Genomic DNA, 55,240 nt, shown 5'->3' on the forward strand with positions numbered 1-55,240 from the left:
TCCGCATGAGCAGCACCCGCATCGAACGCGACAGCATGGGAGAACTCGAGGTACCTGCCTCGGCGCTCTATGGCGCTCAGACCCAGCGCGCGGTGCAGAACTTTCCGATCAGCGGCCAGCCGCTGCCGCCCGCCTTCATCCAGGCGGTGGCGCGGGTGAAATGGGTCGCCGCCGAGGTCAATCTGGAGCTCGGGCTGCTCGATGCGCCGCGGGCCGAGGCGATCATCGGCGCTGCTCGAAGGATCGTCGAAGGCGAATACTTTGATCAGTTCCCGATCGACGTGTTCCAGACCGGCTCCGGCACCTCCACCAACATGAACGTCAACGAGGTGATCGCCCATCTCGCCTCGAGCGACGCGCTCAAGGTCGGCCCCAACGACCACGTCAACATGGGGCAGAGCAGCAACGACACCATTCCGAGCGCGATCCACATCTCCGCATCGCTCGAGATCGACCGTCGCTTGCTGCCCTCGCTGCGCCACCTTCATCAGGTGATCGAGCGCAAGGCGGCCTCGCTCGACGACGTGGTGAAAAGCGGGCGTACCCATCTGATGGACGCAATGCCGGTGAGGTTGAGCCAGGAGCTCGGCGGCTGGGCGGACCAGATAGCGCAGTCGATCGCGCGGATCGAGGATGGCCAGCGGCGCTTGCTGCGCCTCGCGCAGGGCGGCACCGCGGTGGGCACGGGAGTCAATGCCCATCCCGAGTTCGCCACCCGCTTCGCCGCCCGGCTCGCCGAGCAGACCGGGCTCGCCTTCGTGCCCAGCGACAGCTTCTTTGCCGCGCTCGCCTCGCAGGATGCCGCGGTCGAGATGTCCGGCCACCTCAAGGCGCTCGCCTGTGCGGTGATGAAGATCTCCAACGACCTGCGCTGGATGAACTCAGGGCCGCTGGCCGGGCTCGGCGAGATCGAGCTCAAGGCGCTGCAGCCGGGCAGCTCGATCATGCCGGGCAAGGTCAACCCGGTGATTCCCGAGGCCGCCGCGCAGGTATCGGCCCAGGTGATCGGCAACGATGCGGCGATCACCATTGGCGGCCAGTCGGGCAACTTCCAGCTCAACGTGATGCTGCCGCTGGTCGCTAGCAACCTGCTCGGCTCGATCGGACTGCTCGCCAACGTTACCCGGCTGCTCGCCGACGACGCGATCAGTGATTTCAATGTTCGCCGTGACCAGATCGAGGCGCCGCTGGCGAAGAACCCGGTGCTGGTCACCGCGCTGAACCCGGTGATCGGCTACGACAAGGCCGCCCAGGTAGCCAAGAAGGCCTACAAGGAGGGGCGGCCGATCATCGACGTCGCCGAGGAGGAGACCGACATTCCCCGCGCGGAGCTCGAGCGCTATCTGGATCCCGCCCAGCTGACCTCGGGTGGCATCCAGGAGTGAGCGCCCGTTGCTGAATGCGATCGGCCCGCCAAATGGCGGGCCGATCGCATTCTGGCCTGGCGTTTCTCTCAAGTCGGGTTCGTCAGGTAAGGCGGATTCGTCAGGCGGGTTCGGGCGTTTGGGTCTGCTTGGCCAGGTAGTCGGCGACACGCTGGCACGCCGGCGCATCGAGGCGCAGCTTCAGCTTGGTGCGCCGCCAAAGCACGTCCTGTGCCTCGCGGGCCCACTCGTGCTCGACCAGGTAGTCGAGTTCCCGGGCGGTGAGGCCGGCGCCGAAGTGTTCGCCCATCGATGTCTCATCGGTCGTCAGGAAACGCTCGCAGAGCGAGCCATAGCTCGAAGCGAGGCGTTCGGCGTTTTGCTCATCGAGCCACGAGTAGCGGCGGCGCAGGTCGGCCGCGTACTCGAGCCGGCCCGAGATATCACCGCCCGGCAGCGGTTGGCTGGCGGTCCAGGCGGGGCCCATCTCGGGGAAGAACCGCCCGAGCTTGGTCAGTGCCGCCTCGGCGAGCTTGCGGAAAGTGGTGATCTTGCCGCCGAACACCGAAAGCATCGGCGCACCCTGTTTGCCGTCTCCACCGAGATCGAGATCGAGCGTGTAGTCGCGGGTCATCGCCGAGGGATCGCTCGACTCGTCGTCGCATAGCGGACGAACGCCCGAGTAGCTGGCGACGATCTGTTCGCGGCTGACACTGGCTTTGAAGTGGTCATCGAGCACGGCGAGCAGGTAGTCGATCTCGGCTTCGCTGATCGAAAGCTGCGAGGGATCGCCTTGATAGGCGACATCAGTGGTGCCGACCAGGCTGAAATCGCGCTGGTAGGGGAGTACGAAGACGATGCGTTTGTCGGTGTTCTGCAGGATGTAGGCGCGTTCGTCGGTATTGATCCTGGGCACGATGATATGGCTGCCCTTGATCATGTTGATCCCGAGTCGCGGTGTGCGCGAGGAGTGGCCGCGAATGAACGATTCGACCCAGGGGCCGGCGGCGTTGACCAGCGCTCGCGCCTGGCGCTCGAAGCGGGCGCCGCTGGCGACGTCTTCGAGCACGATGTGCCAGACGCCGTCACGCTCGCTCGCCTCTATGCAGCGAGTGCGGACCAGTATCTGCGCGCCTTTCTCCTGCGCCTGGAGCGCGTTGAGTATCACGAGCCTCGCATCGTCGACCCAGCAGTCCGAGTACTCGAAGCCACGCTTGATACCCGCAGCAAGCGGGCTGTCCGCGCCGAACTCGCGGGCGAAATTCAGCGAGCGGGCGCTGGGCAGGCTGGTGCGTGGGCTGAGGTGATCATAGAGGAACAGCCCCGCGCGCAGCATCCAGGCCGGGCGCAGGTGGGGCTGGTGCGGCAGGATGAAGCGCAGCGGCCAGACGATATGCGGCGCTTTGTTGAGCAGCACCTCGCGCTCGTGAAGCGCCTCGCGGACGAGACGAAACTCCTTGTGCTCCAGGTAGCGCAGTCCGCCGTGGATCAGTTTGCTCGAGGCCGAGGAGGTGGCGCTGGCGAGATCGGCTTGCTCGCAGAGCGCTACCTTGAGGCCGCGGCCCGCGGCATCGTTGGCGATACCGGCGCCGTTGATGCCGCCACCGATGACGAACAGGTCGAGGAGCTGGGAGCTGGACATGGGCCTCTCCGGACGAGGTGGACGACGCGGTTGTTCGCGAAAGAATAGATATGTTCGGAAACGAACATAGACCAACTCGTCACGCGCTTCAACTCTCGCCGAGCGTTTTGCTACTCCTCCTGCGCCTCGACTACGTGCAGCGCCACGCCGTGCTCGCGCATCAAAGCGAGCAGCGGTGCGGGGGGCGTCACGTCGGTGAACAGGGCATCCAGCTGCGAGAGATTGCCCTGGCGGACCAGCGCCCGGCGGTTGAACTTGGAGCCGTCGGCGACCAGGAAGCGCTTGCGCGAATTGTGAATGATCGCTTGGGCGACACGGACTTCGCGGTAGTCGAACTCGAGCAGCGCGCCGTCGTCGTCGATGCCGCTGATGCCGATGATGCCGAAGTCGACCTTGAACTGATCGATGAAGTCGATCGTCGCCTCGCCGATGATGCCGCCATCGTGGCTGCGCACCGTCCCGCCGGCGATGATCACGTTGAAATCCTCCTTGGGCTGGAGGATCGCGGCGACGTTGAGATTGTTGGTGATGACTTCGAGGCCGCGGTGTTCAAGCAGCGCCTGGGCGACCATCTCGGTGCTGGTGCCGATGTTGATGAACAGCGAGCAATGATTGGGGATCTCGGCGGCCACCCGCTCGGCGATACGCCGTTTGGCCTCGGCGTTGTGCGCCTGGCGCGAGTGGTAGGGGGCGTTGGTGGTACTCGATTCACAGCGCCCGGCGCCGCCGTGCACGCGGCGTACGCGGCCTAAGTCCGCGAGCTGGTTGAGATCGCGCCTGATGGTCTGGGGTGTCACGCTGAAGTGCTGCGCCAGCTGCTCGATCGAGGCATAGCCTTGCTCCTCGATGATGTCGAGAATGCGCAGGTGGCGCAATTGCTGCGATGAGCCGGAGTCTTGCATGCCGACGTCCTGTCCAGGGGGTTCTCGCCACTGTCCGCGATGCGGGAGATGGAGGTGTGGTCTCCAAGCATACATGATCGGCGTCCGGGCGCCGCGCAGTGCGACGCTCGGACGCGCGGCGATCGGATGTCATGTTGCGAACCGTTGTGGCTTCGTCGGGTATGCGATTTCTCTACGTATCCCGCGGCTTGTAGACGAAAGTATAGGAAATGGAAGCCTTTTTTAACTGGGCTTGGTGCGCTGGTTGAGTTAGCTTCGTTTTCGAAATCGAACATATGGGTTCGTGAACGATCGCTAGGTCGACCTGAATCCGATCACCCCTTCCATTGGGGCCTTGGGGCGGCGTCGTTCGCTCAATTCCACCGTAATGGACGATTCCGTTCCATCAAGGAGAGATCTCATGACCGATCATATCCTCGCCATCGACCAAGGGACCACCAGCACTCGCGCGGTGCTGTTCGACCGCCGGGCGAAAGTGGTGGCGATGGCCCAGGAGGAGCTGCCCCAGCACTTTCCGCATAACGGCTGGGTAGAGCACCATCCCCAGGACATCTGGCAGTCGACCGTGCGCACCATTACGCAGGCGCTCAGGAATGCGGGCAAGACGATCCATTCGCTGGCCGGCATCGGCATCACCAACCAGCGCGAAACCACGATGGTATGGGACGCTCGCACAGGTGAACCGATCCACCGGGCAATCGTGTGGCAGGATCGCCGCACCAGCGCGGCATGCAAGGCACTGTACGAGGCAGGGCATGAAGAGCTGATCAGGAGCCGCACCGGGCTTTTGATCGATCCCTACTTTTCCGCCACCAAGCTGCAGTGGCTTCTCGACCACGTCGAGGGCGCGCGGGAGCGTGCCAAGCGCGGCGAGCTGCTGTTCGGCACCATCGACAGCTACCTGATCTGGAAGCTCACCGGCGGCAAGCGCCACGTCACCGATGCGACCAACGCCTCGCGCACCTGCCTGTTCGACATTCACCGCCAGTGCTGGGATGACGACCTGCTCGAACTGTTCGACGTGCCGCGGGTGATGCTTCCCGAAGTGCTCGACTCGAGCGGCGAATTCGGCTGGCTCGACCCGCAGCTGTTCGGCGCCTCGGTGAAGATCGCTGGCGTCGCTGGCGACCAGCAGGCGGCCCTGGTCGGCCAGGCCTGCTTCTCGCCGGGGATGGTCAAGAGTACCTACGGTACCGGCTGCTTCATGATCATGAACACCGGAGAGCGCGCCGAGCGCTCCGCCAACCGCCTGCTGACCACGGTCGGCTATCGGCTGAACGGCGTACCGACCTATGCGATGGAGGGCAGTATCTTCGTCGCCGGCGCCGCGGTGCAGTGGATGCGCGACGGGCTCAAGCTGTTCAGCGATGCCTCCGAGACCGAGCGGCTGGCGCGGGCGAGCGATGCCGAGCATGGGGTCTACCTGGTGCCGGCCTTCACCGGCCTGGGCGCGCCCTACTGGGACCCGCTTGCCCGCGGCGCGATCTTCGGCCTGACCCGCAGTACCGGGATCAGCGAGATCGTCGCGGCCGGCCTGCAGTCGGTGTGCTACCAGACCCGCGATCTGCAGGCCTGCATGGACGATGACGCCGCGTCCCGGGCCCAGGCGCTGAGGGTCGACGGCGGCATGGTCTGCAACGATTGGGTGATGCAGTTTCTCGCCGACATCCTCGATCTGCGCGTCGACCGCCCCGAGGTGCTCGAGACCACCGCATTGGGTGCCGCCTACCTGGCCGCGCTGGAGCTCGGCTGGTTCTCCTCGCTGGATGAGATCTCCGCGCTCTGGCGGCGCGAGCGCTGCTTCACCCCGAACATGGACGCAGCGCATCGCGAGCAGCTCTATGCCGGCTGGCGCGACGCCGTGCGCAGGGTGATGTCATGAGCGGGCACGTCGGGCGGAGGCCCGCGACATGACGCCGTACATCGGGGAGTTCGCCGGCTGCGTCGCACTGATCCTGTTCGGCGACGGTGTGGTCGCCAACGTGCTGCTGCGAGGCAGCAAAGGCCACGGCAGCGGGTGGATCGTGATCGCCACCGGCTGGGGGCTGGCGGTGATGGTGGCTGTGCTGGTGGCCAACGCGGCGGGCTCGCCCGAGGCGGATATCAATCCGGCGGTGACGGTCGCGAAATGGGTGCTCGGCATTCACCAGGACGCGATCGTGGTGCTCGGCTACATCGCGGCGCAGATCGCAGGCTGCTTCGTGGGCGCGGTGCTGGTGTGGCTGACCTACCTGCCGCACTGGCAGGCGACGCCGGAGGCGGCGTTGAAGCGTGGAGTATTCTGCACCGATCCTGCGATCGAGCATCGGGTCGGCAATCTGCTCAGCGAGACGATCGGTACGGTGGCGCTGGTGATCGGCATTGGCGGCATCGTCGCCGCTGGGCAGATGCCCGCCGGGCTGGGGCCGTTTCTGGTCGGCGGCCTGGTGTGGGCGATCGGGCTTTCGCTCGGCGGGCCGACCGGGTACGCGATCAATCCGGCCCGCGACTTCGGTCCACGTCTCGCCCATGCGCTGCTGCCGATCGCGGGCAAGGGTGATTCGGCATGGTCCTATGCCTGGGTGCCGGTGTTCGGCCCGCTGGTGGGTGCGGTGCTCGGTGCGCTGATCTGGATCGGCCTGCTGAACGGCTGAGGATGGCGCAAAAAGGGTGCACAAGCCGTTGCATTCGAAAGAGAAATGAGTAGAATGGCGCAGCGTTCGGAGGGGGTGCGGTCAGCGCATGCATTCTCCCCCGCATCGGAATGAGTGTGGGAAGTGCCGAGACAGGACCATAGCTCAGTTGGTTAGAGCGCCACGTTGACATCGTGGAGGTCAGCGGTTCGAATCCGCTTGGTCCTACCATTTGCCTTTCACACCTGCGCCTGCCCAGGGCGACCCTTTTGATGCGAACGTCCTTAGGACCATAGCTCAGTTGGTTAGAGCGCCACGTTGACATCGTGGAGGTCAGCGGTTCGAATCCGCTTGGTCCTACCAGCTCTCAGTGAAGACCCTCGCTTTCCATCATGGATCGCGAGGGTCTTCGCGTTTTGATCTCTTCATTTTGCCGTAAAGCGTCGCTTTCGCCTGGGGCAACCGATCGGGGGTGACCGCGCGCCTCTTCTCTTCGCTCAGTCGATCAGCTGGCGCTCGTACTCCTCACGAAACTGCTGCATCGAGCTGCGCACCACGGTCACCGCACCGTCGACCAGCCCGCACCGACCGCTGCCGGGGAGCAGGGCGCAAAGGCTCTCCAGCGCGCGCAGGTCGGCCTGCACTCCGACGCCGGTATCGATCCGGCGCAGCAGGCGGGAGAGCTGGTAGGTGCCGGTCTTGCAGGGCGTGCATTGGCCGCAGGAGCCCGCGGCGAAGAAATCGACGTACTCGGCGACCTTGCGCACGATGCTGGTCCCGGCGGAGATCACGATCATCGCGCCGGTGCCGAGCCTCGAGCCGCGCTGCGCGACCGAGTCGAAGTCCAGCGCCACATCCAGATCGTCGGCGGTCAGCAGCGTATTGGAGGGACCGCCGGTGAACACCGCCTTGAATGCCAGCGGCCCCAGCATGCCACCGCCGTGGGTGAAGACCAGCTCGCGCAGCGAAGTGCCCATCGGCAGTTCGAACAGGCCCGGCTCGAGCACGTCGCCCGATAGTGAGTAGAGCTTGGTACCGCAGGCCTCGCCGATTCCGAGGGCACGATACCAGTCGGCGCCGTGGCGCAGGATATGGGTGACGTTGGCCAGGGTCTCGACATTGTTGATCAGCGTTGGCCGGCCGTGCACGCCGGACTCCGCGGGGTAGGGTGGTTTGCGGCGCGGAAAAGGGAAGCCGCCCTCGATCGTGGCGATGACCGCGGTCTCCTCCCCGCCGATGTAGCGTCCCGAACTCTCGACTACGTCCAGCGCCAATCGCAGGCCTAGCCGTCGTTCGATCGGTGCGAGCAATCCGCTTGCGCGCCACTGCTCGATGGCCGCTCGCGTCGACTTCAATGCCTCATGCTGGTGCGGGTTGACGTAGAGAAGGACATGGTTGGCATCGACCGCGACCGCGGCGATCAGCGCACCCTCGATGACCTGATGGGGAGAGGCGCTGAGCAGGTGACGATCCTTGAAGGTGCCGGGTTCATCCTCGTTGCCATTGCACAGCACGTATTTGTCACCTGCGCTCTGGCCGGCGACGGACGACCACTTGCGATGGGTCGGAAAGCCCGCGCCTCCCATGCCGCGAAGCCCCGCGCGGGCGAGCGCGGGAATGATCCGTTCGGGCGCTGCCAGGGCGTGCCGCAAGCCTTCCGCTCCGCCGTTTTGCAGCCACGCGTCGAGATCGGCGCCGACCGCGGCGGTAGGGGCAAGCAGTACCGGTCGATGAGTCATTCGACCCCCCTTGCGCGCGGCGCATACATCGTTCGCTTACCACCACGCAGTGCCAGTTCATGGCCGAAATCGAAGTTGGCGTAGCTGGGGAACAGGTCGGGGCCGAAGCGATCGAGCGGCATTCCCGCCGCCACCAGTTGGCGCCGCCAGCCATGGAGGTGGAACAGCCCGACCTTGGGGGCGGGATGCCTGCTCGCGCTTCGCGCGGCGTGCAGGCCCGCGCGGCGACCGAAGGTGATGATTTCCTGCAGTGCGTTTCCCATCATCCGATTGCGGCCGTGGATGCCGCCGCTGAGTTCGCCGGTGCAGTAGAGCCCCGGCACAGAGGTCGTGCCGTTCTCGTCGATCACCACGCCGCCGTTCTGGTAGTGCAAAGTGGGGCGTACCATCATCGGCTCGCGGCTGGGATCGATGCCACATTGCCTGGCGAGGTGGCCGAGGCTGACCAGCCGCTGCGCGAGAGTGCCGGGCTGGCGCCGTTCTAGCTCGGGAATATCGAGAAACACCCCGACCATGCCTTCGCGCTCGATGCCGCGCCCCTCGGCACACTCGCGAAGAATCGCCGCCGAGACCACGTCGCGCGCAGCGAGCTCGTCGACGAAGCGCTCTCCGAGACCGTTGAGCAAATGGGCGCCGGCGGAGCGCGCGGCTTCGGAGATCAACCCGCCGAGGCGAAAAGACGGCCAGGCGACGCCAGTGGGGTGGTACTGGAACGAATCGAGTTCGCGCAGCGCAGCACCGATACGATAGGCCAGCACCAGTCCATCGGCGGTGGCGCCGTAATGATTGGAGGTGGGAAAGTCGTTGAGATGCAGTCGCCCGACGCCGCCGGTGGCGAGAATCACGCGACTGGCACGAACCAGCACGAAGCTGTGGAGAGCGAGGTCGTAGAGCACGGCGCCGACGCAGTGGCCCGCCTCATCGGAGAGCAGTTCGACCAGCGGGCAGCGATTCCACAGCCTGATCCGCTCATCGAGCTCGACGGCTTCCCGCAGCACCCGCATCATCTCGAGTCCGGTGTAGTCCTTGAACGAGAGGATTCGCGCTCGTGTCGCTCCGCCGGGCTTCTTGCGCAGCAGCTTGCCGCCGATCGCGCCGCCCTCGGCAAGATCGAAGCGCATGCCGCGGTCGATCAGCCAGCGGATGCTGTCCGGCGCCGAGGATGCCAGGCATGCCACCAGGCGGCGATCGGCGCAGCCGTGGCCTGCGCGCAGGGTATCCTCGAAATGGCGCTGGATCGAATCGTCCTCGCCGACCGCCGCTTGGATACCGCCCTCGGCCATCACTGTATTGCTGTCGCCGATACGCAGCTTGGTGGCGAGAATCACCCGCCCTCCGGCCTCGGCGGCAGTGAGCGCGGCGGCGCAGCCGGCACCGCCGCCGCCGATGATCAGCACCTCGGTGTCGACCACCGGGGCGCCGGCGAGGTCGGCATCCTCGATCCGGGCATTGCTCTGCAACCTGGCCGCCAGGGCGGTGGGGCATTCGCTGCCGCGGTTGGCGCCTACCGCCAGGCTGACGAGAGAGCCCTCGCGATAGTCCGGGTGATGGGCCTTCAATAGCGCCTCGACGTCATCGATCGGATTTGGTGCTGCATGGTCGCTGGCGAGCAGCCGCTCGAGCGCGAGACGATGGTCGATGCCGGTCATCCGCGGCTCCTCCCTGTGCCTAGGGTTGGGTCGACGCCACGTCCTGGTCGATGACCATCTCGCCTCGTTCGATCTGGTGCAGACGCAGGACCAAATCGGCCGGCCGGAAGCCGATCGCGGTGCTGAGGCGGCGAACGTAGAGGCCGAGGTGGTTGGGCGAGATCAGTTCGGGGCAGGCGATGGTGCAGAGATCGCACATGATGCACTCGTCGAAGCAATCGGCGGCGGAAAGATCACCGGCCGCGGCGAGCATGACGCCTTTGTGCACTTCCAGATGCTTGGGGCAGGCGCTATCGCATCCGCCGCAGTGGCGGCAGTGCTGGGCCTCGGGGAAGGTGGCATTGATTCGTTCGAGGATCCGCCAGCTGTCGCCGTTCCAGTCATCCATGGCGTAGACATGGTGACGGTGCATCGGCAGATGGTCGAGGAAGGCGACCTGCAGTCCCTCGCATGCACGAGTCTCGCAGGCCAGTGCGGAGAGCACCTCGGACTCGCCCTGGCGGCGGACGAGCACCCGGCATGAGCCGCAGACGCCTTGCCCCATGCAGCCGACCCCGTCGATCAATGTCTCTCCGGCATCGATCATCGCCTCGAGGATCGAGCGGGTGGGCTCGGTGTCGATCACGCAGCCGTTGACGGTGATGCGAACCTGGGATGTCTGCATGGCGGCGGCTCCTGTCGGTTGCCTGCCCGCTCGCTTTCAAGCGGCATGGCCCGGCGGCCTGGTCACGACGTCCATGTTAGACGTTTTTGTCCTGGTAGATAGTGTGGTTATTTGTCTCGCTTAAGCGCCGGGCCCGATCGGCTCAGTCGAAGTCGCTGGCCGCCTTGAATATCTCGCACAGCCGCTCGATCCCGGCCTGATCCTCGGCGCTGAAGCGCGCCTCGATGGGGCTGTCGATATCCAGTACGCCCCAGAGCCTGTCGTCGACCACGATCGGTACCACCAGCTCCGAGCGAGAGGCGGCGTCGCAGGCGATATGGCCTGGAAAGGCATGCACGTCGTCCACCCGCTGGGTCAGACGCGAGCGGGCCGCGGCGCCGCATACGCCGTGCTCGAAGGCGATCGGATTGCACGCGGGCTTGCCCTGGAACGGACCGAGGGTGAGCCAGCCGGGCGAGCTCTGCAGGTAGAAGCCGACCCAATTGAGCTGATCGAGCGAATGCTGGATGAAAGCGGCGGTCTGGGCCGAATTGGTCAGCCAGTCGCGGCTGTCGAGCAGTGCCTCGAGCTGGCGGCCAAGCAGGGAATAGTCCATCGCGGGCTCCTGGGGAAGAGGAAGGCGCCGGCCACCGCCGGCGCCTGGAGAGGGTTACTGCCAGCCAGGAATGGCACCGCCCTGGAACAGCGCCTCAGCGCGGCTGGCCACTTCTTCGGTCTGGAACGCTTCGACCAGGTGGCGAATCTTGGGCAGCTCCTGGTCGCCGTTGCGCACCACGATCAGATTGACGTAGGGCGAGTCGGTGCCTTCACGCAGCAGTGCATCCTCGGGAGTGAGCCCTGCGGGCTGGGCGAAGGTGTTGTTGATGAACGCCAGGTCGACGTCATCGAGCGAACGCGGCAGCTGGGCGGCATCGACTTCGCGGAACTGCAGGCCGTGGGGATTGTCGCTGATGTCGTCGAGCGTCGATTCAGGATTCTGGTCATCGACCAGCGAGATCAGCCCGGCGTGATCGAGCATCAGCAGCGCGCGGGCCTGGTTCGACGGGTCGTTGGGCAGCGCGATGGTGGCGCCTTCGGGCAGCGCCTCGATCGAATCATGGCGTCTGGAGTAGGCGCCGATCGGATAGAGGAAGGTGTTGCCGGCCGACACCAGGTCGTAACCACGATCCTGGTTCATCGCCTGGAGGTAGGGCGCGTGCTGGTAGGCGTTGGCGTCGATGCTGCCGTCGGCCAGCGCGGCGTTGGGCGAGACGTAGTCGGTGAACTCGACGATCTGGACGTCGAGGTCGAAGCGCTCCTTGGCGATGCGCTGGGCGACTTCCATCAGCTCGCTTTCGGGGCCTGCGATCACCCCGACGCGCACGCTGTCGTCATCGCTTGCACCGCCGCCGCAGCCGGCGAGCAGCGAGGAGAGCGCAAGCGCCCCGGCACCGAGGGCGAGGTGTGGAGAAAGACCTTTGAGTCGGTCGAACATGGTGGACATCCTTCTTGGTTCCAGTCGGGGCGCGTGGCCCGTGTCGTCATCGGCGCCCCGAGGCTCGAGGCCCGGGCGCAAGTGGGATGCGACCGGCCTGGGGCCGGTGCCGATTATGGTTATGGGGTTGCGTCGCGGCTCATTTGTGCTGCGCCTTGCGAACCAGGTAGTCGCCGATCATCTGGATCAGCTGCACCAGCACCACCATGATGGTGACGGTGCTGATCATCACCGCGCTGTCGTAGCGGTTGTAGCCGTAGTTGATGCCTATCGCGCCAAGGCCGCCCGCACCCACCGCGCCGGCCATCGCCGAATAGCCGATCAGGGTGATCAGCGTGATGGTCGCTGCGGTGATCAGCCCGCCGCGCGCCTCCGGCAGCAGCACCTTGAGTATGATCTGCGGCGCGGTGGCGCCCATCGATTGGGCGGCTTCGATCAGCCCGGGCGACACTTCGTTGAGCGATCCTTCGACCAGCCGGGCGACGAACGGGATCGCCGCCACGGTGAGCGGCACGATGGCCGCGTTGATCCCGATCGAGCTGCCGACCAGCAGGCGAGTGAAGGGCACTATCGCGACCATCAGGATGATGAATGGGATCGAGCGGCCGATGTTGACGATGATGCCGAGCAGCCCGTGCAGAAGCGGGCGGGCTAGGAACCGGTCGGGGCGTGTGACGTAGAGTGCCACCCCGAGCAGCAGTCCGAGCAAGATCGAGATGACGCCGCTCACCGCGACCATCACCAGGGTGTCGAGGGTCGCCTGCCAGAGGCGCTCGAGCATCGCTTCACTCATTCCCAGGAACATGTCCGATCACCTCCACGTCCAGATCGATGGATTGCATGTACGCGATCACCTCCGCGGTGGTCTCGGGATCGCCGATCAGCTCGGCGATCATAAGCCCCAGGGTGTGCGACTGGATCGCTTCGACCCGGGCCTGGAGAATGCTGATGTCGATATCGAAACGACGCGAAAGGTGCGAGATCAGTGGACGGTCGACGGATTCGGTGCCGAAGGTGAGACGCACCACCGGATGGGCTCGGCCGTCGCCGCGTTCGCCCATGCGCTCGAGCAGCTCGGGCGGTATCTCGAGCTCAAGGTAGTCGTTGATGAAGGCGCGCGCCGCCTGGCTTGCCGGTGCGGTGAAGAAGCGTCCCACCTCGGCGGTCTCGACCAGCTTGCCGCCTTCGATCAGCGATACTTGGTCGCATATCGTCTTGACCACCTCCATCTCGTGGGTGATCAGCAGGATGGTCAGCCCCAGCTTTTGGTTGATCTCCCTGAGCAGGGCAAGGATGGAGGTAGTGGTGTGGGGGTCGAGCGCCGAGGTCGCTTCGTCGCAGAGCAGCACCTTGGGGCGGCTGGCCAGCGCGCGGGCGATCGCCACGCGCTGTTTCTGGCCGCCGGAGAGCTGCGCTGGGTGACGCTCGGCCATGCTCGCAAGGCCGGTCAGCTCGAGCAGTGGCAGCACCCGTTCACGGATTTCCGCCTTGCTCATCTTCATCAGTTCGAGCGGCAGTGCCACGTTGGCGTAGACGGTGCGCGAATCGAGCAGATTGAAGTGCTGGAAGATCATGCCGATCTGGTGGCGGGCCGCGCGCAGACCCGCGGTATCGAGCCGGGTCAGCTCGACGCCGTCGACTTCCACCCGGCCCGAGGTCGGGCGTTCGAGCAGGTTGACGCAGCGGATCAGGGTGCTCTTGCCGGCCCCTGAGAGGCCGATGACGCCGCTGATGGTGCCGGCGGCGACGTGCAGATCGATGCCATCGAGGGCGGTGACCGCTCGTTCGCCGCTGCCATAGGTCTTGACGATGTTTTCTAGGGTAATCATTGGCCTGTCGGGTCGAGGCGACGGCTTCGCGACGCAAAAGCGCCAGGCGTCGAAGAATGGGGGCGGTGAGAATCGAAACTGCGGGCGGGGAGCGGGGCGGGACGACCATCCGCTGGAAGACCAAGGCGGCGTCGAAGCGATCGGACACGACACCCCGTTTAGCAGTATTTGCTCTGGCGCCCGCAAGCAGGGATCAAATCAGCGCCTGTCGAATGGGGCGGAATTCTAGGCACCGGGGCGATCGACGTCAATCGCGCGGCCCGCTCGGCAGTCGAGCGGTGGCCGTGACAGAATGGCTGCCTTCGCGCTAGTCGGCCCATGCGCTATCCAGCCATCAACAGGAGTCGGTCATGTTCACCGGAATCATCCAGGGAGTCGCCGAGGTCGTCGCGATCGAGCGCCGCGCGGGCCTCCACCATCTCACCGTCGCACTGCCGCAGGGGCTCGAGCGCGGGCTCGAAACCGGGGCTTCCGTGGCCCACAACGGCTGCTGCCTGACCGTCACCGAGATCGACGGTACGCGGGCGGGCTTCGACTTGATGGCAGAAACGCTGAGGGTGACCAATCTTTCAGGCCTCGAGGTCGGTGACCGGGTCAACATCGAGCGCGCTGCGCGCTTCGGCGACGAGATCGGCGGCCACGCGATGTCCGGGCACATCATCTGCCAGGCGACGCTCGAGGAGATCATCGAGGCACCGAACAATCGCAGGCTGTGGTTCCGGCTGCCGGGCGAATTCCTGCGCTTCGTGTTCGACAAGGGCTACATCGGCGTCGATGGCGCCAGCCTGACCGTCGCGGCAGTGGAGGGAGAGCGCTTCTGCGTCGACCTGATCCCAGAGACGCTGGCACGCACTACGCTCGGCGAGCGCTCGACCGGCGCGCGGGTCAACATCGAGATCGATCCGCAGACCCAGGCCATCGTCACTACCGTGGAGCGCGTGCTTGCCGCGCGCGCGGGCGAAACCGTCGCATCGTCACCGGCGGTTAAGCCCGGGCGGGATTTGGATTAGACTAGGCCACCTCTGAGTGTTCATCCGTCCTGCGCCTGGCCCTTTCGATGCGGCGATCTCGCCCGCTCGTGGGGCGGGCCTGGGCAGTCATCCCAAGCATGGATCGAGTCGCGCGAGGCCTCGCGCGTGAAGGAGAGACCCCGTTGGAGAACTCGATGAGCGTCTATGGCGACTACATCAAGTCGGTGATTCGCACGGTGCGCAACTGGCCGGAGCCTGGCGTCAATTTCCGCGATATCACTCCGCTGCTGCAGAACAGCGCCGCCTTTCGCAAGCTGATCGACAGCTTCGTGCACCGCTATCAGGAGCTCGAGATCGACGCCATCGCGGCGATCGACGCGCGCGGCTTCATCATCGGCGCGCCGCTCGCCTATGAGCTCGGCTGCAGCTTCGTACCGGTGCGCAAGAAGGGCAAGCTGCCGTTCAAGACGATCAGCGAGACCTATAAACTGGAGTACGGCGAGTCGACCGTCGAACTGCACTCCGACGCTTTCCGTCCGAAGGACCGCATTCTGATCGTCGATGACCTGATCGCCACCGGCGGTACCATGCTCGCCGCCGCCAAGCTGATCGAGCGCAGCGGTGGGCTGGTGGTCGAGACCGCGGGAATCATCGATCTGCCCGAGCTCGGTGGGTCCAAGCGCATCCGCGAGGCGGGCCACAGCGTGTTCGCCGTGTGCAGTTTCACCGAATCGGAGTGAGTCGAGATGAGCAACAGCGACCGCTACCAGCACTACTTCACCGTCTCCTGGGATCGCCTGCACCGCGACGTGCGCGAGCTTTGCGACAGCCTGCTCAATCGCCGCTTCGAGGGCATCGTCGCGGTGGCCCGCGGTGGGCTGATCCCGGCGGGGCTGATCGCGCGCGAGCTCGATATTCGCCTGGTCGACACCGTCTGCGTGAAGAGCTACGACAAGATGGAGCAGGGCGAGGGCATCGACGTGCTCAAGGGCATCGACCATGACGGCGATGGCTGGTTGCTGGTCGATGACCTGGTCGATACCGGCAAGACCGCGCGGGCGGTGCGCGAGATGCTGCCCAAGGCGCATTTCCTCACCATCTACGCCAAGCCCGAGGGGCGCGAGCTGGTCGATCAGTATCATTCCGAGGTGGCTCAGGACACCTGGATCCAGTTTCCCTGGGATACCGGCTTCGCCTATGTCGAGCCGCTGGCCGACCGCCGTCGTCGCGGCCAGGACTGAATCTTCCAGTGCAATGCCCAACCGCGCGGCGCGCTTGGGCTTTCCCACCGAAGTCAAGGATATCGCCGATGCCCGCTGTGCTCCCCGACGATTGGAACGCGACTCTCGGCGCTGAGTTCGAGGCGCCCTACATGCGCTCGCTCAGGCGTTTCCTGCAGGAGCGCAAGGAGCGGCGCCGAATCATCTACCCCCATTCGAAGGATTGGTTCCGCGCCTTCGAGCTGACCCCTCTGTCCCAGGTCAAGGTGGTGATCCTCGGCCAGGACCCTTACCACGGTCCCGGTCAGGCGCACGGGCTATGCTTCTCGGTGCGCCCGCAGGTGGCGATCCCGCCCTCGCTGGTCAACATCTACCGCGAGCTCGCCGCCGACGAGGTCGATTTCACCCCGGTCAACCACGGCTTTCTCGAGAGCTGGGCGCGCCAAGGCGTGATGCTGCTCAACAGCGTGTTGACGGTGGAGCAGGGTGCCGCCGGGTCGCATCGCGATCAGGGCTGGGAGCAGTTCACCGACCGTGCGATCGAGCTGATCAATCGTGAATGCCCCCATGTGGTGTTCCTGCTCTGGGGCAGCTATGCGCAGAAGAAGGCGGCGTTCGTCGACCGTGAACGCCATCTGGTGCTGCATTCGCCGCATCCCTCACCGCTCTCCGCGCATCGCGGCTTCTTCGGCAACCATCACTTCTCGCGCGCCAACGCCTTCCTCCGCGATCATGGCATCACTCCCGTGGACTGGCGGCTGCCCGAGCGAGTCGAGTGAGTCGCATCGCCACATCTACAATGAACTAAGGTTATCGATATGAGCGTTCACGCCATCAATCACCCGCTGGTCCAGCACAAGCTCGGCCTGATGCGCGCCAAAGGCGTCAGCACCAAGCAGTTCCGCGAGCTCGCCAGCGAAGTCGCCGAGCTGCTCACTTATGAGGCGACTCAGCACCTCGAGCTCGAGCCCCGGACGATCGAGGGTTGGACCGGCGAGCGGATCGAGGTCGAGAAGATCAAGGGCAAGAAAGTCACCATCGTGCCGATCCTGCGCGCCGGGATCGGGATGATGGATGGGGTCACCAACCTCATTCCCAGCGCGCGGATCAGTGTGGTCGGGCTCTATCGCGACGAGCAGACCCTGGAGCCGGTGCCCTATTTCGAGAAGTTCGTCTCCGATCTCGATGAGCGCCTCGCGCTGGTGATCGACCCGATGCTGGCTACCGGCGGCTCGATGATCGCCACCATCGAAATGCTCAAGGCGCGCCAGTGCCGCGAGATCAAGGTGATCGTGCTGGTCGCGGCGCCGGAAGGGATCGAACGGGTGCTGAAAGCCCACCCGGAGATCGAGATCTACACCGCCTCGGTGGACCAGGGGCTCGACGAGCATGGCTACATCGTGCCGGGACTGGGTGATGCCGGCGACAAGATCTTCGGTACCCGCTGAGTCTGCGTCCCGGGTCGAGGCAGTGGTCCTCGCCGGTGGCGAGGGCCGGCGCATGGGGGGAGTCGATAAGGGGCTGGTCGAGTTCGCCGGACGCGCGTTGGTCGAGCATGTGATCGAGCGGCTTGCGCCCCAGGTCACCAGCGTGTCGATCAGCGCCAATCGTTCCCTCTCGGCCTATCGGGCGCAGGCCGCCGGTGCGGTGTTCGAGGATCGAGGCGAGTGCGCGGGTGCCGGTCCCCTGGCTGGCATCGACGCCGCGCTGGCGCGGATGCGGCCCGGGACCGAGTGGCTTTTGGTCGCGCCCTGCGATGCGCCGCTGCTGCCGCTGGATCTCTGCTCGCGGCTGCTTGCCGTCGCGCAGGAGAGCACCGAGGTGGTCTACGCTTGCGATCGCAAGCATTGCCATCCCACCGTCGCACTGCTGCGGCATGAATTAGCACCTCGTCTTCGCACCGCGCTGCGTGAAGGCGTGCGTCGTCCGCTCGATTTCTATGCCGGCTGTGAGACCCGGATCGCGCAGTTTCCCGATCCGATCGCGTTCGCCAACCTCAATACCCCGGCTCAGCTCGCCGAGCTTGAATCCATGCTGCGCGGCTGACCAATGGAGTACGTTAGATGAACGATCGCATCGCGCCCGTGCAGAGCGCCATCCCGCTGATCGGTATCGTCGGCTGGAGCGGCTCGGGCAAGACCACGCTGCTCGAGCGGCTGCTGCCGTTGCTGCGCGAGGCGGGCGAGCGTTGCGCGGTGATCAAGCATGCCCACCATCAGTTCGACATCGACCAGCCCGGGAAGGACAGCCACCGGTTGCGCAGCGCGGGAGCGGTACCGATGCTGGTCGCATCGGGGCGCCGCTACGCAATGATGGTCGAGACGCCGGGGCGTGAAGAACCCGATCTGGTCGAGCTGGTCGAGCGGGTCTCGGATCTGGCGCCGACGCTGGTCCTGGTCGAAGGCTTCAAGCACGCCCCTCTGGCCAAGCTCGAGGTCCATCGACCGGCGCTCGGCAAACCGTTGATCGCGACCAGCGACCCTTGGGTCATCGCGGTGGCCACGCCTGCGCCGCTTGGGCTGCCGGCAGGAGTGGAGAACCTCCAGCTGGACCAACCCAGGGCGCTGGTCGACTGGCTGCTCGGCTGGCGCCGTGGCTGGCCGTCGCACAATGCGCCGCGGCAGACCGTCGAGCACCAGCGATGAGCGTCCAGCGACTTTCGCTCGCCGAGGCCCGGGCAAGGATCACCGCGGCGCTGGGCGAGTTTTCCAGCCGGCGTCGGCTGGCCACCGTGGCGCTCGATCAGGCCCGTGGCCGACTGCTCGATCAGCCGGTGATCGCCGGGCTTGATCTGCCCGGCATGGATAGTTCGGCGATGGACGGTTTTGCCCTGGCGATCTCCTCGCTCGCTGGCAGCCCACGGCTGCGGCTGGTGGGGGAGAGCTTGGCGGGACACCCGTTCCGCGGCCGGGTCGCGGCTGGTGAGGCGGTACGTATCGCAACCGGCGCGCTGTTGCCGGATGGCTGCGACACCGTGGTGGTACTCGAGCGGTGCACGCTCGAAGGACAATGGCTCGAGATAGAGCGTGATCCAGCGGTGCGGCGGGGCGAGCACATCCGCCGGCGAGGCGAAGCGGTGGCCCGCGGTGACCAGGTGCTGGATGCCGGCACTCGACTCGATTTTCGCCACCTCGGACTGCTCGCAGCCCTTGGTCACGACGAAGTGCAGGTGCGCGATCGGATACGCGTCGCGCTGTTCTCGAGCGGCGACGAGCTGCGAGCGCCCGGGCGGGCGCTCGACCCGGCGAGCGGTTTCGATGCCAATCGGCCGCTGCTCGCCGCACTGCTGCGTCGCCGCGGTGTCGAGCTGGTCGACGGCGGCATCCTCGCCGACGATCCTGGCGCGCTCGCGCGTGCCTTCGATAGCGTCGCCGAGCGGGTCGATTTGATCGTCACCACCGGCGGCGTTTCACTGGGACCCAAGGATCACCTGCGCGATGCGCTGGCGGCATCCGCCGGCCTGGACTTCTGGCGTGTGGCGATGAAACCGGGCCAGGCGATGGCGTTCGGCCGCTGGCGAGGCGTGGCACTGCTCGCTCTGCCGGGCAATCCTCTGGCCGCGCTGGTCGGTGCGCTGCAGCTGGTGCTGCCGGCGCTGTCGCTGCTGGAGGGGGGCGAGGCCACGCCGCGCCGCGTGCATGCCTGCCTCGACTCTGCGGTCGAGGGGCGCCGAGGACGCTGCGACCTGCTGCTCGGGGTCTGCTACGTCGATGCGACGGCGCGGTGCCGGGTGCGTCCGTTGGCAAGACAGAATTCGCATATGCTCGGCACGCTCGCTGGGGCCAACTGCTTGATCGAGCTCGATGAGGAGCGCGAGCGGGCAGAACCAGGGGAGGTGGTGAGCATTCAACCTTTCGGAGAGACACCATGAGCCGCACGTTCACCCACTTGAATGCCCGGGGCGAGGCCCACATGGTCGATGTCGGCGACAAGCCTGTCAGCCACCGCGAAGCGCGGGCCAGCGCCAGGGTGAGGATGGCGGCCGAGACGCTGGTGCGTCTGGTCGAAGGGGGACTACCCAAAGGCGATGTCCTGGCCACTGCGCGTATCGCCGGCATCCAGGCGGCCAAGCGCACCGCTGAGCTGATCCCGCTGTGCCATGCGCTGCCGCTCTCCTCGGTGCGGATCGATTTCGACATCGACCCTGCGCTGCCGGGCGTACTGGTCGAGGCGCGCTGCCGTGTCGAGGGGCGCACCGGTGTCGAGATGGAGGCGCTGACCGCGGCCTCGGTCGCCTGCCTGACGCTCTACGACATGTGCAAGGCCGTGGACAAGGCGATGGTGGTCGAGGCGCTCCAGCTCGAGCGAAAGACCGGCGGGAAGTCGGGGGACTGGCAGCGTGTGCCGGCGCCCGACGCGCCCTCGGGGGCGGAGGGGGAAAATGCCGGGGCGGACCCGGGCGACACGGGAGGCGATTACGTCGCGCCGCAGGGCGCTTGCGTGCAGGTGCGTTTTTTCGCCGAACTGCGTGAACGTTTGCAGTGCGATAGCTTGAGTGTTCCGATGACAGACATGGACACCCCTACTATCATCGCGCTCAAGCAGGCGCTGATCGCGCGAGACTCGCGCTTTGCCGCGCTCGATGAACCGCGGGTGCTCTGCGCGCTCAATCGACGGATGAGCAAGTTCGACGCCTCGCTCTCGCCCGGCGACGAAGTCGCCTTCTTTCCTCCGGTGACCGGAGGATGAAACGCATCGCGATTCAGACCGAGGGTTTCGATCTCGGCGCGGTCGAGTCGTGGCTCACCGCTGGGCGTTCTGAATTGGGCGCGATGGTCTCATTCGTCGGTCGAGTGCGTGATTTCAGCGATCGACCGGGAGTCAGGGCGCTGACGCTCGAGCACTATCCGGGAATGACCGAAGCGGTGCTCGATGCCCTGGCCGATGAGGCGTCGACCCGCTGGCGGCTCGGCGGCGTGGCGATCATCCACCGCGTCGGGCGGCTCTCACCTGGCGATGAAATCGTCCTGGTCGCTGTCGCCTGCGCGCATCGCAAGGCGGCCTTCGAGGCGTGCGAATTCATCATCGATCGGCTCAAGACCCAGGCACCTTTCTGGAAGAAAGAGCATAGTGACGAAGGTGATCGCTGGGTCGGCGAGCGAATGAGCGACCGCTGGGCCAGCGAGCGATGGGAGGGACCATGAGCCAGTCTAGCGACAACAGGGGATTGATCGACGATTTCGGGCGGAGGGTGCGCTACCTGCGTATTTCCGTCACCGATCGTTGTGACTTTCGCTGTGTCTATTGCATGAGCGAGAAGATGACTTTCCTGCCTCGACAGCAGGTGCTGACGATCGAGGAAATGGCGAACGTCGCCAGCGCTTTCGTCTCGCTCGGGGTGGAAAAACTGCGGATCACCGGCGGCGAGCCATTGGTGCGCCAGGGCATCGGCACCTTGATCCCGATGCTTGGCGAGCTAAAGTCTCGCGGGCTCAAGGAGCTCGCCATGACCACCAATGGTTCGCAGTTGGTGCGTCACGCACGGGCCTTGCGCGAGGGTGGGGTCGACCGGCTCAACGTGAGTCTCGACTCCCTCGATGCACAGCGTTTTCGCCGTCTGACCCGCACCGGTGAATTGAGCAAGGTGATCGCCGGTATCGACGCTGCCCAGGCGGCGGGATTCGACAGGATCAAGCTCAACGCGGTGATCATGCGTGGGCGCAACGAAGACGAAGTGCTGCGGCTGGTCGAGTTCGCGCGGGAGCGTGAGCTGGACATTAGTTTCATCGAAGAAATGCCGCTGGGGAACGTCTCCGACCATGGTAGAGATGAAACCTATTGCTCCAGCGACGAAGTGCAGAGAATCATCGAGCAGCGCCATGTATTGACGCCTTCGACCGAGTCGACGCTGGGACCATCGCGCTATTTCAGAATGAGCGATGCGAAGAGTCGCATCGGCTTCATTTCTCCGCACAGCCACAATTTCTGCGCCAGCTGCAATCGCGTCCGCGTGACTGCCGAAGGGCGACTGCTGCTGTGCCTGGGTAATGAGCACTCGCTCGATCTACGTGCGATCCTGCGCCGCTATCCGGGCGATATGGCGCGCCTTGAGCGTGAGATCATCGCGTCGATGAGGCTCAAACCCTACCAGCATCATTTCACCACCGACGGCGATGTACAGATCGTACGCTTCATGAACATGACCGGGGGTTAGGAGAGCGCCGGATTGTTTGATCTTAAATCGGCATCCCATGATCGAATCGGGCAGTGAATGTGAGAAAGAAAAATAGCCCATTGCGATGAGATGGATATGCAGTTAAAACCATCTCATCTTATAATGCTGGCGAACATTCCATCTTCGAGGAGAAGACATGTCCAGTGACGATCTTGCCCGTATTGCTCGCAACAAGAACGTAGCTCGTGCCGCTGCGCGGCAGTTGAGCATGGAGCAGCTGGTCAAACTGTCTGAGATCATCAATGACGTGATCACTCAGAAGCGTGACGAGGAAACGCAGCGTCAGCAGGAAGAGAAGCTCAAGGAAGAGAAGCTCGCCGAGATTCGCGATGCCATGAGCAGTGCTGGTCTCTCCGTCGACGATTTAGTCGCCGAGCGCCCGAAACGTCGGGGTCGTCCGCCGAAAAATGCCGCGAAGTGATCATCTGCGCATCCAGTCGTGATGCGCTTTTTTCCTCGGAGCTGAACCCCCGCTAGCCGCGGGGGTTCACTTCGTTCAGGGGGCCACTTCGACGATGTCGAGATGGATTCTCGCCACGCGCTGGCCGTGATCGAACAGCCAGTGGCTCAGGGCATCGAGGAGGAATTCACGCAGCTCTCGGGTGCTGCGTGCCTGTTGGTCGACCAGGCGCTCGTCGAGCCAGTCGCTGAGTACGTATTCGTCGATTTCGACGCCCAGCGGCGGGTCGACGATCAGTCGCCCGACGCGCGACCAGCCCGATTCATCGTGGACCACTGGTAGCACGAGGGCGAGCACGGGGCGTGAGTCGCGGCGATTATCGCTGCGGCGCTGCTCGATCAGCCGCGGCGCGAGTTCCAACCGTGTCTCCAGCTCGACCCGCTGTCCATCCCAGCGCAGCCAGTCACCATCGCGAGGGCTGATATCGCCTTCGATGCCCAGTTCGTGAGCGAGTGCCAGGTGGGCGCGCTGATGCTCTTCGGTACCGTGCACCGGCAGCAGGTAGCGAGGCTTGATCCAGCCATAGAACGTGCGTAGTTCGTCCCTGGCCGGGTGGCCGGAGGCGTGCAGTTCTGGATGCTCGCTCTCGTCCATCACCTCGATCTGGCGGCGCCGCAGCGCCGAGACCAGGCTTGCGATCGCGCGTTCGTTGCCGGGAATGATCTTGGACGAGAAGATCACCGTGTCGCCGGCTTCGAGTTCGAGCTCCATGTGCCGCCCCTGCGCCATGCGGGAGAGCGCAGCGCCTGGCTCGCCCTGGCTGCCGGTGGCGATCAGCAGCACTTCCTCGCGTGGAAGGTAGCCCGCGTCCTTGAGCGGCACGGGCAGCGGGAAGGCCTCCAGGTAGCCGCAGCTCTTGGCGATCTGGACCATTCGCTGCATCGCCCGCCCGGCCAGCACTACGCGACGATTGCTTCCGCGCGCGGCGAGCCCGGCGGCGTGGATACGGGCGAGGTTGCTGGCGAAGCAGCTCACCACCACGCGCCCCTGGCATTTGGCGATCGCCGAAGCGAGTGCCTGGGCTACGCTTCCCTCGCTCGCCGAGTGGCCACTGACCGTGGCGTTGGTGGAGTCGCCGACCACCAGGTCGATCGGCGCCAGACCGCGAAACAGTGCCTCGTCGATCCGCTGGCCGAGCAGCGGTTGGCTGTCGAGTTTCCAGTCCCCGGTGTGCAGCAAGCGGTGCTTGCCGACGGTGATCAGCAGCGCGCAGCTTTCGGGAATCGAGTGGGTGACCCCGAGGGTGCGCACACCGAAAGGCTCGATTTCGAAAGCGTCGCCGGGCTGGAAGACCTGGATCGCCCCGGTGTCTAGGCCGTGCTGGGAGAAGCGGTGACGCAGCATCGCGGCGGCCAGCGGTGACGCCCAGATCGGGCAGCCCCAGCGCGGCCACAGCCAGACGATTGCACCGATATGATCTTCATGACCGTGGGTGACGACCAGCGCGGAGGGCGTGATCCCCCGCTGCCGGAGTGCCTCTACATCGGGTACCTGCAGGGGAGAGCCAGGCAGCTCCTGGTGGATCATCATGCCGCAGTCGATGGCGATCCAGCGATCCTCACTCCCATAAAGAGTGAGGTTCATGCCAATCTCGCCGCACCCCCCCATGAACAGGACATCGAGCGGCGAACGGCGGCGAGGACGAATGGATACATGGTGTCGGCTCATGGGACGCCTTTTGCCGTTGGGCATTTCACTATACGCGGCGTGACTGGATCGCGACAATCGCACCCGCTTCGAAGTCGCTGAATATACAGTGATTCATCTTCGCGCCGCTTGGTTCATTGGGGGGCGGCGGGCTCTTCGAAGAGCACCAACTGACGTTCCAACGCCGCATCGGCGAGACGTACGCCGACGCCGAGCAGGCGGATCGGTCGCTGGCCGCGCTGCCAGGCCTGGTCGAACAGCGTGATGAAGTTGTCGAGCTGCGGCGCCAGGCCGCCGCTTTCGAGCGTGGTGCTGGTGAAGTCGTCGAATCGGACCTTGACGAACAGTTTTCCGATCGAAGGAGCGCCATGGCGGGCGAGGCGCTCGGCGAGACGTTCGACCAGCGGAGCCAGCGCCGTGCAGCGGGCCTGCTGGTCGTCGATGTCGCGGTCGAAAGTGGTTTCGACGCTTACCGACTTGCGCTCGCGGTGGGTCTTCACCTCGCGCTCGTCGATACCGCGGGAAAGCTCGTAGAGCCGCCGTCCGAACTTGCCGAAATGGTCGATCAGCTCGGCGATGGGACGCTGCCGCAGCGCCTGGCAGTCTGCGATGCCCATTTGTTCCAAGCGGGCGGCGGTGGCGGGGCCGACGCCCGGCAGCTTGCCGACCGGCATGGCGCTGACGAACGCATCGACCTGGTCGGGAGTGATCACGTATAGGCCATCCGGCTTGCGCCAGTCGCTGGCGATCTTGGCGAGAAACTTGTTCGGTGCCACGCCTACCGAGATGGTGATGCCGGTGACCTCTCGCGTGCGCGCCTTGAGCCACTCGGCCATCCAGGTGCCGCTGCCCTTGAAGCGCTCGATGCCGCTGATGTCGAGGAAGGCCTCGTCGAGGGAGAGCGGCTCGATGCGATCGGTCAGCTGCTGGAAGATCGTCATGATCTCGGCGGAGACCTGCCGATAGCGTTCGAAATCGGGGGGGATGAGTCGCAGCTGGGGGCAAAGTCGCAGCGCCTGCGCGCTCGACATCGCAGAGTGCACGCCGAAGCGTCGCGCAGGGTAGTTGCAGGTCGCCACTACCCCACGCTGCTCGGGGCGGCCGCCGATGGCGATGGGAATGTCGCGCAGACTGGGATCATCGCGCATTTCCACCGCGGCATAGAAGCAGTCGCAATCGGCGTGGAGGATCTTTCGCATGGGGCGATCTTCGCGTCATCCTGGATGAATGTCCAGCCCCTGCGCTGGCCTATCATGGCGCATCAGCGCCTTGGTATCGCTTTGGATGCTCTTTCATCGTCCATTTGAGTTTTACTCCACGAATGTTTGTTTTTATTCAAGGTTAGCGGGGACGATATGGGAGTTGGCTAAAAAGGCGAGACGGTGTGTTCTAAAGAATGAAATAAAATGTAAAGTGGGACTTATCCGGGTGTCTTCCATTACTTGCATGGGGTAAGATTTCGGTCCCAAGGTGGGATCCAGCTTTTGGTCCTGCATGCGTGAACAATGCGTCGGCGGAAAAGTAAGCATCCATTATGAACCTTTGCCACTGACCAGAGGTCTTGAATGGTGGCTCTTGCCTCAACCTGATTGGAGATGCTCCTAGATGTCACTTCTCAGCGATTATTTACTCAAAGAACAGCAGATCAAGAAGCTGCGTGAAGAACTTCAGAAGCTCGAGCAGGATCAACGGCTTAAAGTGGAGTTGGAGTTCAAGGGCAAGCTCGAGTCGCTGATGGGCGAGTTTGACAAGAGCGTTTCGGAAGTGATCGAGATTCTGGCCCCCCAAGGTGAGAGTACATCGCGCGATGTGGCTAAATCCGGCGGCAAAGGCACCGGCACGCGCCGAAAACGCAAGCTGAAGATCTACAAGAACCCTCATACCGGCGATGTAATTGAAACGCGTGGTGGCAACCACAAAGAACTCAAGGAATGGAAAGAACAATACGGCGCCGAGACGGTTGAGAGCTGGCTGGAAGGCACCGAAGCTTGAATGAGCAGCGCATCGAGCCGTGTTCGCGGCGTCGATGACGGTTTGTCGTCTCGCTGCTTGAATGCGTTCGTGCTTGAGATCGAGCGACCGCCCACCGGGTCATCCTGGTGGGCGGTTTTCGTTGTATGCAGCTGGCAATGGCGTGGGTTGGCCGTATCGGCGCGCTATATTGTGCACAAGCCGGGATTGCCACCGAGGAGGCCTAATGAGTCACGCCGATCCTAGCGTATCGGAACTACAGCAGCAGGTGATCGACATCGCGCGCCGAGCGGGCGAGGAGATCATGCGTATCTATGCTCGAGACGATACTACACCGGTGTCGCTCAAGGCTGATCACACGCCGCTGACCGAGGCCGATCGCAGCGCCCATCGCTTGATCCACCAGGCACTGAGCGCGCTCACCCCTGAGGTGCCGGTGCTGTCCGAGGAGTCGAGCGCGGTGGAGCTCGAATCGCGCCGGCAGTGGTCACGTTTCTGGATGGTCGACCCGCTCGATGGCACCAAGGAGTTCATTCGTCGCAATGGCGAATTCACCGTCAATATCGCACTGATCGACGCGCATCGACCGGTGCTCGCGGTCATCGAAGCGCCGGCGCTGGATGTTGGCTATACCGCGCGCAGCGGCGCGCCGGCGCTGCGCTATCCGAGCGGCCCCGGGTGCTCGGGTGCGGCGCAGTGGGAGGTGCTCCAGGCGCGGCGATGGTACGAGCGCACGCCGCTGCGCTTGCTCGAAAGCCGCTCCCATTCGCGAGATCCACAGGGGCGCTGGCGCCGTCTGCTGCCCGAGCACTCCACCCGACGGCTTGGCAGCTCGTTGAAGAGTTGCCAGATCGCCGCGGGAGAGGCGGATCTGTACCTCCGTCTCGGTCCGACCGGGGAGTGGGACACGGCGGCCGCGCAGCTGATCCTCGAATGCGCCGGCGGTGCGCTGGTCGAGCTGGGCGAGCATTCGCTCGGCGAGGCATTGGGTTACAACCGGCGCGACAGCCTGATCAACCCCCACTTCGCTGCTTTCGCGCCCGGTGTTGCGCCGTTGCTCGAGGCGTTGCTCAACCGGGCCGATTGAACCTCTGTGTCGCTGGGACGAATGGATTTGAATACCTCGCATGCTCGACGCCCTTTGCGGCTTCCATCTTGTCTTCATCCACGCCGTGCCAGTCGGTAGCGACGCCCTGGTCGATCGAACGCCGGCGGGAATCGATCGGCCCGGCTTCGCGTCCGCTGCCCGCCCGCGCCGGCGGCTGACAGAGACCGCATACGTAGCCGCAGCGCGGCGCGTTGGCGTGGTCGATGAACAGGACCTCGCAGCGGGTACAGCGTGTGGTCTGCAGCAAGTCGCCGTCGAGAAAGCGCAGCATCGTCCAGGCCCGGGTCAGAGAGAGCAGGGCGTTTTCCCATGCATCCTCCTGCCATTGCAGGTAGAGCCGGTAGCTCTTCAGCAATCGTTCGGCTGGGGCGGCACTGGTGCGCAGTTCGAACTGGCGGTGGATGTTGTAGAACAGCGAGGCGTGCATGTTGGGACGCCATTGGAGAAACCAGTCAGCGGCGAAGGGAAGCGCCCCCTTGGGCAGGTGGGCGCCGGTCTTTTCTCGGTGGATTCTCGCAAGTCGTCCGTAGGAAATGGCGACGCTCTGCATGATCACCGAGGTGCGCGCGCCGAGCTCGATCATTTCTATTGCCAGCTGTTGCTGGTGCATCTGCTCGATCAGTCCTTGACCGGCCATTTTTCCCTCCATCACTTCGAATAGCGCAGCGAAGCGCAGGTGATGGGGTCGAGCAGGCTCAGCATGCGTCGGGCGCTGTGCGCCTCGGCCAGCCGTCGCTGCGACGGGTCGCTCTCCAGCAGGGTGGGATCCCGCAGGGCGAAAACGCACAGTAGCTGGCTTATGTGGGCAAGCTCCACCAGCTGTTGAATGGGTAGCGCAAGCAGACGCGTGGCGATGTCGGTATCGATACCAAGCTGCAGGATCGCCTGGTCGAGGTCATGCTTGATAAGGTCGCGGGCGAGGATCAGATAGGCCAGATTGTGCCGATGAACTTTGGAGAGCAGTGCTAGGTCTTGTTCTTTCTTTTCCATGATGATGCCCTTTCGTGCATTATCGATAGGAGTAATCATTTGCATTGATGGAAATCGGCAAGCCGATGGCGCGCTTTAATTTCTTATTTAAGAAACCATTAAAGTTATCCCGGACACTTTGTCGATGCTGCGATTGCATCATGCTGCGGATGCTGGCTAACATCATGCGTGCCCGAAGGACGGACGAAGAGATGCCCGTGTTGGAACTGATCCCCAAACCTTTCCTATTCGTTCGCCATGGCGAAACTTTTCATAATCGTGCGCGTATCGTGGCCGGTAGGCTCGATGTCGTACTTACCGATAAAGGCAAGCAGCAGGCGATCGCCGCACGAGAAAAGCTCGCCGGCTGGCACGCCTGCGTAGTGGCCTCGAGCCCACAATTTCGCGCACGCCAGACCGCGATGCTGGCGGTGCCGGGCTGCCGGCCGCTGCTGCTCGAGGGGTTGTGTGAACGCGATTGGGGGCCTTTGGAGCTCGGCCCCATCCTGTTGCCGATGCCCTATCTCGATCCACCGGAGGGTGCCGAGGCATGGGAGCATTTCGTCGAGCGAGTGGGGCGCACGATCAATGCCCTGCTCGAACGCTACGAGCGGCCGCTGATCTTCGCTCACTCCGGCGTCTTCCGAGTGATTCGCCATCTCGCCTTCGGTACCCATGAAGGGCCGCGCATCGGCAACGTCGAACCGACCCAGATCCTGCCGCCTGACCAGCACTCCGGCAGCTGGCGGTTCGAGCCGCTCTGAGCGCCGGGGAGCCGCGCGGACGGGCTAGTCGACGAGGCGCAGCTGGGTGCCGGCGGTCTCCAGTCGTGCCCGCCATTCTTCGTTCGGCAGACGGTCGCTGACCAGCACATCGACCATGCTCAGCGGGCCGACCTGGACCGGTGCGCGTCCATCGAACTTGGAGGCATCGGCGAGCAGCACCGTGCACTCGGCATGACGCTTCATCACCCGCTTGATCTCCGCCTCGCCGATGTTCGCCTCCATCAGCCCGCGCTCGGCGTCGAGCGCCATCGCACCGATGAACGCTATATCGGCATGGAAACGCGCCAGGCAGCTTTCGGCGATCGGGCCGACGAAGGCCAACGATTTGCCGAGCAGCTCCCCACCGCAGCACAGCAGGGTCGCATCGCTCTCCACGCCCGCGGTGATTCGCGCCGAGTTGGTGACCACCGTGACGTTGCGCCGGCTGCGCAGCGCCCCCATCAGTTCGAAGGTGGTGGTGCCGGCGTCGATCATGATCGTCATCCCATCCTCGACCAGCGCCGAGGCGCTCTGGGCGATGCGTCGCTTGTGGTCGACGTAGAGCGTCTCGCGCGCCCAGTAGGGCAGGGCGCTGTCACCTTCGCGGCGCAGCACCGCGCCGCCATAGGTGCGCTTCAGCCAGCCTTCGCGTTCGAGCTTCTCGAGATCGCGCCGAATGGTCTCTTCGGTCACCCGGAAGCGCTCGCTGAGCGCGCCGACATGGACCTTGTGTTCGCGCTGCAGGGTGGAAAGGATCTGCTGCTTTCTTTCTTCGGGGAGCATGGCGATGGCGCTTTCGTCGTGTTTGCGAGGATTTAACGCAGGATTCCCACAGCAAACAACATCGACCTTGGCCTAAGAATTACCTTCAAGCCCCATTCGTGCCGGGTGAAGCGGGGCCTGGAAGCAATTCCAGCCCAGTCGGCACGATGATGCCGGTCCTGCCACACTGATGGCGATCTGGCTGGAGAAGCGATGAGCTGGCAGTATCGGTCTTCGCTGTAATGTACGATCGGGCTTTGCTTCTGTGGGGTGGTTGCACGCTGTCTTTTCCCCGAGCCTCTACTACCCTGAGGGAAGCCGGTCACCTTTGGTGACGCCTGAATAGCTGGCCCGGCCTCGTGCGAAGGTGTTTTCGACTCGATATGTCCAAGCGCGCGGATCCGGGCGGTTTCCAGGCAAACCATCCATAAGAGCTATCCAGACGAATCATCCAGACGAACCGTCATCGATCAAGGAGACGACATGAGTATCAAGAAGAAGGGATCTGCGCACTGGTCCGGCTCGATCAAGGAAGGCAAGGGCACGGTCTCCACCGAAAGCGGTGCGCTCAAGCAGAATCCGTACGGTTTCAATACCCGCTTCGAGGGGCAGCCCGGCACCAACCCGGAGGAGCTCTTGGGGGCTGCGCACGCGGCGTGCTTCTCGATGGCGCTGTCGCTGATGCTTGGCAATGAAGGTCTCACCGCCACCAGCATCGACACCACCGCCACCGTATCGCTGGACAAGGATGGTGAAGGATTCTCGATCACCGCGGTGCACCTTGCCACCAGCGTCGAGATACCCGGTGCCGACCAGGCCCAGTTCGACAAGATCGTCAACCAGGCGAAGGAGGGATGCCCGGTGTCCAAGCTGTTCGATGCCGAAATCACTCTCGACGCCAAACTAGTGAGCTGAAGATACTTGCCCGGATGGCGGCTTCGCCATCCGGGCCCGCGCTGATGTTGGCAGCTCGCGCGCGGAGGTGTGTGCGATTAGACTGCGGGGCCTGATCCCGCCGAGATGCCGATGCCTTCTTCCTCCCCGTCCCTCGATCCTGCAGTTTCCCCCCATCAGCAGCCGCTACGGCAGACGCGCGACTGGATCACGCGGATAGTCGTCGGTCTCGATCTCTGTCCCTTCGCTCGCCGCGAACTCGACGCCGGAAGGGTGCGCTATCGCGCGGTCGACGGCGGCGACTTCGCTCTCGCGCTGGCCGCGCTCGACGAGGAGGTCCGCCTGCTCGACGAGGACGAAACGATCAGCACCACGGTGATCGTGCTGGTCGACCGCACGCTCGACTTCGACACTTATCTGGATTGGCTCGAGCTCGCCGAGCGCTGGCTGGCGATGGCCGGCTACGAAGGGATCTACCAGATCGCCAGTTTCCACCCCGACTACCGCTTCGAAGGCAGTCCCGCGAGCGATCCCGCGCATCTGACCAACCGAGCGCCCTGGCCGCTCTTCCACTTGCTTCGAGAGCAGCAGCTCGAGCAGGCGCTGGCCTGTTTTCCGCACCCTGAGCGCATCCCCGAGCGCAACGTAGCCCTGCTTCGCGAGCTGGGCGAGCAGGGCGTGGCGCGGCTACTTACCGACCGCGGCTGCGATTGAATCGAAGGATCGAGCCGAAAGCGGCGGGTCAAACGATGTCGAGTGGTTCCTTGCGCTGTGGCGGGGTGAAGGCGCGGTCGAGTCGCGCAAGTTCGGCCTCGCTCAATTCGATCTCGAGAGACTGGGCATTCTCCGCCAGGTGCGAAGGCTGTACCGCCTTGGGGATCGCCAGTATGTCGCGCAGACCATCCCGGGGGCGAATCGTCCAGGCCAGCAGCAGCTGAGTGGGAGAGATTCCCCGCGCCTCGGCGATGGCCTTCACCTCCGGGTGTTCACGCAGCGCTCGACTGGAGACGCCTCCCTGGGCCACTGGGCAGTAAGCCATCGTCGGCATCCTCAACTCGCGCATGCGCGGCAGCAGAGCGTATTCGATTCCGCGCGAGCCGAGATGATAGAGCACCTGGTTGGTGGCGCAGCGCTCGCCGCCTGGCAGCGCCGCCAGCTCATCGATGTCGTCGACGTCGAAGTTGGATACCCCATAGCGCAGGATCTTGCCCTCTTCCACGAGTCGCTCGAACCCCTCGAGGGTTTCCTCGAGCCGGGTGCCGCCGCGCCAGTGCAGCAGGTAGAGATCGAGCCGGTCGGTACCCAGTCGCGCCAGGCTGCGCTCGCAGGCGCGTACCACCGCGTCGCGCCCAGCGTGTGAAGGCAACGCCTTGGAGACCAGGTAGGCCTCGTCCCTGCGCCCGGCAAGCGCTCGGCCGACGATCTCTTCGGCGTGGCCATCGGCGTACATCTCGGCGGTGTCGATCAGCTTCAAACCCAGATCGAGCCCGCGGCGCAGCGCCTCCGCTTCCTCTTCCGGGGTGTATAGGCCCTCTCCCATGTGCCAGGTGCCTTGGCCGATGGCGGGCAGGCGGACACCGGCGAAGTCGAGCGTGGCTGTCATATGCATGGCTCCTTGGCGGTAAAAAAGGTCTTAGTCTAGTACGTCGGCGCAGCGCCGGGACCTGGCGCTCAACGGCACAGCGCCTCGCCAAGTCGCCGCATCAGCGCATCGCAGGCGGCGAGCTGCTCCACTGCGATGAACTCATCGGGCTGGTGGGCCTGGGCGATGTCGCCCGGGCCGCAGACGATCGCGCTGAACCCCGCCTGCTGGAACTGTCCCGCTTCCGTGGCGAAGGCCACCGCCCCTTGCGGGGTTTCGTCGCGCAGGAGGGGAGCGAGAAAGGCCAGCGCCGGGTTATCGGCTTCGGCGCGCAGTCCGGGCACCGTAGCGACCACGGTCTCGGTGTCGATCGAGACCGTCGGGGCGCGCTCGCGCAGCTCGAACTCGAGCGAGCGGGCGAAACGGTCGAAGCGCTCGAATATGGTCTTGAACCCCTGCTCGGGCAGGTGGCGAACCTCCCAATCGAACACGCATTCACGCGCCATGATGTTGATCGCGGTGCCGCCCTCCACCTTGCCGACGTGAAGTGTCGAGTAGGGGACGTTGTAGGCCTCGTCGCAGGCGCGCTCTTCGCTCAGCTCGTGCATGATCGTCTCGATTCGCGAAATCAGCCGGGCTGCCACATGGACCGCCGAAACCCCGGATGGAATCTGGCTGGAGTGCGCTTCAAGCCCGGTCACTCTGGTGCGCAGCACGGTGATGCCCTTCTGGCGGGTGACCGGGCGCATCATCGTCGGTTCGCCGATGATCGCCAAGTGCGGAGGATGGGGCTTTGCCGCCAGGCGCTCGATCATCCGCGGAGCGCCGAGGCAGCCGATCTCCTCGTCATAGGAGAGGGCGAGATAGAGCGGGTGCTTGAGCTCGAGCCCGCGCCAGTACTCGAGCTGCCCCAGGCAGCAGGCGATGAAGCCCTTCATGTCGCAGCTGCCGCGACCGTACAGCCGGCCATCGCGCTCTGTCAGCTCGAACGGGTCGCTCGACCAGGGCTGCCCGTCCACCGGGACCACGTCGGTATGTCCCGATAGCACCACCCCGCCTGGCAGGTCCGGTCCGACGCGCACCAGCAGATTGCTCTTGGTTCCCTCGTCATTTTCTATCCGCTCGAAGCAAAGTGGCTGGCCCGGGCTGCTCGCGAGGGCGCCCAGCGCTGTCTCGATCTCCTCGATCAGTGCCAGGTTGCCATGTCGCGATACGCTGTCGAAACCTACCAGCCGGGCCAGCCAGTCACGGCTCTCCCGGGGCGGTGGGCAGGCCTCGTGATCAGGATTTTGGTCCATTGCTCAGTGTTCTCTTGCCAAGCAGGAGTGCGCCTTGTCGTCGCGCCGGTGTCTCGACTAGAACAGGAACATCGTCGCATGGCCAGTCTCGGTGATCTGTGCATCCCGCTCAGCGGCAGCGGGACATCGAGATTCGCAGTGTGCCGGCGCTTACCGATCCGAGCACGATCGGGCATGTGCTCAGGGAACTTTTCCGCCCACGCGGCTGACGCGAGGACATCGCCCTGGTAGAGTAGGTCGGCTAAGCGTTCCATTCGTTTCATTGCGAGCCGAGTGGAAGGCCGGACGCTGGATCTTCCCACCCGATGCGATCGCGCCCGAGAACGATGAGACCGACGTGCGGCGAGGTGATCCCTCGCCTTCGATGTGGCGCTCGATATCCAGCGCCGCGCCGGCCACCTCCGATCAAGACCAAACGAGCCCACGGCCTTTCTGGCCGGTACGCGCTCTCTTCGAACCCACTGTATCGACACCCATGACTACCAGAACCCACGATGATGCCATTGAGTCGGGCGAGCGGCGCTTGAACCGTCAAGACGCCAAGACCCTGGCGCTTTCCGCCCTCGGCGGCGCTCTCGAATTCTACGATTTCGTCATCTTCGTCTTTTTCGCCACGGTGGTAGGGGCGCTTTTCTTCCCCGCCGACATGCCCGACTGGCTGCGCCTGGTGCAGACCTTCGGGATCTTCGCCGCCGGCTATCTGGCCCGTCCGCTCGGTGGCATCGTGATGGCCCACTTCGGCGATCTGCTCGGCCGCAAGCGGATGTTCATGTTCAGCATCCTGCTGATGTCGGTACCGACCCTGATCATGGGCCTTTTGCCGACCTACGCCTCGATCGGTATCGCCGCACCCTTGCTGCTGCTGCTGATGCGCGTCTGTCAGGGAGCGGCGATCGGTGGCGAGGCGCCGGGGGCATGGGTCTTCGTCACCGAGCATGTGCCGAGCCGGCACATCGGCCTGGCCTGCGGCACCCTGTCGATGGGGCTGGTGCTCGGCATCCTGATCGGTTCGGTGGTCGCGTCGCTGCTCAGCGCCACGTTCAGCGATCAGCAGATTCACGATTGGGCTTGGCGGTTGCCGTTCATCTTCGGTGGCCTGCTTGGCCTGGTGACGCTCTACCTGCGTCGCTACCTGCACGAGACCCCGGTATTCGCCGAGATGCAGGCGCGCAAGACGCTGGCGGCCGAGCTGCCGGTGAAAAAGGTGATCACCGAGCATCGCGGTGCCGTGGTGCTGTCGATGCTGGTCACCTGGGTGCTCACCGGTGCGATCGTGGTCACCGTATTGATGATGCCGACGCTGCTGCAGTCGCCATCGATCGGCATCGACCGTGCCACCGCGCTCAACGCCAATACCATCGCGCTGGTGTTCACCCTGATCGGTTGTGTGGTCAGCGGCCGGATGGGCGATCGCTTCGGTGATGGCCCGGTGTTCTCGCTGTTCAGCTTCGGTCTCGGCGTCAGCTTCATCTTCTTCTTCGTCTCGGTGCACTACACCACCGAGTACCTGGTGCCGCTCTACGCGCTGTCGGGCTTCTTCGTCGGTATCGTCGGGTTGGTGCCGGCGATAGCGGTGAAGTCGTTTCCCGCCGAGGTACGTTTCTCGGGGCTTTCGTTCTCCTACAACGTGGCCTATGCGATCTTCGGCGGCGCGACGCCGCTGGCGCTGTCGCTCGCGCTGGCACGCTGGAGCTACGCACCGGCTTACTACGTTGCGTTGCTCGGCGTCCTGGGGATGTTGATCGGTATCTACCTGATCTACTCGGGCGCATCCCGCGGCAGCGCCGAGTCACGCTGAACAGTTCCAGTCCCCGGCGGCGCCCTCGCGCCGCCGGACCCGGCGCCCAGGCGTCGTTCGCCGTGCGAAACCCTTGCAGATGTCCGACACCCTCGCTTGTGCCCGCCGGCTCGATCGCCGAGATGCCAAGACGCTCGCTCTCTCCGCCCTCGGTGGTGCGCTCGAATTCTACGACTTCGTCATCTTCGTGTTCTTCGCCGCGACCATCGGCAAGCTGTTCTTCCCCCCCGACATGCCGGAGTGGCTGCGCCTGGTGCAGACCTTCGGGATCTTCGCCGCCGGTTACCTGATCCGTCCGCTCGGTGGCATCGTGATGGCCCATTTCGGCGACCTGCTCGGCCGCAAGCGGATGTTCATGTTCAGCATCCTGCTGATGTCGTTGCCCACCCTGGCGATGGGGCTGCTGCCGACCTATGCCTCGATCGGTGTGTTGGCGCCGCTGCGGCTGCTGGCGATGCGGCTGCTGCAGGGGGCGGCGATCGGTGGTGAGGCGCCGGGCGCCTGGGTGTTCGTCACCGAGCACGTCCCGACTCGCCACGTGGGTTTCGCCTGCGGCACGCTCTCCGCCGGTCTCGCCCTGGGGATCCTGTTGGGCTCGCTGGTAGCCACGGTGGTGCATCGCCAGTTCAGTTTGGAGCAGCTCGAGAGCTGGGCCTGGAGATTGCCGTTCATCCTCGGCGGATTGCTCGGGCTGGTGACGCTCTACCTGCGCCGCTACCTGCACGAGACCCCGGTGTTCACTGAAATGCGCTCGCGCCGAAAGCTCTCGCGCGAGATGCCATTGAAGCGGGTGGTGCGTGAGCATCGCGCTGGGGTGCTGCTGGCGATGCTGGTGACTTGGATCCTCACTGCGGCGATCGTGGTCACCACCCTGATGATGCCGACCCTCCTGCAAGGGCCGGGTATCGGGCTCGATCGGACCGCCGCGCTCTCGGCCAACAGCCTGGCGATCCTCGCCGTGGTGGTCGGCTGCGTAGTCTGTGGGCGGCTGGCCGACCGCTTTGGCGACGGGCCGGTGTTCATGGCGTTCAGTTTCGGCCTGGGCGCGAGCTTCACGGTTTTCTACGTCACCATGCACCACACCATCGACTACCTGGTGCCGCTCTACGTCCTGACCGGGTTCTTCGTCGGCATCACCGGGCTGATCCCTGCTGTCGCGGTGAAAGCGTTTCCGGCCGAGGTGCGTTTCTCGGGGCTGTCGTTCTCCTACAACGTCGCCTATGCGATCTTCGGCGGGCTGACCCCGCTGGTGCTGTCGCTTGCGATCGTGCATTTCGACTATGCGCCGGTCTACTACATCGTGCTGTTGAGCTTGCTCGGAATGGCGATCGGCGCCTATCTCACCCGCCGCGGCCTGGTCGCTGGCCGGGTCCGGCTGAACTAAGGCATCTTCTCCGTGGCCTGCTAGGCTTGGTCTTGGTGGGGCGGCATCGGTCCTCCCCGGCATGCACCCAGCAGGAGGCGATATGGAAATTTCCCTCAAAGGCAAGAATGCGCTGGTCACCGGCGGCAACCGCGGGATTGGCGCCGAGGTGGTCGCGCAGCTCGCCGCCGCCGGCGCCAACGTAGCACTCCATTCACGCAGGCCGCGCGACGAGGCGACTCGCACCGCCGAGGAGCTCAGCGCCAAGCATGGGGTGAAGGTGGTGGTGGTCACCGGTGACTTCGCTGATGCCGCAAGCGTCGCAGAGCTCTTCGAGCAGTTCGATCGGAATTTCGACCAGATCGACATCCTGATCAACAATGCGGGTTACGAGGACAAGTACGCGCTCGAGGATCTGCCGCCGGAGAAGTGGGATGCGCTGATCCAGGTCAACCTCACAGCGCCCTTCCTCTGTGCCCAGCAGGCGGCCCGGCGAATGAAGAAGAGCGGCGGTGGGGTGGTGATCAACATGCAGTCGATCCACGATGAGGTGACGCGCAAGGGGGTCGGCCACTACAGCATCGCCAAAGCGGGGCTCAAGATGCTCAGCCGTGCCGCCGGGGTCGAGTGGGGCGAGTATGGGATCCGGGTGATCGGGCTCTCACCGGGCGCGATCGAGACCGACATCAACCGTGGCGACATCGACGCGCTGGGGCGCGACAAGTTCGAGCGCTGGATACCCGCCGGGCACGTCGGCGAGACGCCGGACATCGGCCAGACGGTGGTGTTCCTCTGCTCGCCGCAGGCACGCTACATCACCGCGACCACGCTCTACATCGACGGTGGCTACATGCACAACGTCATCCGCTACGACGAGCGCCCCGGCAAGGAGGGTGTCGACGGTGAGTGAGGCGGTGAAAAGCGCTGGATTTCGCCGTCGGGATTAGGGAAAGTGAGCCTTGGCGTGTTTCGCTCATCCCTTGCCGTGCACGGTTGAATGAGTGAGGCACGTCCCAGGCTGCGATACGCGGCCGGCGTCGCTCGGACGGTTCCGGGCGCCTACGTCACTGCCGAGGGTCCCATGACCAGCGTTACCACCCCACGTCGTTTCACCCGCATCGATCGTCTACCCCCCTACGTTTTCAATATCACCGCGGAACTCAAGATGGCCGCTCGCCGCCGCGGCGAGGACATCATCGACTTCTCGATGGGTAATCCTGACGGCCCCACGCCCGCGCACATCGTCGACAAGCTGGTCGAGGTGGCGCGCCGCGACGATACCCACGGCTATTCGACCTCGAAGGGTATCCCGCGTCTGCGCCGCGCGATTTCCCACTGGTACCGGGACCGCTACGCAGTGGAGATCGATCCCGAAAGCGAGGCAATCGTCACCATCGGCTCCAAGGAAGGGCTCGCCCACCTGATGCTCGCCACGCTCGATGCCGGCGATACCGTGCTGGTGCCCAACCCCAGCTATCCGATCCACATCTACGGTGCGGTGATCGCCGGCGCCCAGGTGCGCTCGGTGCCGCTGGTGCCGGGCATGGACTTCTTCGCCGAGCTCGAGCGAGCGATCCGCGAGACCATCCCCAGCCCGAAGATGATGATTCTCGGTTTCCCCTCCAACCCCACTGCCCAGTGCGTCGAACTCGACTTCTTCGAGCGCGTGGTGGCGCTGGCCAAGCAGTACGGTGTGCTGGTGGTCCACGACCTCGCCTATGCCGACATCGTCTACGACGGCTGGCAGGCGCCATCGATCATGCAGGTGGAGGGCGCTAAGGAGATCGCGGTCGAGTTCTTCACTCTGTCGAAGAGCTACAACATGGCTGGCTGGCGGATCGGCTTCATGGTCGGCAACCCTGAGCTGGTCCAGGCATTGGCGCGGCTCAAGAGCTATCACGACTACGGCACCTTCACACCGCTCCAGGTCGCCGCTATCGCGGCGCTCGAGGGCGACCAGGGCTGCGTCGGCGAGATCACCCGTGAGTACCAGGCGCGCCGGGACGTGCTGGTCAAGGGCCTGCACGAGGCTGGTTGGATGGTCGAGAAGCCGCGCGCGTCGATGTACGTCTGGGCCAGGATCCCCGAGCCCTATGCCGGGCTCGGCTCGCTCGAGTTCGCCAAGAAGCTGCTCGCCGATGCCAAGGTTTGCGTTTCTCCCGGCGTCGGCTTCGGCGAGTACGGTGACGACCATGTGCGCTTCGCGCTGATCGAGAACCGCGACCGCACGCGTCAGGCGGTACGCGGGATCAAGGCGATGTTCCGCGCCGACGGACTGCTACCCGCCCAGGCTTGAGCCCGATCCATCCAGCGACGACCCGCTTGGCGAGTAGTGCCGTTCATTCGAGTATGCGAGGCCAAGCGGGACTCGCTGAGAAATCCGACGCCAGATCCCGTCAGAGGATTTTTCCGACCATCCACCAGCCATCGCTCGATCTCGTTGTCCGCAGATGCGTACCGCCCCGAGGCGCTCGCCCGCTCGTGCCTCGAGCGGTGGCGAATCGAGCCCGTGACCATGGCGGAAAGATCAGGTGTTACACTCGGTTTTTGCAGCCGTTCGGCGGCAGGGCACTTGGAAAAACATCAGGGTTTTCGTAATGCAAAAGATCGAGCACCGGACATTGACCGAGCTCGCCTACGATGAAATCACCCAGGGCATGGTTTCAGGACGCTTTCTGCCCGGTCAGGTGCTGATCATCCGGGCACTCGCCGATAGCTACGGTATCTCCGCAACGCCCATCCGTGAGGCCTTGCAGCGTCTGGTAGCCGAGCACCGGCTGGATGTGCTGCCGAATCGCTCGATCGCGGTGCCGAAGATTTCCAAGGATAAGTATCTCGAGCTGCTGCGCATTCGCTGTGCGCTGGAAGGGCTCGCCGCGGAACTGGCCACGCCGAACATAGACGCCGCGTCCCTGGAAGAGCTCGGGCGGATGCTCGATGAGCTGGAAGAATCAGTGCGTGAAAATAGTTCGGAAGGCTATGTGGCGCTGAATCAGAAGTTCCATTTCCATATCTATGAAAAAGCCAACTCCCCGCATTTGCTGAAAATGATCCAGGACCTGTGGAGCCGGGTCGGGCCGTTGTTCAACGAGCTGTTCGCCGACCCCGATTTCGTCAACCACGCCAATGACGAACATCGACGGATCTACGCAGCCCTCGAGCGAGGAGACCCCGCCGAGGTCTACGACTGTCTGGTGCGGGACATCCACGTATCGGCCAGTTCGCTGCACGCCCGGGGCTGAGCCGGGCGCCTCTCACTGGCGCTCCAGGCGCACGAACAGGATCCAGAACAGGCCGAGGAACAGCGGCAGGGTCACCAGCAGTACCAGGGTCGTCAGCGCGAAGATGATCGGCACCTGCGACTGCTGGGACGACGCCATGATCCAGTTCCACACCGGCATGGTCTCGGTGGTTCCGCGCAGGAACAGGGTGCGCAGCATTTCGTTGAACGACAGCAGAAAGCCGAACAGAGTGGCGCCGACGATGCCGGGGCGCAGCAGCGGCAGCTCGATGTCGCGGAATATCTGCCACTTCGACGCGCCCAGATCCGCCCCGGCCTCGATCAGCCGGTGGTCGAAGCGGGTGGTCAGCACCATGATGATCAGCAGGGCGAAGGGGAAGGCCCAGATGAAATGGCCCACCGCGATCGACCAGAAGCCCAGCTTGAGCCCCAGTACGGTGCGGGTCAGGATGAACAGCGCCGCGCCCATCGACATGCCGGGGATAAACAGCGGCAGCACCAGCAGCAGCATCAGGCGCCCCGGTCGCCGCGTCAGCGGCAGCGCGCGGCCCACGTAGGTGGCGCAGACCGCGCAGAGCACGCCGATCAGCAGCGCCATCGCCAGGCTGGCGCCGAAGGGGCCGATCCAACGGGTGTCCTGCCACAGCGCGGCGTAGTGCTCCAGCGACAGCGGAAAGGGAATGCCCGACAGCGGGCGTTCGCTGATCGACATCAGCGCCAGCCAGAACAGCGGGAAGTAGATCAGCAGCAGCATCAGAGCGCCGACGCTCTTGCCCAGCAGCGGCCAGCCTTTCCAGTAGCTCCAACGCTGATGTACCCGGGGATGTTGGTTCACGGTTTCAACTCCTCAGGATGCGAAACGAGGAAGACAGGTCGCCGAAGCGCCGACCGATGAGCACGAACGCCAGCACCAGCACGCCGAGGATCAGCATGATCAGCGTGGTCAGGGCCGCCAGTACGGGGTAGCGCAAGGCCGAGTAGGCGCTTTCGATCGAGTTGCTCAGCAGGTTGACGAAGCCGCCGCCGAGCATGCTCGGCTCCACCCAGGCGGCCATCGCCGAGCCGAGGGTGAACAGCACGCCGGCGATCACCCCGGGCAGCGACAGCGGGATGATCACCCCGGTCAGGGTCTGCCAGGGGGAGGCGCCGAGGTCGTTGCTGGCATCGATCAAGGCGTCGTCGACCAGCGAGATGGCGATGTATACCGGCAGCATCATGGTCGGGAACAGAGCGATGACCATGCCGAAATGGACGGCCCATTCGCTGTACAGAATGCCGGCCGAGCCCGGCTCGACCAGACCGATGCCGATGAACAACGGGATCAGCGGGCCATTCTCGCCCAGAAGCGCCCGCCAGATGATCGTGCGTGAAGAGAGATCGAGGAAGAAGGGAACCGTCATCAGCGCCAGGGTCATCGCCTTGACCGTGCGCGAAGCGTGGCCCTTGGCCAGCCACAGGCTGAAGGCGAAGGCCAGCACCAGCTCCACCGCGGTCACCGTGAAGGCGATGCGCAGGGTTCGCAGGATCACCTCGAAGCGGCCCGAGTCGAAGATCGAGGCCCAGGTATTGAGGCTGGGCGTGTACACGGTGAAAAACGACTTGGTTTCGAAAAAGCTGTAGACCACCACCCCCAGCAGCGGTACCACCACAGCGAGGAACCAGGCGGCGAGAAACAGCGCCAGTGGCCAGTCGACGCGGCCCAGCAGGGCGCGCCACGGCGTCTTGGCTGCCAGGGACGACGGCGCCACCTGAGCCTGTGTATCAGGGATCGATGTACTCATGTGGCGTCTCCTCTTGTGTCGACCGGCGCCCGCCGAACGTATTCGATCGGCGGGCGGGCCATGGGCTCAGGCGTTCAGGAAGCGTTGCCACTGCTCTTCCATCGAATCGGCATTCGACGGAGTGGTGGTGCTGACCAGCGGCTTGGAGAACTTGCGGGCGATCTTCCGTTCGGTCTCCTCGAGGGCGGCGATGTCTTCGGCGCTCCAGTCGTTTTCCCGGGCATAGGCCACCGCCAGATCCATGTTCGGTCCGGCGTAGCCGCGATCTCGGGCCTGCAGGGCGCGGTACTCGCCGCCGAGGTAGTAGTTGAGCACCTTGTAGATCGCGTCCAGGTTGTCCCTATCGCCGGCCTGCACCGGCAGGTAGGCGCCGTGGCCCCACTTGTAGTAGCCCTCTTGGGTATAGGCGTAGCGGGTCGCGTCCTTGCCGAGCTTGAGGTTGACCTCGCGCACAGCCGGCTCCCAGCAGTTGATCACGTCCACTTCGCGGTTGCTCAGTAGCTGGATCTGCTCCTCGAACGAGGTATGCAGGGTGCGGAACTGTCCGGCGCGCTTGCGTTCGATCAGGAAGTCGACGACCTGGCGGGTCTCTTCGGGCTCGAGGTCGGCGCAGTTGCTGAACGGCTTGCCGGTCTTGCTCTGCAGATACAGCGCCGCCATCGGCAGCGAGTAGCCCCAGGTCCTGTCGAAGGAGACCCGGCCGCGGGTGCGCGGGTCGTCGAACACCAACGACCAGGAAAGCTCTTCCTCGCTGTCCGGGTCCAGGCCGAGCTTCTCCGGGAAGTAGCCGAAGCTGTCGGCATTGCCGATCACCGGCACGCCCCATTGGTTGCCTTCGGCGTCCTGGACCACGCGGCTATGCTTCCACTCATCCGGGGTGCGCTCCCAGAGGGTCAGCGCCGGGTGTTGGGTGTCGATCGGCAGGTAGGTACCGCGCGGGCCGAGGATGTCCTGGGTGCCGGCTTCGAAGACGAAGATGTCGGTCTGGTCACCCAGCCCCGCGGCGACCACGTCGCGCAGGAAGACCCCGACGTCGTTGCCGGTGCCGGTGAACTCCATCTGCACCCCGATGGACTGGGCCATCACCGACCAATCCTTGAGTTGCGAGGTGGTCACGCCATAGCCGCGCACGGTGGCCGGGCCGGCCGCCCAGAGCCGGCTGGCGGGCAGGTCCAGAGCCAAAGGCAGCGCCAGCGCGCTCGCGCCCAGTGCCGCCGAGCGCAGGAAGTCGCGGCGCGACCGTAGTAGTTGTAGTTGTGAAACGCTCGTCTCTTTCATGGCTCGCTCCTGGATGTCAGGGTTGGTCAGGCAGGGAATGCGATCGAATCCTCTACTTCCCAGATCACCGTGTCGGCACTGGGCACGTCGACGTTCTTTCCTTCCCAGTTGCGCAGCTTGAGCCGGCCCGCGGGGGTGTCGGCCCAACGCTCGGTGTACTTGCCGCGGTAGGCTGCCGGTGACGGCTTGCAGGGCAGGGCATTGACGCCGGCTGGCGCATTGGTGCCCGTGACGCTGATCAGCCGCAGGTGTTCGGCGCGCACGGCTATGCCAGCGTCCACGCCGGCCTGTAGCGGTTGATCCCCGCCTACCCGGCTGCGGATGCGTGTGCCGTTGGCCATTTCGATCAGCGCGGTGCCGTCCCGGGTTTCCAGCACGCGACCGCCGAGCAGGTTTTCGAAACCCATGAATTCGGCGGCGAACAGGCTGCTCGGGCTGTCGAACAGGGCCACCGGTGGACCGATCTGCTCGACCCGGCCGTGGCGCATCAGCACCACCCGGTCGCTCATGGTCAGGGCCTCCTCCTTGCTGTGGGTGATGAAGACGAAGGTCATCCCCAGCGAACGCTGGATCTCCACCAGCTCCGACTGCATGTCGATGCGCAGCTTTTCGTCGAGCGCGGCCAGCGGCTCGTCGAGCAGCAGCAGCGCCGGACGGATGACGAAGGCCCGGGCCAGGGCCACGCGCTGCTTCTCGCCGCCGGAGAGCTGGCCGATACTGCGCTGCGCCTTGGCCTCCAGGCGCACCACCGCCAGCGCCTCCCGGGCCTGGCGCAGGGCCTCGGGACGCGCCACGCCGCGCACTTTCAGGCCATAGGCCACGTTCTCCTCGACGCTCATGTGCGGGAACAGCGCGTAGCTCTGGAATACCGTGGTGCAGTTGCGCTGGGCCGGCGGCTTGCCGATCACGCTTTGGCCGCCGATCGCCAGCCGGGTGATCGACTGGGCCTGCTCCAGCCCGGAAATCAGCCGCAGCAGGGTGGTCTTGCCGGAGCCGCTTTCGCCCAGGATCGAGACGAACTCGCCCGGCTCGACCCGCAGTGAGACGTGATCCAGAGCGAGCACGGAGCCGTAGCTGTGCACGGCGTCTTGGATCTCGAGAATCGGCGCTTGGGCGGCGGTGTTCATGGCGCATACCTCGGCGGCACAGGGCCCGGCAGGGGAGTGGTCACAGCCAGTCGGCCAGCGCGGCGTGCACCGCGCGGGCGAGCTGGATGGCGTTGGGGGTATCGGAATGTACGCAGATCGATTCGGCGGTGACCTTCACGTCGCGACCGTTGACCGAGCGAGTCAGGCCCTCGGTCACCGCTCGCCTGACCTTCTCCACCATCGCCTCCTCGGCGACGCTTTCATGCTGCCGAGTGATGATCTGGCGGCCGTCGTCGTCGTATTCCAGGTCGGAATAGAACTCGCACTGGAAGGGGACGCCACGACGGATGAAGACTTCCGACATCACGCAATCGGCGTAGCCGATCACCGGCACGCCCAGCGCCAGCGCCGCATCGGCGATGCCTTCGGCGACGTGGGCCTGGCGCTGGGCCATGCCGAACAGGGCGCCGTGAGGCTTGATGTGCGACAGCGCCAGGCCCTCGGCATCCAGGTAGGCTTTCAAGGCGCCGCTCTGGTACAGCACCAGGGCGGAGATTTCCTCGCGTGTCATGCTCATCTCGCGGCGGCCGAAGCCTTCGCGATCCGGCAGGCCCGGGTGCGAGCCGATGGCGATGCCGTGGCGCTTGGCCGCCTTGACCGTGCGCCACATGGTGACCGGATCGGATGCGTGAAAACCGCAGGCGACGTTGGCGTGGGTGATGAACGGCATGCAGGCTTCGTCGTCGCCCAGGCGGTAGATGCTGAACGCTTCACCCATGTCGCAGTTGATCGTGACCTTGGCCATGTTGTCCTCGCTGTGCCTCATGGGGCGATTGCCGTCAGGCGCCTGGCTGGGCGGCGAGCACCGCGCGCAGTTGGGCGATGAAGAAATCCGCGTTGTCGCGGGTGAACACCAGCGGTGGGCGGATTTTCAGCACGTTGGCGCGCGGCCCGGTGGCGCTGATCAGCACTTGCCGTTCGCGCAGCCCGTCGACCAGCTTCGCGGTGAGTGATGCATCGGGGCGCTTCGACTGGCGGTCGCCGACGATCTCGACACCGAAGAACAGCCCCGCGTGGCGCACATCGCCGATCACCTGGTACTCGCTCATCAGTTCGCGCAACCCGTCGGCCAGGTAGGCGCCGACCTTCAGCGCGTTATCCATCAGTGCCTCGTCCTGAATCACCTCGAGCACCGCCATGGCGGCGGTGGTGGCCACGGTGTTGCCGCCGAAGGTGTTGAAGTAGCGTGCGCTGCTGCCGAACTCCGCGATGATCGACGGCTTGACCACGACGCCGGCGACCGGGTAGCCGTTGCCCATGGGTTTGCCCAGGGTGACGATGTCCGGCACCAGGCCGTGGCGCTGGAAGCCCCACAGGTGGCTGCCGGTGCGGCCGAAGCCGGATTGCACCTCGTCGGCGATGTACAGCGCGCCCGCCGCGCGTACCGCCTCGACCGCGCCGGCGAGGAAACCGGCCGGTTCGGTGAAGACGCCGTCGCTGGAGAACACCCCATCGCAGATGAACGCCGCCGGCTTGATCCCATGGCGTTTTAGATCGGCCAGGGCGGCTTCGACATCGCGTCGCAGCTGGTCGGCGACCTCGCCGTTGCGGCTGCGGTACAGGTCGGGAGCCGGCACCGTGCGTACGTGGGCGCCGAGGTCGACGTTCGGCCCGAGCGAAGGCGAGATCTCGGCGATGGCCTGGGTGATGCCGTGGTAGGCGCACTCGGTGACGATGATGCCCTGGCCGCCGGTGTAGGCCTTGGCCGCGCGCAAGGCCAGGTCGTTGGCCTCGCTGCCGGTGCAGGTGAACATCAGATGGCCGAGCGCATCGGGAAAGGTCGCCAGCAAGCGTTCGGCATAGCCGAGGATGGTGTCGTGCAGGTAGCGGGTGTTGGTCGCCAGCACCTGTACCTGGTCGGCGATCGCGCGGGCCACGCGCGGGTGGCAGTGGCCGACCGAGGCGACGTTGTTGTAGACGTCCATGTAGGCTTTGCCGCTCTGGTCGTACAGCCACACGCCATCACCGCGCACGATGTGCACCGGGTGCTGGTACATCAGCCGGTAGGCCGGGCCGAGCAGGCGCCGGCGCCGCTCGATCATCGCCTGCTCTTCTGGCGGCAGCTCCACTGCGCCCGGGCGATAGGCATTGGGCATCGCATCGTCTTGCATCTCAGGCTCCTGTCTCAAGTTCTTTCATCTCAAGTTCTTTCGCCAAGCGCGCAGGCCAGGTAGGCGTGGGCCGCCTGAGGGCTGATTTCGCCGAGCCGCTCCAGGGCGCGCCAGGCCGGTGGGTTGTTGCGCAGGATGTAGGTGTCATTCTCTGGATGGCGCTGGGCGCGCCAGCCGGTGATGATCACCGTCGCGGCCAGGCGTGCCTTGATCAGGTCGAACAGCGCTTCGAGTTCCTCGGGCCGCAGTGGCAGAACCCGGTGGTAGGCGCGGACGAACTCACTCACCGCTTCGAGCGGGTGGCCGCCGCCCTCGTCGATCTGGTAGGAGCAGGCCACCGCCAGCTCGTGGACCAACGGGGTGTACACCGCGTCGCCGAAGTCGAGGATGCCGGTCACCCGGCGCTGGTCGTGGGGATCGACCAGCAGGTTGTGTGGATTCAGGTCGTTGTGGATCAGCTGCGCGCGCATCTTCTCCACCCGGGGGGCGACTTCTGATTCGTGGCGGTCGAGCAGCGCCTGGAGCAGGCCGCGGCGTGCAGGGTCGGGGATCGCCTCGATCAGCGGGCGGAGCCGGCCTACGTGCTTGATGTCCCAAAGCAGTTCGTGGCTGGCGGCGGCCGGATGTTCGAAGTCGGCCAGGGCCAAATCGAGGCGGGCCAGCAGGGCTGCGATGGTGGCGCGCTGCTCGGCACTGCGCTCGGCGCGCCACAGCGGCATGCCCTCGAGCCAGGTGAACAGCCGGGCGATGGTGGGCTCGCCGTCTTCGATCGCCAGGCACAGCTCATGCTGGCCATTGCGCGCGGCGACCAGGTGCTGGATCGGCAGGCCCGGGTCGCGCTCGGCGATGTGCAGCATGGCCGCGGTGGTCAGGTTGGTGACCAGTGGCGTTTCGCTTTGGTTGGCGAACTTGAGGATGTAGCCGTGCCCATCGTCGGTGCGGGCGTGGTAGTTGGTGTCGCGTTCGCCGCCCAGGGCCTCGACGCTGACGCTCAGGCCATAGTGGCGCTCGACCAGCGCTATCGCCTCCGCCGGTCGAATCCGGGGCGGGGCGTTGCACAGCAGCGCGTTGGCCGGCGAACCGTGATCGATCATCGACGACTCCAGGGCAGTGGGGTGGAGCAAGGGCAACATTTCATTGCGGGGTCAGCGCCTCTTGGGTCACGGCGCTGTCCAGGTCGCGCCTTCGTTGTTGAGCCTCGTCCAGCGACACTTCGTGAAAGCGCAGGATTTCGTGGGGGCGTACCTGGCCGAGCTTCCAGAATTCGGCGCTGGGTACGGTGAAGGGATTGATGAATCCACCGGTGCTCGGCGCATCGTTGATCAGGATGATGGGGGTCTGACCGGCCAGGTTGATCGCCCCCAGCGGGTAGCCGTGGTCGAGGATGTTGGAGGGATCCTGGCCGTGCTCGGGACGCTTGTGGGTGGCCCGGTGGGCGAAGCTGAAGACCGGGCCGCTCAGGCGCATGCCGGTGCGGTTGCTCTGGGCCTGGACCTTCCAGTCGCTACTGACGAAGTCGGTGAGCGACTCATCGCTCAGCCAGTCGTCGTTTGGCCCACGCACGCAGGCCACGCTTCGGCTCTCATCACTGCCCAGCGGCGGGCGATGGGCCTCGTCGACGTGATACAGGCCGCGTTGATCGCCACCCGGCACGCCCAGGGGCAGCGTCTGCCCGGGCTGCAGCGCGCGTCCGCCGATCCCGGCCATGTGGAACACGGCGCGTGAACCGAGCACCGGCGTGGTGGCAATGCCCCCGGAAAAGGCGATGTAGCTGCGCATGCCGACGCGCGAACCGCGCAGGGCCAGGGTCTGGCCGGCGCGGGCGATGACCGTCGTCCACATCGGTATCGGCTGCCCATCGAGGGTTGGCGACATCTCGGCCCCGGTGATCGCGATCAACACGCTGCAGTGCAGTCGCAGGGTCGGCCCCATCACCTGGCACTCCAGGGCGGCGGTATCGCGTGGGTTGCCGACCAGCAGGTTGGCCAGGCGAAACGACCAGAAGTCCACCGGACCGGATGGTGGAATACCCTGTTCCCAGTGGCCGAGGCGTCCGGGCAACTCCTGGACCGTGGTTTCCAGGCCGGGTTTGACCACCTCGAACTGCGATGGCGGATTCATGCCGACCCACCGGCTGGCTGTCCAGCCTCGAGTCTGCGGCGCGCCTCGCGGTAGCGGCCCACCGAGAAGGTCTGGTGCTCGACGCAGTGGTGCTCGTAGCGCCCGGCCTCGACCTCGCTTTCGAGAAACTCGAACTCGGCCTGGTCGATGGGAATGAACCTTACCCGGTCTCCGGGGCGGAACAGCACGATGTCGTCATGGAAGGCGGGCAGGCGCTGTTCACGGTCGAAGGTCGGCACCGGGGTCCGGCCCAGCAGCTGATAGCCGCCGGGTGTGCGGTCCGGGTAGATGCAGGTCAGTGCGCCTCCCAGGCCGACCGCGCCCCGGGGTGTCCAGGTGCGCGGCGGGTTGTACTTGGGCGCGACGATGCGGGCGCGGTCGTCCAGCGGCATCAGTGAGCAAAGGCCGGGCCAGAAGCCGAGGGCGGCGACCCAGTAGTCGGTGCCGGCGTGCAGGCGGCGCAGCGCATCGCGCCCGGGCAGTCCATTGGCCTGGCAGACCAGCTGTGCATCGGGCTGCTTGTCAGGCTGGCGGCTGCGGTAGTCCTCGATGCAAGCCTCGGTCCAGGGGTCGAAGTACATGACCGGGATGTAGAACATGCGGCTGGGCAGTTCGGCGGCATCGGTGCGGCTGGCGCCGTCGTGCAGAGCGCCGACTTCACGAACCACGTCGGCATAGCTGATCACTTCCGGGTCGTAGGAAATCTGCATCGATGCCAGCTCCGGAATCAGCTCGATGATGCCGGGAATGGCCGCCTGGCGGATGGCGGCCACCAGGTTGTGCACCAGGATGTTGAGCTCGAAGCTCATCCCATCGCCCAGTTCGACCTCGATGTAGCGATCGCCCCCTACATAGAACCTGGGGTGTTGATGAATCATCGGTGTGCCTCGCATTGCCCCATTTAGGGACCGCTCGAAAGCGGTGATATATGATATATCAAAGAGCAAATTGCATGCCAAAAGGCCATGCGTCCGCCTGGCATTCGCCTTGCCGGGAAAGAGGCTCGTTCAATCAAGGTGTTGGATGGGATCTTGAGATGGGCGAACGCGACGATGTCTGGCGCCCGGAAGACGCACAGCTGTGCTGGATGATCCGTGAAGGAGCATGGCGCCCTAAAGTGGGGCCAGAAGTGCCCTAACCGGATGCACGGTCAGGTTCGCTTGTAAGCTCCCGCCGCCTGCAGTGCCCGCGCTGGCTGTGCGCGAACGCCCTTGAGCAGGCGGGGGAGGCGAGCGGGGCGGAGGGGCCATCCTCGCCGGCAACGCTGGGGATCGATACGATCCCCAGCGTTGCCGGTCGACGCAGGCAGACAGTACCTGGGGCTCAATGCCCCAGGTTCGTCTGTCCTCCTACGTCTGCGGTGGTTTCGCGGACGCGGTGGCCGGAGAAGCCGTACCAAGCGATGTAGAGATAGCACAGCACCGGCAGCAGGAAGGCGATCTGCAGGCTGAAGTTGTCCGCCAACGCCCCCTGCAGCACCGGCAGGATGGCGCCGCCGACGATCGCCATGATCAAAAGGCTCGATGCCTTGCCGGTCAGCGGACCCATGCGATTGATGCCCAACGTGAAGAGGGTGGGGAACATGATCGAGTTGAACAGTCCCACCGCAATGATGCTCCACATCGAGACCTGGCCGCTGGCGATGATCGAGATCAGTACCAGCGAGCCCGCGACCAGTGCGAACAGTCCGAGCAGCAGGTAGTCGCGCACCACCCGCATCAGCGCCGCGCCGACGAAGCGGCCGACCATCGCGCCGCCCCAGTAGAGGCTTAGGTAATGGGCGGCCTGGCTCTCGCTGATCCCACCGATCTCGGGGAGCGAGAGGTAGTTGATCATGAAGCTGCCGATCGAGACTTCGGCGCCGACATAGAGGAATAGGCCGATGATCGCGAACACTACATGACGGTGGCGCAGTACCGCGGCGAAGCTATGCTCGCCCTGGCCCGGTTCGCCAGCCTGCTCCTTGAAGCTCGGCAGCCGCCACAGGTAGATCATCACCGCGAGCAGTGCCAGCACCACCGCCAGGCCCACATAGGGAATCTGCACCGCCTGGGCTTCCTGCAGCCGATAGGCGCCCAGCGCCTCGGCGCTGAGCTGCGCCTGCTGCTCCGGGGCGAGCACGCTGTTGGAGAGGATCAAGAGCCCGCCGAAGGCCGGCGCGATGGTGGTGCCGAGGGAGTTGAACGCCTGGGCCAGATTGAGCCGGCTGGAGGCGGTTTGCTCGTCGCCGAGCAGGCTGATGTAGGGATTCGCCGCGACCTGCAGCATGGTGATGCCGCTGGCCAGCACGAACAGCGCGCTCAAGAACAGCCCATAGGACTCGAACGCAGCGGCGGGATAGAACATCAGCGCGCCAATGCCCGCGACCAGAAGGCCTGCACTGATGCTGTTCTTGTAGCCGATCAGGCCGAGTACCTTGCCCGCTGGCATCGACATGATGAAATAGGCGCCGAAGAAGGTGAACTGGATCAGCATCACCTGGGTGTAGTTGAGCGAGAACACCGCGCGCAGGTGGGGAATCAGGATGTCGTTGAGACAGGTGATGAATCCCCAGATGAAGAAGATCGAGGTGACGACGATGATCGCGCTGGTATAGCGCGAGGGGCCGCGTTGCTCTATAGCCATGGATGACAGCTCCCGAGTGGGGCCGCGCCGGTGAGGCGACGGGATCGATTCAGTAAGTTGTATTGTAGTTTAAGTTCTTTGTCGTCCGCCGCGGGTGCGTCCAAATGTCGTATATACACCGGCAGTATCCGGTCGACCGAGCGAGGCGCGATCGCGGGTGGGCGACAAAGCGCTGTTCGAGTGTCCTCGGTCACTGATCATGAGTCGGATCGATTCCGTGGAGCTCCGCTCGGCATGCGCAGCGGCCTCCGGTAGACTGGCAATAGCCGCTCGCGCTTATCGCGGCGCGCAGTTCTCGTCAGTTCACCACTCCCGCCAAGGCGCCCATGTTCACCGTCGTCCACGCCAATCACATCGAGGACCTGCGCGATCTAGCCCTGGCGATGATCGAGCGCGAGCCGCTGGCGCCGCTCGAGTCCGAAACCTTCCTGGTTCAGTCCAACGGCATGGGGCAGTGGCTGCAGATGTCGATTGCCAGTCGCCAGGGGGTGGCCGCTTCGATCGAGTTTCCGCTGCCGGCGAGCTTCGTCTGGCGCGCCTACCGGGTGGTGCTTGGCCAAGCCATCCCGCAGCATTCGCCGTTCGACCGGCCCGCGCTGGTGTGGCGATTGATGGCGCTGCTGCCCGAGTGCCTGGGCGATCCCGACTTCGCGCCCTTGGCCGACTACCTCGAACGCGAGCGAGACGAGAGCGGACTGCCGGCTGCGCGCCACTGTCACCAGCTGGCCGAGCGGTTGAGCGCACTGTTCGACCAGTATCTGGTCTATCGCCCCGACTGGATCGAGGCCTGGAGCGAGGGGCGCGACGCGGGCGATCTCGCGCTTCCCCCCGAGCAGCGCTGGCAGCCGAAGCTCTGGCGCGCACTGCTCGATTCGGCATCGCCCGAGCAGCGCGGGCTGCATCGCGCCGCGCTGCACCGTCGCTTCATCGAGCGGCTGGCGACGCTCGACGCGCTGCCGCCGGGGCTGCCGCCGAGGCTCTTCGTCTTCGGTATCTCGGCGCTGCCGCACTCGATCGTCGAGGCGCTGCACGCGCTGAGTGCGCATATCGATGTCACCCTGCTGGTGACCAACCCTTGCCGCTACTACTGGGGCGACGTGGTCAGCGAGCGCGAAGCGCTCAGGCGCGATGAACGTGCCCGGCGGCGGCACCCCGAGCGTCCGGGACTTGCCGAGCTCGACCCCGCGCGGATGCACCTGAGCGCCAATCCGCTGCTGGCCGGCTGGGGCGCCCAGGGGCGCGATTTCATTCAGGCGCTCTACGCCTTCGAGGAGAGCCACGGCTTCAGCGCCGAGGCCGATGTGTTCCGCGACCGCGCTGTGGGCGACGATGCAAGCCTGCTCGAGCAGCTCCAGCAAGAGGTGCTCGAGCTGGTCCATCCCTTCGAGCGCGCGGAGCAGGAGGGCGGCAAACGGATGATCGATGCCGAGGACGATTCCGTGCGCCTGGTCGCCGCCCACTCGCCGCTGCGCGAGATCGAAATCCTCTTCGACCAGCTGCTCGATGGCTTCGAGCGCAATCCGACCCTCGCGCCTCGCGACATCGTCGTGCTGGTGCCCGAGATCGATCGCTATGCGCCATTCATCGAGGCGGTGTTCGGCCGCCTCGGCGTCGACGATCCGCGGCGGATCCCGTTCTCCATCGCGGATCGCCGGGCCAGCCGGGCGAGTCCGCTGCTCGGCTGCGCGACCGCGCTGCTCGAACTGCCCCATCGTCGGCTCGCGGTCAACGAGCTGCTCGACTGGCTCGATATTCCTGCCTTCCGGCGCCGCTTCGGCATTCTCGATGGCCAGCTCGAGCTAATCGCTCGATGGCTCGAGCAGAGCGGGGTGCGCTGGGGGCTTTCCAGCGCCCATCGCCAGCACCTGGGGCTGCCGGCGCTCGATGCCAACAGCTGGCGCTTTGGTCTGTCGCGGATGCTGCTCGGCTACGCGATGGGCGATACGCCACCGGGGCAGGAGACCGGGCTCGCCGAGATCGACCCGTTCGATGAGGTGCAGGGGCTCGATGCTGCCCTGGTCGGGCGTCTCGCGACCCTGGTCGAGGCGCTCGAGGAGGCGGCCGGGACGCTGGCCGAGCCGACCGACCGCGAAGGCTGGGTGACGCGGATCGAAGCGCTGATGCTGCGCTTCTTCGAGCCGCGCGAAGAGTACGAACACGATACCCTCGGACGCCTCTCCAGCGCCTTGGATGGCTGGGGCGAGGCTTGCCGGCTCGCCGACTACCGCGACGAGATCCCGCTCGAGGTGGTGCGCGAGGCGCTGGTGGCCCGGCTCGACGAAGGCGGGCTGGCACCGCGCTTTCTCGCCGGACGGGTCAACTTCGCCACGCTGATGCCGATGCGTGCGATCCCGTTTCGCCACGTCTATCTGCTCGGCATGAACGACGGTGACTATCCGCGTCCCCAGCTGACCCAGGATTTCGACCTGATGGCCGCGAGACCGCGCGGCGGCGATCGCTCCCGGCGTGACGACGACCGCTACCTGATGCTCGAGGCGCTGCTCGCCACCCGCGAGCGGCTGACCCTCTCCTGGGTAGGTTTCGACCAGCGCAGCAACCAGCCGCGTCCGCCCTCGGTGCTGGTCAGTGAACTGCTCGATGTGATCACTCAGGGCTGGCGGGTGGATGACGAAGGCGATGACGACGCCCGCGCTCGTGCGGCGATCGAGCGACGGTTGATCCAGTACCATCCGTTGCAGCCGTTCTCGCCGCGCTATTTCTCCGCTCGCGCAGAGGCCCGCTCACAGCTTTTCAGCTACGACGACCACTGGTTGAAGCTTCATCAGCCGGTTGCCGAGCGGGCCGCGCCCCCCGCGCTTGCCGCCGCCCCCGAGCGGATCGGGCTCGATGCGCTGGCGCGACTGTGGCGCGACCCGCCGTCGGTGTGCCTGGGCGAGCGCCTCGGGGTGCGCTTCGGCGAGCCCGAGGCGCTGGCCGAGGATGCCGAGCCGTTCGCCCTAGACGGGCGCGATCGCTACCAGCTCAAGCGCGAGCTGCTCGGCGCGGCGCTCGAGGGCCGCTCGCTCGATCAGGCCGCGCTTCGGCTCGAGCGGGCCGGGCGGCTGCCGGCGCTCGGCTTCGGCGCTGCGCTGCTCGACGATATCCTGCCCGCGCTCGAACGCCAGCTCGAGCGCTGGAGCGAGGAGACCGCCGTACTGCGCCGGGTCGCAGCGCAAAGCCTCCTACTCGAGCACGGCGGGCTGCTGCTCGAATCGCGCCTCGATGGATTGCACCAAGGCCCGCTGGGACTGTGCTGCTGGCGGCTCGAGCCGACCGCCTTCGGTGAGCTCAAGCGTGACCCGCAGGGGCGGCTCAAACGGCTGGGCAAGCCGCACCGGCTGATCGAGCTCCATCTGTTCCAGCTCGCCGCCAGCGTCGCCTATGCCGAGCCGGTGAGTGCCCATGCGCTGTTCGAAGACCAGTGCCTGCACCTGCCCGCGCTGGCGCCCTCATCGAGCGAGGCGAGACTGCGCACGCTACTCGAGTGCTGGAGTGAAGCCTGGCGGGCGCCCTTCGCCGCGCCGCGCGAGCTTTCGCTCGACTACCTGATCGATCTGAACGAAGACCCCGACATCGCGCGTGACAATGCGCGCGCGCGCTACGAACAGGGTGATTGGCGCCGACCGGCGCTGCGTCGCGCGCGGCCGGCGATGGCCGAGCTGTGGCCGGATTTCGCCGCGCTCGAGCGCGCCGGGTTCGCCCGCTTCAGCGAGTTGCTCTACCGGCCGCTGCTCGAGATGCTAGAGTCAATCGATACCCGATAGCCAAATCATCGCGCGGGGCTCGCCGCGCGTCGTCCCTGGAGTAGGCCTTGCATTCCTCACCTCCTTACGCTCGAGGCGCTGACCTGCCGGCGCGCTTGATCATCGGCATCTCCGGTGCCTCTGGCTCGATCTATGGCGTGCGGCTGCTCCAGCTGCTGCGCGACACCTCGATCGAGACCCACCTGGTGATGACGCCTTCGGCCAAGCTGACCCTGTCGCTCGAGACCGACCACAAACCGGCCGAGGTCGAGGCACTGGCCGATGTGGTGCATTCGAGCAAGGACATCGGCGCATCGATCGCCAGCGGCTCGTTT

General features: G+C 65.2%; 53 protein-coding genes and 2 tRNA genes (1 of these 55 only partly in view). 29 read left to right on the top strand and 26 right to left on the bottom strand.

Features of this window, described 5'->3' with window-relative positions:
• Positions 1-5: 5 nt before the first annotated feature.
• A complete protein-coding gene (locus tag A5892_RS09310; protein ID WP_064122561.1) occupies positions 6-1,385 on the top strand; it encodes a class II fumarate hydratase in 1,380 nt (459 codons plus the stop codon).
• A 100-nt stretch (positions 1,386-1,485) separates the two neighbouring features.
• Here the strand turns inward: A5892_RS09310 and glpD are convergent, their stop codons facing one another.
• Both glpD and A5892_RS09320 read right to left on the bottom strand, forming a co-directional pair.
• Entirely contained in the window at positions 1,486-3,006 is a 1,521-nt protein-coding gene (glpD, locus tag A5892_RS09315) for a glycerol-3-phosphate dehydrogenase (RefSeq protein ID WP_064122562.1), read from the bottom strand.
• Between the two features lie 110 nt (positions 3,007-3,116).
• Positions 3,117-3,908, bottom strand: coding sequence for a DeoR/GlpR family transcriptional regulator (locus A5892_RS09320; RefSeq protein ID WP_064122563.1), 792 nt, complete (start codon positions 3,906-3,908; stop codon positions 3,117-3,119).
• Between the two features lie 400 nt (positions 3,909-4,308).
• On the opposite strand from A5892_RS09320, the gene glpK reads away from it, so the two are divergent.
• The 4 genes from glpK to A5892_RS09340 all read left to right on the top strand — a co-directional run bounded on the left by glpK (position 4,309) and on the right by A5892_RS09340 (position 6,883).
• On the top strand, positions 4,309-5,790 hold the full coding sequence (gene glpK, locus A5892_RS09325; protein ID WP_064122564.1) for a glycerol kinase GlpK: 1,482 nt from the start codon (positions 4,309-4,311) through the stop codon (positions 5,788-5,790).
• Between the two features lie 28 nt (positions 5,791-5,818).
• Positions 5,819-6,541, top strand: a complete 723-nt coding sequence (locus tag A5892_RS09330) for an MIP/aquaporin family protein (protein WP_064122565.1) — start codon at positions 5,819-5,821, stop codon at positions 6,539-6,541.
• A gap of 133 nt (positions 6,542-6,674) precedes the next feature.
• Positions 6,675-6,751 (top strand) — tRNA-Val (locus A5892_RS09335).
• A gap of 55 nt (positions 6,752-6,806) precedes the next feature.
• Positions 6,807-6,883: transfer RNA gene (locus tag A5892_RS09340), tRNA-Val, on the top strand.
• Between the two features lie 134 nt (positions 6,884-7,017).
• Here A5892_RS09340 and A5892_RS09345 read toward each other — a convergent pair.
• The 7 genes from A5892_RS09345 to A5892_RS09375 form a co-directional block, all read right to left on the bottom strand.
• Positions 7,018-8,259: a complex I 51 kDa subunit family protein gene (locus A5892_RS09345; RefSeq protein ID WP_064122566.1), complete on the bottom strand. Its 1,242-nt coding sequence runs from the start codon at positions 8,257-8,259 to the stop codon at positions 7,018-7,020.
• The gene (locus A5892_RS09350) at positions 8,256-9,908 is read right to left on the bottom strand and encodes an FAD-binding protein (protein ID WP_064122567.1); all 1,653 of its coding nucleotides are present in this window, start codon (positions 9,906-9,908) and stop codon (positions 8,256-8,258) included. The genes A5892_RS09345 and A5892_RS09350 overlap by 4 nt, the downstream gene beginning before the upstream one ends.
• A gap of 19 nt (positions 9,909-9,927) precedes the next feature.
• Positions 9,928-10,572: a hypothetical protein gene (locus tag A5892_RS09355; protein WP_064122568.1), complete on the bottom strand. Its 645-nt coding sequence runs from the start codon at positions 10,570-10,572 to the stop codon at positions 9,928-9,930.
• Positions 10,573-10,714: 142 nt separating this feature from the next.
• Positions 10,715-11,167, bottom strand: a complete 453-nt coding sequence (locus tag A5892_RS09360) for a GAF domain-containing protein (RefSeq protein WP_064122569.1) — start codon at positions 11,165-11,167, stop codon at positions 10,715-10,717.
• Positions 11,168-11,221: 54 nt separating this feature from the next.
• The gene (locus tag A5892_RS09365) at positions 11,222-12,046 is read right to left on the bottom strand and encodes a MetQ/NlpA family ABC transporter substrate-binding protein (RefSeq protein WP_064122570.1); all 825 of its coding nucleotides are present in this window, start codon (positions 12,044-12,046) and stop codon (positions 11,222-11,224) included.
• A gap of 139 nt (positions 12,047-12,185) precedes the next feature.
• Positions 12,186-12,839, bottom strand: coding sequence for a methionine ABC transporter permease (locus tag A5892_RS09370; protein ID WP_064122571.1), 654 nt, complete (start codon positions 12,837-12,839; stop codon positions 12,186-12,188).
• On the bottom strand, positions 12,832-13,875 hold the full coding sequence (locus tag A5892_RS09375; RefSeq protein WP_064122572.1) for a methionine ABC transporter ATP-binding protein: 1,044 nt from the start codon (positions 13,873-13,875) through the stop codon (positions 12,832-12,834). The genes A5892_RS09370 and A5892_RS09375 overlap by 8 nt, the downstream gene beginning before the upstream one ends.
• A gap of 350 nt (positions 13,876-14,225) precedes the next feature.
• Here A5892_RS09375 and A5892_RS09380 point away from each other — a divergent pair, with 350 nt between their 5' ends.
• The 12 genes from A5892_RS09380 to A5892_RS09435 all read left to right on the top strand — a co-directional run bounded on the left by A5892_RS09380 (position 14,226) and on the right by A5892_RS09435 (position 22,662).
• The gene (locus tag A5892_RS09380; protein ID WP_064122573.1) at positions 14,226-14,885 is read left to right on the top strand and encodes a riboflavin synthase; all 660 of its coding nucleotides are present in this window, start codon (positions 14,226-14,228) and stop codon (positions 14,883-14,885) included.
• Positions 14,886-15,040: 155 nt separating this feature from the next.
• On the top strand, positions 15,041-15,586 hold the full coding sequence (locus A5892_RS09385) for an adenine phosphoribosyltransferase (RefSeq protein WP_027350777.1): 546 nt from the start codon (positions 15,041-15,043) through the stop codon (positions 15,584-15,586).
• A gap of 6 nt (positions 15,587-15,592) precedes the next feature.
• The gene (gene gpt, locus A5892_RS09390; protein WP_064122574.1) at positions 15,593-16,087 is read left to right on the top strand and encodes a xanthine phosphoribosyltransferase; all 495 of its coding nucleotides are present in this window, start codon (positions 15,593-15,595) and stop codon (positions 16,085-16,087) included.
• A gap of 68 nt (positions 16,088-16,155) precedes the next feature.
• Positions 16,156-16,845, top strand: coding sequence for a uracil-DNA glycosylase (ung, locus tag A5892_RS09395; RefSeq protein ID WP_064122575.1), 690 nt, complete (start codon positions 16,156-16,158; stop codon positions 16,843-16,845).
• 39 nt (positions 16,846-16,884) lie between these two features.
• Positions 16,885-17,514: a uracil phosphoribosyltransferase gene (upp, locus tag A5892_RS09400; protein ID WP_064122576.1), complete on the top strand. Its 630-nt coding sequence runs from the start codon at positions 16,885-16,887 to the stop codon at positions 17,512-17,514.
• Entirely contained in the window at positions 17,483-18,112 is a 630-nt protein-coding gene (gene mobA / locus A5892_RS09405; RefSeq protein ID WP_064122577.1) for a molybdenum cofactor guanylyltransferase MobA, read from the top strand. Before upp ends, mobA begins: the two co-directional genes overlap by 32 nt.
• 17 nt (positions 18,113-18,129) lie before the next feature.
• On the top strand, positions 18,130-18,711 hold the full coding sequence (gene mobB / locus A5892_RS09410; RefSeq protein ID WP_064122578.1) for a molybdopterin-guanine dinucleotide biosynthesis protein B: 582 nt from the start codon (positions 18,130-18,132) through the stop codon (positions 18,709-18,711).
• On the top strand, positions 18,708-19,937 hold the full coding sequence (locus A5892_RS09415; protein WP_064122579.1) for a molybdopterin molybdotransferase MoeA: 1,230 nt from the start codon (positions 18,708-18,710) through the stop codon (positions 19,935-19,937). Before mobB ends, A5892_RS09415 begins: the two co-directional genes overlap by 4 nt.
• A complete protein-coding gene (moaC, locus tag A5892_RS09420; RefSeq protein WP_064122580.1) occupies positions 19,934-20,755 on the top strand; it encodes a cyclic pyranopterin monophosphate synthase MoaC in 822 nt (273 codons plus the stop codon). Before A5892_RS09415 ends, moaC begins: the two co-directional genes overlap by 4 nt.
• Positions 20,752-21,210, top strand: a complete 459-nt coding sequence (gene moaE / locus A5892_RS09425) for a molybdopterin synthase catalytic subunit MoaE (protein ID WP_064122581.1) — start codon at positions 20,752-20,754, stop codon at positions 21,208-21,210. The genes moaC and moaE overlap by 4 nt, the downstream gene beginning before the upstream one ends.
• The gene (moaA, locus tag A5892_RS09430; RefSeq protein ID WP_064122582.1) at positions 21,207-22,220 is read left to right on the top strand and encodes a GTP 3',8-cyclase MoaA; all 1,014 of its coding nucleotides are present in this window, start codon (positions 21,207-21,209) and stop codon (positions 22,218-22,220) included. Before moaE ends, moaA begins: the two co-directional genes overlap by 4 nt.
• A gap of 157 nt (positions 22,221-22,377) precedes the next feature.
• The gene (locus A5892_RS09435; RefSeq protein WP_064122583.1) at positions 22,378-22,662 is read left to right on the top strand and encodes an H-NS family histone-like protein; all 285 of its coding nucleotides are present in this window, start codon (positions 22,378-22,380) and stop codon (positions 22,660-22,662) included.
• Between the two features lie 75 nt (positions 22,663-22,737).
• On the opposite strand, the gene A5892_RS09440 is transcribed toward A5892_RS09435, so the two are convergent.
• The gene (locus tag A5892_RS09440) at positions 22,738-24,285 is read right to left on the bottom strand and encodes a ribonuclease J (protein WP_064122584.1); all 1,548 of its coding nucleotides are present in this window, start codon (positions 24,283-24,285) and stop codon (positions 22,738-22,740) included.
• A gap of 197 nt (positions 24,286-24,482) precedes the next feature.
• The gene (gene dinB / locus A5892_RS09445) at positions 24,483-25,547 is read right to left on the bottom strand and encodes a DNA polymerase IV (RefSeq protein WP_064122585.1); all 1,065 of its coding nucleotides are present in this window, start codon (positions 25,545-25,547) and stop codon (positions 24,483-24,485) included.
• A 406-nt stretch (positions 25,548-25,953) separates the two neighbouring features.
• On the opposite strand from dinB, the gene A5892_RS09450 reads away from it, so the two are divergent.
• Together A5892_RS09450 and cysQ are read left to right on the top strand one after the other, a co-directional pair.
• Positions 25,954-26,340 (top strand): histone-like nucleoid-structuring protein, MvaT/MvaU family, encoded by a 387-nt coding sequence (locus A5892_RS09450; RefSeq protein WP_064122586.1) that lies wholly within the window; start codon positions 25,954-25,956, stop codon positions 26,338-26,340.
• A 205-nt stretch (positions 26,341-26,545) separates the two neighbouring features.
• Entirely contained in the window at positions 26,546-27,406 is an 861-nt protein-coding gene (cysQ, locus tag A5892_RS09455; RefSeq protein WP_064122587.1) for a 3'(2'),5'-bisphosphate nucleotidase CysQ, read from the top strand.
• Here cysQ and A5892_RS09460 read toward each other — a convergent pair.
• Together A5892_RS09460 and A5892_RS09465 are read right to left on the bottom strand one after the other, a co-directional pair.
• A complete protein-coding gene (locus A5892_RS09460) occupies positions 27,390-28,064 on the bottom strand; it encodes a FlhC family transcriptional regulator (protein WP_064122588.1) in 675 nt (224 codons plus the stop codon). The two genes, cysQ and A5892_RS09460, sit on opposite strands and share 17 nt — an antisense overlap.
• Before the next feature lie 11 nt (positions 28,065-28,075).
• The gene (locus A5892_RS09465) at positions 28,076-28,417 is read right to left on the bottom strand and encodes a flagellar transcriptional regulator FlhD (RefSeq protein ID WP_064122589.1); all 342 of its coding nucleotides are present in this window, start codon (positions 28,415-28,417) and stop codon (positions 28,076-28,078) included.
• Positions 28,418-28,608: 191 nt separating this feature from the next.
• On the opposite strand from A5892_RS09465, the gene A5892_RS09470 reads away from it, so the two are divergent.
• Positions 28,609-29,160 (top strand): histidine phosphatase family protein, encoded by a 552-nt coding sequence (locus A5892_RS09470; RefSeq protein ID WP_190295674.1) that lies wholly within the window; start codon positions 28,609-28,611, stop codon positions 29,158-29,160.
• Between the two features lie 24 nt (positions 29,161-29,184).
• Here A5892_RS09470 and A5892_RS09475 read toward each other — a convergent pair whose 3' ends face one another.
• Positions 29,185-29,943 carry a DeoR/GlpR family DNA-binding transcription regulator gene (locus tag A5892_RS09475; RefSeq protein WP_064122590.1) on the bottom strand — a complete coding sequence of 253 codons (759 nt, stop codon included), beginning with the start codon at positions 29,941-29,943 and terminating at the stop codon, positions 29,185-29,187.
• 462 nt (positions 29,944-30,405) lie between these two features.
• Here A5892_RS09475 and A5892_RS09480 point away from each other — a divergent pair, with 462 nt between their 5' ends.
• Complete coding sequence (locus tag A5892_RS09480; protein WP_064122591.1) at positions 30,406-30,837, top strand: OsmC family protein; 432 nt, start codon at positions 30,406-30,408, stop codon at positions 30,835-30,837.
• A 111-nt stretch (positions 30,838-30,948) separates the two neighbouring features.
• A complete protein-coding gene (locus A5892_RS09485; RefSeq protein ID WP_064122592.1) occupies positions 30,949-31,530 on the top strand; it encodes a DUF1415 domain-containing protein in 582 nt (193 codons plus the stop codon).
• 28 nt (positions 31,531-31,558) lie between these two features.
• On the opposite strand, the gene A5892_RS09490 is transcribed toward A5892_RS09485, so the two are convergent.
• Together A5892_RS09490 and argE are read right to left on the bottom strand one after the other, a co-directional pair.
• Positions 31,559-32,419, bottom strand: coding sequence for an aldo/keto reductase (locus A5892_RS09490; RefSeq protein ID WP_064122593.1), 861 nt, complete (start codon positions 32,417-32,419; stop codon positions 31,559-31,561).
• A 68-nt stretch (positions 32,420-32,487) separates the two neighbouring features.
• Positions 32,488-33,696, bottom strand: coding sequence for an acetylornithine deacetylase (gene argE, locus A5892_RS09495; RefSeq protein ID WP_064122594.1), 1,209 nt, complete (start codon positions 33,694-33,696; stop codon positions 32,488-32,490).
• A gap of 523 nt (positions 33,697-34,219) precedes the next feature.
• Between argE and A5892_RS09500 the strand changes: the two genes are divergently transcribed.
• The 5 genes from A5892_RS09500 (at position 34,220) to A5892_RS09520 (ending at position 40,099) form a co-directional block, all read left to right on the top strand.
• Positions 34,220-35,494 (top strand): MFS transporter, encoded by a 1,275-nt coding sequence (locus tag A5892_RS09500; protein ID WP_223302850.1) that lies wholly within the window; start codon positions 34,220-34,222, stop codon positions 35,492-35,494.
• Positions 35,495-35,573: 79 nt separating this feature from the next.
• Positions 35,574-36,878 carry an MFS transporter gene (locus A5892_RS09505; protein WP_064122595.1) on the top strand — a complete coding sequence of 435 codons (1,305 nt, stop codon included), beginning with the start codon at positions 35,574-35,576 and terminating at the stop codon, positions 36,876-36,878.
• Between the two features lie 82 nt (positions 36,879-36,960).
• The gene (locus A5892_RS09510) at positions 36,961-37,767 is read left to right on the top strand and encodes an SDR family NAD(P)-dependent oxidoreductase (RefSeq protein WP_064122596.1); all 807 of its coding nucleotides are present in this window, start codon (positions 36,961-36,963) and stop codon (positions 37,765-37,767) included.
• 171 nt (positions 37,768-37,938) lie between these two features.
• Complete coding sequence (alaC, locus tag A5892_RS09515; RefSeq protein WP_064122597.1) at positions 37,939-39,153, top strand: alanine transaminase; 1,215 nt, start codon at positions 37,939-37,941, stop codon at positions 39,151-39,153.
• Positions 39,154-39,454: 301 nt separating this feature from the next.
• A complete protein-coding gene (locus A5892_RS09520; RefSeq protein ID WP_064122598.1) occupies positions 39,455-40,099 on the top strand; it encodes a GntR family transcriptional regulator in 645 nt (214 codons plus the stop codon).
• A 12-nt stretch (positions 40,100-40,111) separates the two neighbouring features.
• On the opposite strand, the gene A5892_RS09525 is transcribed toward A5892_RS09520, so the two are convergent.
• The 10 genes from A5892_RS09525 to fucP form a co-directional block, all read right to left on the bottom strand.
• On the bottom strand, positions 40,112-40,933 hold the full coding sequence (locus A5892_RS09525) for an ABC transporter permease (protein ID WP_064122599.1): 822 nt from the start codon (positions 40,931-40,933) through the stop codon (positions 40,112-40,114).
• Positions 40,934-40,937: 4 nt separating this feature from the next.
• A complete protein-coding gene (locus A5892_RS09530) occupies positions 40,938-41,879 on the bottom strand; it encodes an ABC transporter permease (protein WP_064122600.1) in 942 nt (313 codons plus the stop codon).
• 66 nt (positions 41,880-41,945) lie between these two features.
• Positions 41,946-43,157 (bottom strand): extracellular solute-binding protein, encoded by a 1,212-nt coding sequence (locus tag A5892_RS09535; protein ID WP_064122601.1) that lies wholly within the window; start codon positions 43,155-43,157, stop codon positions 41,946-41,948.
• Between the two features lie 26 nt (positions 43,158-43,183).
• Positions 43,184-44,284, bottom strand: a complete 1,101-nt coding sequence (locus tag A5892_RS09540; RefSeq protein WP_064122602.1) for an ABC transporter ATP-binding protein — start codon at positions 44,282-44,284, stop codon at positions 43,184-43,186.
• Positions 44,285-44,324: 40 nt separating this feature from the next.
• Positions 44,325-45,050 (bottom strand): 5-oxoprolinase subunit PxpA, encoded by a 726-nt coding sequence (gene pxpA, locus A5892_RS09545; RefSeq protein WP_064122603.1) that lies wholly within the window; start codon positions 45,048-45,050, stop codon positions 44,325-44,327.
• Positions 45,051-45,084: 34 nt separating this feature from the next.
• Positions 45,085-46,416 carry an aspartate aminotransferase family protein gene (locus tag A5892_RS09550; protein WP_064122604.1) on the bottom strand — a complete coding sequence of 444 codons (1,332 nt, stop codon included), beginning with the start codon at positions 46,414-46,416 and terminating at the stop codon, positions 45,085-45,087.
• A gap of 29 nt (positions 46,417-46,445) precedes the next feature.
• Positions 46,446-47,510 carry a phosphotransferase gene (locus A5892_RS09555; protein ID WP_064122605.1) on the bottom strand — a complete coding sequence of 355 codons (1,065 nt, stop codon included), beginning with the start codon at positions 47,508-47,510 and terminating at the stop codon, positions 46,446-46,448.
• A gap of 40 nt (positions 47,511-47,550) precedes the next feature.
• Positions 47,551-48,537 carry a biotin-dependent carboxyltransferase family protein gene (locus A5892_RS09560; protein ID WP_064122606.1) on the bottom strand — a complete coding sequence of 329 codons (987 nt, stop codon included), beginning with the start codon at positions 48,535-48,537 and terminating at the stop codon, positions 47,551-47,553.
• Positions 48,534-49,415, bottom strand: coding sequence for a 5-oxoprolinase subunit B family protein (locus tag A5892_RS09565; RefSeq protein ID WP_064122607.1), 882 nt, complete (start codon positions 49,413-49,415; stop codon positions 48,534-48,536). Before A5892_RS09565 ends, A5892_RS09560 begins: the two co-directional genes overlap by 4 nt.
• A 445-nt stretch (positions 49,416-49,860) precedes the next feature.
• Positions 49,861-51,162 carry an L-fucose:H+ symporter permease gene (gene fucP / locus A5892_RS09570; RefSeq protein WP_064122608.1) on the bottom strand — a complete coding sequence of 434 codons (1,302 nt, stop codon included), beginning with the start codon at positions 51,160-51,162 and terminating at the stop codon, positions 49,861-49,863.
• 326 nt (positions 51,163-51,488) lie between these two features.
• On the opposite strand from fucP, the gene recC reads away from it, so the two are divergent.
• Positions 51,489-54,926: an exodeoxyribonuclease V subunit gamma gene (recC, locus tag A5892_RS09575; protein ID WP_064122609.1), complete on the top strand. Its 3,438-nt coding sequence runs from the start codon at positions 51,489-51,491 to the stop codon at positions 54,924-54,926.
• Positions 54,927-54,973: 47 nt separating this feature from the next.
• A protein-coding gene (locus tag A5892_RS09580; protein WP_064122610.1) for a UbiX family flavin prenyltransferase crosses the window boundary here: on the top strand, positions 54,974-55,240 show its 5' portion. The gene runs 339 nt beyond the window's last position; only the first 267 of its 606 coding nucleotides appear in the window; its start codon is at positions 54,974-54,976; the stop codon falls past the right edge of the window.

This window comes from Halotalea alkalilenta, from assembly GCF_001648175.1.
GTDB lineage: Bacteria > Pseudomonadota > Gammaproteobacteria > Pseudomonadales > Halomonadaceae > Halotalea > Halotalea alkalilenta_A.

Excerpts from the sequence above, each read along its gene's own strand:
- A5892_RS09380 (WP_064122573.1), top strand. The coding sequence starts at position 14,226 with ATGTTCACCGGAATCATCCAGGGAGTCGCCGAGGTCGTCGCGATCGAG.
- A5892_RS09345 (WP_064122566.1), bottom strand. The coding sequence starts at position 8,259 with ATGACTCATCGACCGGTACTGCTTGCCCCTACCGCCGCGGTCGGCGCC.
- cysQ (WP_064122587.1), top strand. The coding sequence starts at position 26,546 with ATGAGTCACGCCGATCCTAGCGTATCGGAACTACAGCAGCAGGTGATC.
- A5892_RS09550 (WP_064122604.1), bottom strand. The coding sequence starts at position 46,416 with ATGCAAGACGATGCGATGCCCAATGCCTATCGCCCGGGCGCAGTGGAG.
- A5892_RS09415 (WP_064122579.1), top strand. The coding sequence starts at position 18,708 with ATGAGCGTCCAGCGACTTTCGCTCGCCGAGGCCCGGGCAAGGATCACC.
- dinB (WP_064122585.1), bottom strand. The coding sequence starts at position 25,547 with ATGCGAAAGATCCTCCACGCCGATTGCGACTGCTTCTATGCCGCGGTG.
- gpt (WP_064122574.1), top strand. The coding sequence starts at position 15,593 with ATGAGCAACAGCGACCGCTACCAGCACTACTTCACCGTCTCCTGGGAT.
- A5892_RS09555 (WP_064122605.1), bottom strand. The coding sequence starts at position 47,510 with ATGATCGATCACGGTTCGCCGGCCAACGCGCTGCTGTGCAACGCCCCG.
- A5892_RS09350 (WP_064122567.1), bottom strand. The coding sequence starts at position 9,908 with ATGACCGGCATCGACCATCGTCTCGCGCTCGAGCGGCTGCTCGCCAGC.
- A5892_RS09475 (WP_064122590.1), bottom strand. The coding sequence starts at position 29,943 with ATGCTCCCCGAAGAAAGAAAGCAGCAGATCCTTTCCACCCTGCAGCGC.
- A5892_RS09560 (WP_064122606.1), bottom strand. The coding sequence starts at position 48,537 with ATGAATCCGCCATCGCAGTTCGAGGTGGTCAAACCCGGCCTGGAAACC.
- mobB (WP_064122578.1), top strand. The coding sequence starts at position 18,130 with ATGAACGATCGCATCGCGCCCGTGCAGAGCGCCATCCCGCTGATCGGT.
- argE (WP_064122594.1), bottom strand. The coding sequence starts at position 33,696 with ATGGACCAAAATCCTGATCACGAGGCCTGCCCACCGCCCCGGGAGAGC.
- mobA (WP_064122577.1), top strand. The coding sequence starts at position 17,483 with ATGCCGGCGACAAGATCTTCGGTACCCGCTGAGTCTGCGTCCCGGGTC.
- A5892_RS09520 (WP_064122598.1), top strand. The coding sequence starts at position 39,455 with ATGCAAAAGATCGAGCACCGGACATTGACCGAGCTCGCCTACGATGAA.
- A5892_RS09540 (WP_064122602.1), bottom strand. The coding sequence starts at position 44,284 with ATGAACACCGCCGCCCAAGCGCCGATTCTCGAGATCCAAGACGCCGTG.
- recC (WP_064122609.1), top strand. The coding sequence starts at position 51,489 with ATGTTCACCGTCGTCCACGCCAATCACATCGAGGACCTGCGCGATCTA.
- A5892_RS09330 (WP_064122565.1), top strand. The coding sequence starts at position 5,819 with ATGACGCCGTACATCGGGGAGTTCGCCGGCTGCGTCGCACTGATCCTG.
- fucP (WP_064122608.1), bottom strand. The coding sequence starts at position 51,162 with ATGGCTATAGAGCAACGCGGCCCCTCGCGCTATACCAGCGCGATCATC.
- A5892_RS09440 (WP_064122584.1), bottom strand. The coding sequence starts at position 24,285 with ATGAACCTCACTCTTTATGGGAGTGAGGATCGCTGGATCGCCATCGAC.
- A5892_RS09370 (WP_064122571.1), bottom strand. The coding sequence starts at position 12,839 with ATGAGTGAAGCGATGCTCGAGCGCCTCTGGCAGGCGACCCTCGACACC.
- glpD (WP_064122562.1), bottom strand. The coding sequence starts at position 3,006 with ATGTCCAGCTCCCAGCTCCTCGACCTGTTCGTCATCGGTGGCGGCATC.
- A5892_RS09365 (WP_064122570.1), bottom strand. The coding sequence starts at position 12,046 with ATGTTCGACCGACTCAAAGGTCTTTCTCCACACCTCGCCCTCGGTGCC.
- upp (WP_064122576.1), top strand. The coding sequence starts at position 16,885 with ATGAGCGTTCACGCCATCAATCACCCGCTGGTCCAGCACAAGCTCGGC.
- A5892_RS09450 (WP_064122586.1), top strand. The coding sequence starts at position 25,954 with ATGTCACTTCTCAGCGATTATTTACTCAAAGAACAGCAGATCAAGAAG.
- A5892_RS09435 (WP_064122583.1), top strand. The coding sequence starts at position 22,378 with ATGTCCAGTGACGATCTTGCCCGTATTGCTCGCAACAAGAACGTAGCT.
- A5892_RS09510 (WP_064122596.1), top strand. The coding sequence starts at position 36,961 with ATGGAAATTTCCCTCAAAGGCAAGAATGCGCTGGTCACCGGCGGCAAC.
- A5892_RS09490 (WP_064122593.1), bottom strand. The coding sequence starts at position 32,419 with ATGACAGCCACGCTCGACTTCGCCGGTGTCCGCCTGCCCGCCATCGGC.
- A5892_RS09470 (WP_190295674.1), top strand. The coding sequence starts at position 28,609 with ATGCCCGTGTTGGAACTGATCCCCAAACCTTTCCTATTCGTTCGCCAT.
- A5892_RS09465 (WP_064122589.1), bottom strand. The coding sequence starts at position 28,417 with ATGGAAAAGAAAGAACAAGACCTAGCACTGCTCTCCAAAGTTCATCGG.
- ung (WP_064122575.1), top strand. The coding sequence starts at position 16,156 with ATGCCCGCTGTGCTCCCCGACGATTGGAACGCGACTCTCGGCGCTGAG.
- A5892_RS09565 (WP_064122607.1), bottom strand. The coding sequence starts at position 49,415 with ATGATTCATCAACACCCCAGGTTCTATGTAGGGGGCGATCGCTACATC.
- A5892_RS09355 (WP_064122568.1), bottom strand. The coding sequence starts at position 10,572 with ATGCAGACATCCCAGGTTCGCATCACCGTCAACGGCTGCGTGATCGAC.
- glpK (WP_064122564.1), top strand. The coding sequence starts at position 4,309 with ATGACCGATCATATCCTCGCCATCGACCAAGGGACCACCAGCACTCGC.
- A5892_RS09485 (WP_064122592.1), top strand. The coding sequence starts at position 30,949 with ATGCCTTCTTCCTCCCCGTCCCTCGATCCTGCAGTTTCCCCCCATCAG.
- A5892_RS09480 (WP_064122591.1), top strand. The coding sequence starts at position 30,406 with ATGAGTATCAAGAAGAAGGGATCTGCGCACTGGTCCGGCTCGATCAAG.
- A5892_RS09360 (WP_064122569.1), bottom strand. The coding sequence starts at position 11,167 with ATGGACTATTCCCTGCTTGGCCGCCAGCTCGAGGCACTGCTCGACAGC.
- moaE (WP_064122581.1), top strand. The coding sequence starts at position 20,752 with ATGAAACGCATCGCGATTCAGACCGAGGGTTTCGATCTCGGCGCGGTC.
- A5892_RS09535 (WP_064122601.1), bottom strand. The coding sequence starts at position 43,157 with ATGAAAGAGACGAGCGTTTCACAACTACAACTACTACGGTCGCGCCGC.
- A5892_RS09460 (WP_064122588.1), bottom strand. The coding sequence starts at position 28,064 with ATGGCCGGTCAAGGACTGATCGAGCAGATGCACCAGCAACAGCTGGCA.
- alaC (WP_064122597.1), top strand. The coding sequence starts at position 37,939 with ATGACCAGCGTTACCACCCCACGTCGTTTCACCCGCATCGATCGTCTA.
- A5892_RS09505 (WP_064122595.1), top strand. The coding sequence starts at position 35,574 with ATGTCCGACACCCTCGCTTGTGCCCGCCGGCTCGATCGCCGAGATGCC.
- moaC (WP_064122580.1), top strand. The coding sequence starts at position 19,934 with ATGAGCCGCACGTTCACCCACTTGAATGCCCGGGGCGAGGCCCACATG.
- pxpA (WP_064122603.1), bottom strand. The coding sequence starts at position 45,050 with ATGGCCAAGGTCACGATCAACTGCGACATGGGTGAAGCGTTCAGCATC.
- A5892_RS09530 (WP_064122600.1), bottom strand. The coding sequence starts at position 41,879 with ATGAGTACATCGATCCCTGATACACAGGCTCAGGTGGCGCCGTCGTCC.
- moaA (WP_064122582.1), top strand. The coding sequence starts at position 21,207 with ATGAGCCAGTCTAGCGACAACAGGGGATTGATCGACGATTTCGGGCGG.
- A5892_RS09320 (WP_064122563.1), bottom strand. The coding sequence starts at position 3,908 with ATGCAAGACTCCGGCTCATCGCAGCAATTGCGCCACCTGCGCATTCTC.
- A5892_RS09375 (WP_064122572.1), bottom strand. The coding sequence starts at position 13,875 with ATGATTACCCTAGAAAACATCGTCAAGACCTATGGCAGCGGCGAACGA.
- A5892_RS09310 (WP_064122561.1), top strand. The coding sequence starts at position 6 with ATGAGCAGCACCCGCATCGAACGCGACAGCATGGGAGAACTCGAGGTA.
- A5892_RS09385 (WP_027350777.1), top strand. The coding sequence starts at position 15,041 with ATGAGCGTCTATGGCGACTACATCAAGTCGGTGATTCGCACGGTGCGC.